This window comes from Kocuria rhizosphaericola (assembly GCF_044462205.1).
GTDB classification, from domain to species: domain Bacteria; phylum Actinomycetota; class Actinomycetes; order Actinomycetales; family Micrococcaceae; genus Kocuria; species Kocuria rhizosphaericola.
In genome coordinates this window covers 1-57671 of sequence record NZ_JBISWK010000137.1, presented here as the reverse complement: position 1 = coordinate 57671, position 57671 = coordinate 1, and the positions used below count along the sequence as shown (strand labels likewise).

The 57671-nt window shown below is 73.4% G+C and carries 45 protein-coding genes, 2 tRNA genes and 1 pseudogene (1 of these 48 running past the window's edge); 32 read left to right on the top strand and 16 right to left on the bottom strand.

Features of this window, described 5'->3' with window-relative positions; all coding sequences use genetic code 11:
* Positions 1 to 752: the 5' portion of an ABC transporter permease gene (locus tag ACH9D2_RS14095; RefSeq protein ID WP_396363433.1), read on the bottom strand. It extends 43 nt beyond the left edge of the window; the window shows 752 of its 795 coding nt (coding positions 1-752); it begins with the start codon at positions 750 to 752; its stop codon lies beyond the left edge, outside the window.
* Between the two features lie 37 nt (positions 753 to 789).
* Positions 790 to 1728, bottom strand: coding sequence for an ABC transporter substrate-binding protein (locus ACH9D2_RS14090; RefSeq protein ID WP_396363432.1), 939 nt, complete (start codon positions 1726 to 1728; stop codon positions 790 to 792).
* Positions 1729 to 1963: 235 nt separating this feature from the next.
* On the opposite strand from ACH9D2_RS14090, the gene ACH9D2_RS14085 reads away from it, so the two are divergent.
* Complete coding sequence (locus ACH9D2_RS14085; protein WP_396363431.1) at positions 1964 to 2914, top strand: LysR family transcriptional regulator; 951 nt, start codon at positions 1964 to 1966, stop codon at positions 2912 to 2914.
* A 94-nt stretch (positions 2915 to 3008) separates the two neighbouring features.
* Positions 3009 to 4610, top strand: coding sequence for a benzoylformate decarboxylase (mdlC, locus tag ACH9D2_RS14080; RefSeq protein WP_396363430.1), 1602 nt, complete (start codon positions 3009 to 3011; stop codon positions 4608 to 4610).
* 24 nt (positions 4611 to 4634) lie between these two features.
* Here mdlC and manA read toward each other — a convergent pair whose 3' ends face one another.
* Positions 4635 to 5738 carry a mannose-6-phosphate isomerase, class I gene (manA, locus tag ACH9D2_RS14075; protein ID WP_396363429.1) on the bottom strand — a complete coding sequence of 368 codons (1104 nt, stop codon included), beginning with the start codon at positions 5736 to 5738 and terminating at the stop codon, positions 4635 to 4637.
* Positions 5739 to 5811: 73 nt separating this feature from the next.
* Between manA and ACH9D2_RS14070 the strand changes: the two genes are divergently transcribed.
* Complete coding sequence (locus ACH9D2_RS14070) at positions 5812 to 7212, top strand: phosphomannomutase/phosphoglucomutase (protein ID WP_396363428.1); 1401 nt, start codon at positions 5812 to 5814, stop codon at positions 7210 to 7212.
* Between the two features lie 67 nt (positions 7213 to 7279).
* On the opposite strand, the gene ACH9D2_RS14065 is transcribed toward ACH9D2_RS14070, so the two are convergent.
* From ACH9D2_RS14065 to ACH9D2_RS14055, 3 genes are all read right to left on the bottom strand, one after another.
* Positions 7280 to 8467 (bottom strand): globin domain-containing protein, encoded by a 1188-nt coding sequence (locus tag ACH9D2_RS14065; protein ID WP_396363427.1) that lies wholly within the window; start codon positions 8465 to 8467, stop codon positions 7280 to 7282.
* Positions 8468 to 8525: 58 nt separating this feature from the next.
* The gene (locus ACH9D2_RS14060) at positions 8526 to 9014 is read right to left on the bottom strand and encodes an RrF2 family transcriptional regulator (protein ID WP_396363426.1); all 489 of its coding nucleotides are present in this window, start codon (positions 9012 to 9014) and stop codon (positions 8526 to 8528) included.
* 172 nt (positions 9015 to 9186) lie between these two features.
* Positions 9187 to 11052, bottom strand: a complete 1866-nt coding sequence (locus ACH9D2_RS14055; RefSeq protein WP_396363425.1) for a phosphoenolpyruvate carboxykinase (GTP) — start codon at positions 11050 to 11052, stop codon at positions 9187 to 9189.
* 300 nt (positions 11053 to 11352) lie between these two features.
* Here ACH9D2_RS14055 and ACH9D2_RS14050 point away from each other — a divergent pair.
* A tRNA-Arg gene (locus tag ACH9D2_RS14050) sits at positions 11353 to 11425 on the top strand.
* A gap of 100 nt (positions 11426 to 11525) precedes the next feature.
* Here the strand turns inward: ACH9D2_RS14050 and ACH9D2_RS14045 are convergent.
* From ACH9D2_RS14045 to upp, 5 genes are all read right to left on the bottom strand, one after another.
* Positions 11526 to 12704 (bottom strand): FAD-dependent oxidoreductase, encoded by a 1179-nt coding sequence (locus ACH9D2_RS14045; RefSeq protein ID WP_396363424.1) that lies wholly within the window; start codon positions 12702 to 12704, stop codon positions 11526 to 11528.
* A 12-nt stretch (positions 12705 to 12716) separates the two neighbouring features.
* Positions 12717 to 13703 carry an aldo/keto reductase gene (locus tag ACH9D2_RS14040; RefSeq protein ID WP_396363423.1) on the bottom strand — a complete coding sequence of 329 codons (987 nt, stop codon included), beginning with the start codon at positions 13701 to 13703 and terminating at the stop codon, positions 12717 to 12719.
* 60 nt (positions 13704 to 13763) lie between these two features.
* Positions 13764 to 14303, bottom strand: coding sequence for a SixA phosphatase family protein (locus ACH9D2_RS14035; protein ID WP_396363422.1), 540 nt, complete (start codon positions 14301 to 14303; stop codon positions 13764 to 13766).
* Between the two features lie 94 nt (positions 14304 to 14397).
* Positions 14398 to 15222 carry a winged helix-turn-helix domain-containing protein gene (locus ACH9D2_RS14030; protein ID WP_396363421.1) on the bottom strand — a complete coding sequence of 275 codons (825 nt, stop codon included), beginning with the start codon at positions 15220 to 15222 and terminating at the stop codon, positions 14398 to 14400.
* 509 nt (positions 15223 to 15731) lie between these two features.
* A complete protein-coding gene (upp, locus tag ACH9D2_RS14025; protein ID WP_396363420.1) occupies positions 15732 to 16367 on the bottom strand; it encodes a uracil phosphoribosyltransferase in 636 nt (211 codons plus the stop codon).
* Positions 16368 to 16455: 88 nt separating this feature from the next.
* On the opposite strand from upp, the gene tadA reads away from it, so the two are divergent.
* Together tadA and ACH9D2_RS14015 are read left to right on the top strand one after the other, a co-directional pair.
* Complete coding sequence (tadA, locus tag ACH9D2_RS14020; RefSeq protein ID WP_396363446.1) at positions 16456 to 17001, top strand: tRNA adenosine(34) deaminase TadA; 546 nt, start codon at positions 16456 to 16458, stop codon at positions 16999 to 17001.
* 29 nt (positions 17002 to 17030) lie between these two features.
* Positions 17031 to 17120, top strand: a tRNA-Ser gene (locus ACH9D2_RS14015).
* A gap of 45 nt (positions 17121 to 17165) precedes the next feature.
* On the opposite strand, the gene ACH9D2_RS14010 is transcribed toward ACH9D2_RS14015, so the two are convergent.
* The 3 genes from ACH9D2_RS14010 to ACH9D2_RS14000 form a co-directional block, all read right to left on the bottom strand.
* Positions 17166 to 17483 carry a PAAR domain-containing protein gene (locus ACH9D2_RS14010; protein ID WP_396363419.1) on the bottom strand — a complete coding sequence of 106 codons (318 nt, stop codon included), beginning with the start codon at positions 17481 to 17483 and terminating at the stop codon, positions 17166 to 17168.
* Between the two features lie 52 nt (positions 17484 to 17535).
* Positions 17536 to 19122, bottom strand: a complete 1587-nt coding sequence (locus ACH9D2_RS14005) for a COG1470 family protein (protein ID WP_396363417.1) — start codon at positions 19120 to 19122, stop codon at positions 17536 to 17538.
* A gap of 154 nt (positions 19123 to 19276) precedes the next feature.
* Positions 19277 to 20563 (bottom strand): COG1470 family protein, encoded by a 1287-nt coding sequence (locus tag ACH9D2_RS14000; protein ID WP_396363416.1) that lies wholly within the window; start codon positions 20561 to 20563, stop codon positions 19277 to 19279.
* A gap of 239 nt (positions 20564 to 20802) precedes the next feature.
* Here ACH9D2_RS14000 and ACH9D2_RS13995 point away from each other — a divergent pair, with 239 nt between their 5' ends.
* From ACH9D2_RS13995 to ACH9D2_RS13970, 6 genes are all read left to right on the top strand, one after another.
* Complete coding sequence (locus ACH9D2_RS13995; RefSeq protein WP_396363415.1) at positions 20803 to 21426, top strand: response regulator transcription factor; 624 nt, start codon at positions 20803 to 20805, stop codon at positions 21424 to 21426.
* Positions 21427 to 21534: 108 nt separating this feature from the next.
* On the top strand, positions 21535 to 22245 hold the full coding sequence (locus tag ACH9D2_RS13990; RefSeq protein WP_396363414.1) for a DUF4255 domain-containing protein: 711 nt from the start codon (positions 21535 to 21537) through the stop codon (positions 22243 to 22245).
* Positions 22242 to 24317, top strand: coding sequence for an AAA family ATPase (locus tag ACH9D2_RS13985; protein WP_396363413.1), 2076 nt, complete (start codon positions 22242 to 22244; stop codon positions 24315 to 24317). The genes ACH9D2_RS13990 and ACH9D2_RS13985 overlap by 4 nt, the downstream gene beginning before the upstream one ends.
* Before the next feature lie 12 nt (positions 24318 to 24329).
* Entirely contained in the window at positions 24330 to 25799 is a 1470-nt protein-coding gene (locus ACH9D2_RS13980) for a M15 family metallopeptidase (RefSeq protein WP_396363412.1), read from the top strand.
* A 113-nt stretch (positions 25800 to 25912) separates the two neighbouring features.
* Positions 25913 to 26671: an eCIS core domain-containing protein gene (locus tag ACH9D2_RS13975; RefSeq protein ID WP_396363411.1), complete on the top strand. Its 759-nt coding sequence runs from the start codon at positions 25913 to 25915 to the stop codon at positions 26669 to 26671.
* Between the two features lie 110 nt (positions 26672 to 26781).
* Positions 26782 to 27738 (top strand): TIR domain-containing protein, encoded by a 957-nt coding sequence (locus ACH9D2_RS13970; protein ID WP_396363410.1) that lies wholly within the window; start codon positions 26782 to 26784, stop codon positions 27736 to 27738.
* An 89-nt stretch (positions 27739 to 27827) separates the two neighbouring features.
* Here the strand turns inward: ACH9D2_RS13970 and ACH9D2_RS13965 are convergent, their stop codons facing one another.
* A complete protein-coding gene (locus ACH9D2_RS13965) occupies positions 27828 to 28745 on the bottom strand; it encodes a DUF4231 domain-containing protein (protein WP_396363409.1) in 918 nt (305 codons plus the stop codon).
* A gap of 345 nt (positions 28746 to 29090) precedes the next feature.
* Between ACH9D2_RS13965 and ACH9D2_RS13960 the strand changes: the two genes are divergently transcribed.
* The 13 genes and pseudogenes from ACH9D2_RS13960 to ACH9D2_RS13900 all read left to right on the top strand — a co-directional run bounded on the left by ACH9D2_RS13960 (position 29091) and on the right by ACH9D2_RS13900 (position 41826).
* On the top strand, positions 29091 to 30662 hold the full coding sequence (locus ACH9D2_RS13960; protein ID WP_396363408.1) for a phage tail sheath family protein: 1572 nt from the start codon (positions 29091 to 29093) through the stop codon (positions 30660 to 30662).
* A gap of 22 nt (positions 30663 to 30684) precedes the next feature.
* Positions 30685 to 31128 carry a phage tail protein gene (locus tag ACH9D2_RS13955; protein ID WP_344124255.1) on the top strand — a complete coding sequence of 148 codons (444 nt, stop codon included), beginning with the start codon at positions 30685 to 30687 and terminating at the stop codon, positions 31126 to 31128.
* Complete coding sequence (locus ACH9D2_RS13950) at positions 31128 to 31601, top strand: hypothetical protein (RefSeq protein ID WP_396363407.1); 474 nt, start codon at positions 31128 to 31130, stop codon at positions 31599 to 31601. Before ACH9D2_RS13955 ends, ACH9D2_RS13950 begins: the two co-directional genes overlap by 1 nt.
* Positions 31598 to 31756 (top strand): DUF6760 family protein, encoded by a 159-nt coding sequence (locus ACH9D2_RS13945; protein WP_396363406.1) that lies wholly within the window; start codon positions 31598 to 31600, stop codon positions 31754 to 31756. Before ACH9D2_RS13950 ends, ACH9D2_RS13945 begins: the two co-directional genes overlap by 4 nt.
* Before the next feature lie 2841 nt (positions 31757 to 34597).
* On the top strand, positions 34598 to 34975 hold the full coding sequence (locus ACH9D2_RS13940; RefSeq protein WP_396363405.1) for a hypothetical protein: 378 nt from the start codon (positions 34598 to 34600) through the stop codon (positions 34973 to 34975).
* A 10-nt stretch (positions 34976 to 34985) separates the two neighbouring features.
* The gene (locus tag ACH9D2_RS13935; RefSeq protein ID WP_396363404.1) at positions 34986 to 35465 is read left to right on the top strand and encodes a phage tail protein; all 480 of its coding nucleotides are present in this window, start codon (positions 34986 to 34988) and stop codon (positions 35463 to 35465) included.
* Positions 35462 to 36268 carry a CIS tube protein gene (locus ACH9D2_RS13930; RefSeq protein WP_396363403.1) on the top strand — a complete coding sequence of 269 codons (807 nt, stop codon included), beginning with the start codon at positions 35462 to 35464 and terminating at the stop codon, positions 36266 to 36268. The genes ACH9D2_RS13935 and ACH9D2_RS13930 overlap by 4 nt, the downstream gene beginning before the upstream one ends.
* A complete protein-coding gene (locus tag ACH9D2_RS13925) occupies positions 36255 to 38087 on the top strand; it encodes a VgrG-related protein (RefSeq protein WP_396363402.1) in 1833 nt (610 codons plus the stop codon). Before ACH9D2_RS13930 ends, ACH9D2_RS13925 begins: the two co-directional genes overlap by 14 nt.
* Positions 38088 to 38190: 103 nt before the next feature.
* Positions 38191 to 38598 (top strand): GPW/gp25 family protein, encoded by a 408-nt coding sequence (locus ACH9D2_RS13920; RefSeq protein WP_396363401.1) that lies wholly within the window; start codon positions 38191 to 38193, stop codon positions 38596 to 38598.
* 4 nt (positions 38599 to 38602) lie between these two features.
* Entirely contained in the window at positions 38603 to 40552 is a 1950-nt protein-coding gene (locus ACH9D2_RS13915) for a putative baseplate assembly protein (protein WP_396363400.1), read from the top strand.
* Between the two features lies 1 nt (position 40553).
* Complete coding sequence (locus ACH9D2_RS13910) at positions 40554 to 41114, top strand: phage tail protein (protein ID WP_396363399.1); 561 nt, start codon at positions 40554 to 40556, stop codon at positions 41112 to 41114.
* 10 nt (positions 41115 to 41124) lie between these two features.
* A pseudogene (locus tag ACH9D2_RS13905) lies at positions 41125 to 41190 on the top strand (zinc-ribbon domain-containing protein); the annotation flags it as partial.
* 501 nt (positions 41191 to 41691) lie between these two features.
* Positions 41692 to 41826: a hypothetical protein gene (locus ACH9D2_RS13900; protein ID WP_396363447.1), complete on the top strand. Its 135-nt coding sequence runs from the start codon at positions 41692 to 41694 to the stop codon at positions 41824 to 41826.
* 34 nt (positions 41827 to 41860) lie between these two features.
* Here ACH9D2_RS13900 and ACH9D2_RS13895 read toward each other — a convergent pair whose 3' ends face one another.
* Positions 41861 to 44581 carry a BTAD domain-containing putative transcriptional regulator gene (locus tag ACH9D2_RS13895; protein WP_396363398.1) on the bottom strand — a complete coding sequence of 907 codons (2721 nt, stop codon included), beginning with the start codon at positions 44579 to 44581 and terminating at the stop codon, positions 41861 to 41863.
* Positions 44582 to 44904: 323 nt separating this feature from the next.
* Here ACH9D2_RS13895 and ACH9D2_RS13890 point away from each other — a divergent pair, with 323 nt between their 5' ends.
* From ACH9D2_RS13890 to ACH9D2_RS13860, 7 genes are all read left to right on the top strand, one after another.
* Positions 44905 to 45729: an acyl-CoA thioesterase domain-containing protein gene (locus ACH9D2_RS13890; RefSeq protein ID WP_396363397.1), complete on the top strand. Its 825-nt coding sequence runs from the start codon at positions 44905 to 44907 to the stop codon at positions 45727 to 45729.
* A gap of 99 nt (positions 45730 to 45828) precedes the next feature.
* Positions 45829 to 46155, top strand: coding sequence for a 2Fe-2S iron-sulfur cluster-binding protein (locus tag ACH9D2_RS13885; RefSeq protein ID WP_396363396.1), 327 nt, complete (start codon positions 45829 to 45831; stop codon positions 46153 to 46155).
* An 84-nt stretch (positions 46156 to 46239) separates the two neighbouring features.
* Positions 46240 to 49107 carry an FAD-linked oxidase C-terminal domain-containing protein gene (locus ACH9D2_RS13880; RefSeq protein ID WP_396363395.1) on the top strand — a complete coding sequence of 956 codons (2868 nt, stop codon included), beginning with the start codon at positions 46240 to 46242 and terminating at the stop codon, positions 49105 to 49107.
* Between the two features lie 145 nt (positions 49108 to 49252).
* Positions 49253 to 50110 carry a DUF4232 domain-containing protein gene (locus tag ACH9D2_RS13875; RefSeq protein ID WP_396363394.1) on the top strand — a complete coding sequence of 286 codons (858 nt, stop codon included), beginning with the start codon at positions 49253 to 49255 and terminating at the stop codon, positions 50108 to 50110.
* Positions 50100 to 55109, top strand: coding sequence for an Lhr family ATP-dependent helicase (locus ACH9D2_RS13870; RefSeq protein ID WP_396363393.1), 5010 nt, complete (start codon positions 50100 to 50102; stop codon positions 55107 to 55109). The genes ACH9D2_RS13875 and ACH9D2_RS13870 overlap by 11 nt, the downstream gene beginning before the upstream one ends.
* 27 nt (positions 55110 to 55136) lie before the next feature.
* On the top strand, positions 55137 to 55979 hold the full coding sequence (locus ACH9D2_RS13865; RefSeq protein WP_396363392.1) for a DNA-formamidopyrimidine glycosylase family protein: 843 nt from the start codon (positions 55137 to 55139) through the stop codon (positions 55977 to 55979).
* 76 nt (positions 55980 to 56055) lie between these two features.
* Positions 56056 to 57636 carry a stealth conserved region 3 domain-containing protein gene (locus ACH9D2_RS13860; RefSeq protein WP_396363445.1) on the top strand — a complete coding sequence of 527 codons (1581 nt, stop codon included), beginning with the start codon at positions 56056 to 56058 and terminating at the stop codon, positions 57634 to 57636.
* The last annotated feature ends 35 nt before the right edge of the window (positions 57637 to 57671 follow it).

Here is a 57671-nt window from a genome sequence, read left to right as displayed (position 1 = left end):
GCCCGGCGCTCGAGCGCCCGCATCGCCAGGTTGATGAGCACGCCCAGCAGTCCGGCCGTGACGATGAACGCGTACATGGCCGTGACGGCGCCGCCGGACTGGGCCAGTGAGATCTCCCGGCCCAGTCCGGGGGTGCCGATCACGAGCTGGGCGGTCACCGCCAGGATCAGGGCCACGGCCGCCCCGAGCCGGAGCCCGGTGATCACGTAGGGCAGGGACGTGGGCCAGGTGACGTACCGGATCCGGGCCAGCGTTCCGAGCCCGTAGCTCTTGGCCGTGTCCTGCGCCACGGTGTCGACGTCCCCGACCCCGTAGAGGACCTGGATGAGGATCTGCCAGAAGGACGCGTACACCACCAGCAGCAGGGTGGACTCGAGCTGCACCCCGAACAGCAGCACGGCCAGCGGGATGAGCGCGACCGAGGGGATGGGCCGGAGGAACTCGATCGTGCTGTGGGTGGCCCGGCGCAGGAACGTGCTGCTGCCGATGACCAGACCCAGGACGATCGCGGCGACCGAGGCGATGAGCAGCCCGAGGAACCAGGCCCGGACGGTCTGCCAGACGGCGAGCCAGAAGCCCGCCGACCCGAGCTGCTCCCCGAGCTCCAGCAGGACCTCGCTGGCCGGGGGCAGGTACCGGGGGTTGACGATGCCGGTCAGGGGCAGCAGCTCCCAGGTGAGCAGGAATCCGAGGATCCCCAGCACACCCAGGACACCGGGCCCCCAGGACCGGCCGGCGCGGGTTCTTGCCATGTGGTGGTCCCTCCTCCTGTCGATCCGTGCTCCCGCGCTACGGCAGGAGCTTGTCCAGGTCGGGCTCGTTGTCCAGCGAGCCGTACTCCACGGCCGCGCTGCCCAGCTTCTGCAGCGACTCCCGGTCGAACTCGGTGCGGAAGCGCGGCAGGGCCATCTTCTCGCGCAGCTCGTCGCTGATCTCCGTGTAGGTGCCGACGATCTCACGGACCTCGTCCGGGTTCTCGTCTGCGTACTCGAGGGACTTGTTCATGGCGTTCTGGAAGCTCTCGACGAGCTCCGGGTCCTCCTCGAGCTTCTGCGCGGTCGTGAAGTAGCCGGCGATGTCGAGCTCCGGGTCGAACTCCACGAAGTTGTAGGACACCGCGCGGGCGCCCTCGTCGAGGACCTGGGTGAGGAACGGGTCCAGGATCCAGGCCGCGTCCACCTGGCCGCGGTCGAGGGCCGCCGGGGCGTCCGGGAAGCCGACCTCCACGAACTCGATGGAGTCGGGGTCGCCGCCGGCCTGCTCCACGACGTGGCGGATCGTCGTGTCACCGATGTTGTTGAGGTTGTTCACCGACACGGTCTTGCCGGCCAGGTCCTCCGGGCCCTGGATGTCCGAGTCGGCGGGAACGACGACGGCGCTGAAGTCGCGCTCGGTGTTGCCGGAGGTCGTCGTGCCGTTGGTGACGAAACGGATGTCGAGCCCCTCGTCCTGGGCGACCATCACGGAGAGGGTGTTGCCGAAGGCGAAGTCGAAGTCCCCGCTGACCACGCCCGGAACGGCGGCTGCCCCGCCGCTGGTGGTCTGGATGTCGAGGTTGATTCCCTCCTCCTCGAAGAAGCCCTGCTCCTTGCCCAGCCAGATGGCGGCCGTGTCGACGATGGGGATGACGCCGACAGTGACGTCCTGCATCTCTCCCTCGGCGCCACCGCCGCCGTCGCCGCCGCACGCGGCCAGCGCCAGTACGGATCCTGCTGCTCCCAAGCTCATGAGCGGACGCCGCATCATGCCTCCCCTGTGGTGTTCGTGGTGAAGTTCCGTGGTGAAGTTCCGTGGTGAAGTTCCGTGGTCGGTGCCGGCTCCGCCGCCCCGCACCGTGCTGGGCGGACCGGTGGACGCCGGCCGTGATAGGGATCACTCTAGTGGCGTAGCATTCACAAACCAGTGCATGTTGTCGATGGACCAATACATGACGTCTATGACTTGCTGACCGAGGAGTGTCCCCGTGGAACTGGACCTGAACCTGATGCGCGTGTTCTGCACGGTCTACGAGCAGGGCAGCGTCACGGGGGCCGCCGCCGAGCTGCACCTGACCCAGCCCACGGTGAGCCACGCGCTGAAGAACCTGCGCCGGCAGTGCAACGACCAGCTGTTCGTCCGGGAGGGCCGGGGCCTGAGCCCCACCCCGTTCGCGGAGAGCATCTTCCCCCAGGTCAAGGCGGGGATCGCCCAAGTGACCGCGGCCGTCTCCTCCGGCGGCCTCTTCGACCCGGAGACCGCGCGCGAGCACTTCACCCTCGCCCTGACCGATCTCGGCGAGCTGGCGTTCCTGCCGTCCGTCATGGTGGCACTGCGGGAGCAGGCGCCCGGCGTGGAGCTGACCGTGCTGCCCCTGGACGTGGAGCGCGTCCCGGACGACCTGCTGCGCAACCGGGTGGACGCCGCGATCTGCGCCCCCTACATCGGCGGACCCGACATCGTCCGGACGGTCATCGGCACGGACGAGTACGTGGTGATCGCCGCCCGCGGCCACCCTCGCGTCCGGGAACAGCTCACGCTCGAGCAGTTCGCGGAGGAGCCGCGGATCCGCCTCGCCCCGTCGATGGGCCACGAGCTCGCCGAGGTCGCGGCGGAGCGGGCGGGCGCCCCGGGCAGCACGGCCCTGCGGCTGTCCCACTTCGCGGGCCTGGTGTCCGTCGTGGAGCGCACCGACTGCCTGGCGGTGCTGCCGCGGTTCCTCGCCGAGACGCTCGAGGAGGCGTCCGGGATCCGGGTCTTTCCGCACCCGGTCGAGATGCCGGCCCTGCAGCTGGCCGTCTACACCCGCGAGGCCGGCCACCAGCGGCCCGCGCAGCGGTGGTTCACGCAGCTGATCGGGGACACGCTGCGAACGTCCGTCTCGCCGGACCCGTCCGCGCCGCTGCATCCCGAGCCCCGGCATCGTCGCCGTCTATGAGGGGATAGAAAACATCGACTGGCCGCACCCCCGGTCTCCTTCTACTCTCACGGTGAGGCGGCACGCCGGTGCCGCGTCCCGATTGGAGCGCAGCGTGACCACCATCCGTGCCAGGACCCACCGCTGGATGCAGGCCCGCGGCCTCGACACCGTGTTCGGCAATCCGGGCTCCAACGAGTTGCCCTTCCTGCGGGACCTGCCCCCGGACGTCCGCTACGTCCTGGGGCTGCACGAGGGCGTGGTCGTCGGCATGGCCGACGGCTACGCGCAGGCCACGGGCCGGCCGGTGCTCGTGAACCTGCACTCGGCCTCGGGCACGGGCAACGCCATGGGCGCGCTGACCAACGCCGCCAGCTCGCACACCCCCCTCGTGCTCACGGCCGGCCAGCAGGTGCGCGCCACCATCGGCGCGGAGCCCATGCTGGCCAACGTGGCGGCCCCCGACCTGACCTCCCCGCTCACGAAGTGGGCGGGCGAGCCGCTGTCCGCCCAGGACGTCCCCCGCATGCTCGACCAGGCGCTGTGGGAGGCCACCACCGGCTCCCGCGGTCCCACCTACGTCTCGGTCCCCTACGACGACTGGGACCGGGAGTCCGCCGAGAACGACGACTACCTGCTGCCCCGCCGGGTGGTCGAGGGCCTGCGCCTGGCCCCCGAGCACGTCGGGGAGATCGCCGGCCTGCTGGCCGGCGCCCGCCGCCCCGCGCTGGTGCTGGGCTCCGAGGTGGACGCCGTGGCGGCGAACGCGGTCGGCCGTGAGCTCGCCGAGCTGCTGGGCGCCGACGTGTGGGTGGCGCCGTCCCCCTACCGGCTGCCGTTCCCCAACCAGCACCCCCAGTTCCGCGGGGTCCTCACCCCCTCGGAGCGGGGCGTGCACGCCGCGCTCGAGGACAACGACGTGGTCCTGGTGCTCGGGGCCCCCGTCTTCCGCTACCACCAGTACGAGCCCGGCCGGTACCTGGCCGAGGGCACGCAGCTGCTGCACGTCACGGAGGACCCGGAGGAGGCCGCCCGGGCGCCGTTCGGGACCTCCTTCGTGGCCGGTCTCGCGGCGACCGCCGCGGCCCTGGTGGACGCCCTCCGCGAGCGGCGCGGCGGCACGACGCCGGCCTCCCCGGTGGACTGGACGGTGCCGCCGCCCGCCCGCGGACCCGTGGACGGCGTCTTCCCGCCGAGCGCCGTGTTCGAGGTGCTGCGCGAGACCGCGCCCGCGGACACCGCCTACGTCGTGGAGTCGACCTCGACCAACGGGGACTTCTGGCGGCACATGGACCTGCGGGAGCCAGGCTCCTACTTCTGGCCGGCCTCCGGCGGACTGGGCTTCGGGCTGCCCGCCGCGGTCGGGGTGAAGATGGCGTGGCCTGACCGGCCCGTGATCGGGGTGGTCGGCGACGGCTCGGCCAACTACGGGATCACCGCCCTGTGGAGCGCGGCGCAGTACCGGGTCCCGGTGGTGTTCCTGATCCTCAAGAACGGCACCTACGGCGCGCTGCGCTGGTTCGCGGGCATGCTCGGCACGGGGGACGTCCCGGGGCTGGACGTGCCGGGCATCGACTTCCTGAGCCTCGCGCGGGGCTACGGGGTGCCCGCGCACGCCGCGGACACGGCCGCGGAGCTCGCCGAGCTGGTGCGGCAGGGCCTCGCGGCCGAGGGCCCGACGCTCATCGAGGTGCGCACGGAGCTGACCAGCCCCTGAGCCGCACCGTGCACCGGGCGCGGCTCAGCGGCAGGAGACCGTGAACACGCGGGCGTCGCCGGAGAGCTCCACGGCGCCGGCACCGCCCCGGTGCAGCAGCGACTCCCCGCCGCCCAGCTCCCACTCCCGGTCCGCGGCGCGCACCAGCACCCGGTCCCCCGTGCTCAGCAGGACCGTGGTGCCCCGCAGCTCGACCGGGACGACCCGCCCCGGCACGAGCTCGTGGGAGGTCAGCGACAACCGCTCGTCCCACAGGGGGTAGACGCGGCGGCCGTGCTCGTCGGGCGCGGGCTCGACGACCTCCGGGTCCGCCTGCTCGTCGGCCAGCACGGCGAGCAGCTCGGCCACGTCCACGTGCTTGCCCGTCAGCCCGGCACGCAGGACGTTGTCCGACGAGCTCATCACCTCGATCGCCGTCCCGGACAGGTACGCGTGGAGCTGCCCGGCCGGGGTGTGCAGGGACTGCCCGGGGGCGAGGCGGACGTGGTTCATGCACACCGCGACCAGCAGCCCGCGGTCGCCGGGGTGCCGGTCGTGCACGTGGCGGACCAGCGCGGCCACGGCGTCCTCCGGGTCCGCGGCGCGGGCCGCGGCGACGGTCGCCGCCACGGCGGCTCCGGCGGCGTCGTCGTCGATCGTCAGCACGGACGGCAGGACGGGGCGCCCGCCGTCGGCGACCTCGCGCAACCAGTCCAGCCCCAGCCGCTCGGCCGTGGCGCGCAGCCGGTCCGCCGGCTGCACGCCCGTGAGCAGCTCCACGCCGGTGAGCGCCACCACGGTCTCGGGCTTGGCGGAGCGGTCCTTGTAATTGCGCCGCGGGTCGTCGAGCGGGATCCCCGCCCGCTGCTCGCGCTCGAAGCCCGCTTCCGCCTGCTCGGGCGAGGGGTGGACCTGGATGGACAGCGGGGCGTCGATCGCCAGGATCTTGAGCAGGAACGGCAGACCCTCCAGCGGCTCGTCCCGGCCGTCCCGCACGACGACGGACGGCGCGGCGGGGTGCCCGCCGACCCACAGCTCGGCCTCGGGCTCGGGGCTCGGCACGGGCCTGCCCTGGAGGCGGGCCAGCACCTCGCGGGAGCCCCATGCATAGTGCCGGACGGGGTTGCGCATGCGGAGGATCTCGACCATGGTCGTCATCCAACCACAGGACCGCCCGCGCCCGGCGGCGCTCGGCTGCGGCCGTGGCCTAAGATCACCCCTTGTGACTATCGATCTCTCAACTTCGTTCAAGGCCTACGACGTCCGCGGCATCGTGGGCGAGTCCATCACCGCGGAGACGGTCCGGGCCAGCGGTGCCGCGTTCGTGGACGTCCTGGGCCTCGCCGGCCTGACGGTCCTCGTGGGCGGGGACATGCGCCCCTCCTCGCCGGAGTTCGTGGACGCCTTCGCGGAGGGCGCGGTCCGCCGCGGCGCGGACGTCGTGAAGATCGGGCTGATCTCCACCGACGAGCTGTACTTCGGTTCCGGGACGTTCGACGCCGCCGGGGTGACCTTCACGGCGAGTCACAACCCCGCCGAGTACAACGGCATGAAGATGTCGAAGGCCGGGGCCGTCCCGGTCTCCTCCGAGTCGGGCCTCTACGACATCCGCGACCTCGCCCAGCGCTATCTCGACGAGGGGTCGGTCCCGGAGGCCTCCGCCCCCGGCACGGTGACCGAGCGGGACGTCCTGGCCGGCTACGCGGAGTACCTGCGCTCCCTCGTGGACCTGTCCGGGACCCGGCCGCTCAAGGTGGTGGTCGACGCCGGCAACGGGATGGCCGGGCTGACCACTCCCGCCGTGCTGGGCGACGCCGTGCTGGAGGCGCTGCCGCTGGAGATCGTGCCCCTGTACTTCGAGCTGGACGGCACGTTCCCGAACCACCCCGCCAACCCGCTCGAACCCGAGAACCTCGTGGACCTCCAGCGGGCCGTGCGCGAGCACGGCGCGGACCTGGGCATCGCGTTCGACGGCGACGCCGACCGCTGCTTCGTGGTCGACGAGCAGGGTGGGACCGTCTCCCCGTCCGCCGTCACCGCGCTGGTCGCCGAGCGGGAGATCGCCCGCGCCCGGGCGGAGGGCGTCGAGCAGCCGGTGATCATCCACAACCTCATCACGTCGCGCGCCGTCCCCGAGCTGGTCACCGCCCGCGGCGGCCGTCCCGTGCGCACCCGGGTGGGCCACTCGTTCATCAAGGCCGTCATGGCCGAGGAGGGCGCCGTGTTCGGCGGCGAGCACTCCGCCCACTACTACTTCAAGGACTTCTTCAACGCGGACACCGGCATGCTCGCCGCGATGCACCTCCTGGCCGCCCTGGGCGAGCAGGACCGGCCGCTGAGCGAGCTGATGCACCAGTACGACCCGTACGCGGCGTCCGGCGAGATCAACTCCACGGTCGAGGACAAGGCCGGCGCCGTCCGGCGGGTCGTCGACGCCCTGGCCGGCCGGGACGTGACCGTGGAGGAGTTGGACGGCACCACGCTCAGCCGCCCCGACGAGGGCTGGTGGTTCAACCTGCGTCCCTCCAACACCGAACCGTTCCTGCGCCTCAACGTCGAGGCGAAGGACCGGGAGACGATGGAGCGGGTCCGGGACCGGGTGCTGGAGATCGTGCGCACCTGACGCCCCCGGCACGCACAGGGCCCCGCCGGACGAGCTGCCCGGCGGGGCCCCGTGCTCTGCGGGCGCCTCAGACCGCGGCGGTCTCGCGCGCCTCGTCGTGGAGCATCCACTGGTCCGGGCCCAGGATCTCGTAGGCCACGTTGCGGCCCGGGACGCCCTGGGCGACCACGGCGGAGCGGACGGCCTTCATGAAGGGCAGCGGGCCGCACAGCACCACCTGGGCGTCGGCCGGCACCCGCACGGCGTCGAGGTCCATGAACCCGTGGTGGTCGCCCTCGCCCGGGGTCTCCATCCAGGTCTCCAGGCGGGCGTGGGGCAGCTCGCCGACCAGCATCTCGTGCAGCTCGCGCAGCGGCCAGGTCGCGGCCGAGCGGTCGGCGTGCAGGACGAGGACCTGGCGCTGCGACTCCTGGCGGACGAGCCGGTCCAGGAACGCGAGCATGGGCGTGACCCCGATGCCGGCGGAGGCCAGCACGAGGGGCCCGTCCCCCTCCGGGAGCACCACGTCGCCGTAGGGGTTGGAGACCCGCAGGACGTCGCCCACCTGCACGTCGTGGGAGAGCACCGGGGTGACCTCGCCGCGCTCGTCGAGGCGGACGGCGATGCGACGGGTGCCCTCGGGCCCCGGCACCAGCGTGAACTGCCGCGGCTGATCCACGCCGTCGGGCATCCGGACCTGGACGGTCACGTACTGGCCGGCCACCGCGGGGGTCATCGGGGTGTCGTCGGCGGGCTCGAAGGTGATCGCCGTGGTGGTGGTCCCGGTCAGCTCCTTGGCCGCGACCCGGAACGGCGCGAACACCACCGCGTTGGCCTGCCCCGCGTAGAGGCCCTCCTCGATCTTGATCAGGGCGTCGGCCATCAGCCAGTACACCTCGTCCCAGGCGGCCACGACCTCGGGCGTCGCGGCGTCGCCGAGGTCCCGGGCGATCGCGCCGAACAGGTGCTCGTGGACGATCGGGTAGTGCTCGGGCAGCACGCCCAGGGACGTGTGCTTGTGCGCCACGCGGGAGAGCAGCTCGTCCGGGTAGCCCTCGGGGTGGGACAGCAGCCAGGAGGCGAACATCGCGATGGAGCCCGCGAGGGCCTGCGCCTGGGTGCCGTTCTTCTGGTTGGAGCGGCTGAACATGCCGTCCAGCAGATCGGGGCGCGCCTCGAACATGGACCGGTAGAACTCGGGGGTGATGAACGGGATGCGCTCGGCGACGACGCCGATGGTCTGCTCGATGACGGGACGGGACTGGTCGGACAGCACGGTTGCCTCCTGGGGAGCCGGTGGATGACATCGCCAAACTAGCATCTAAAATACTGTATTAAGTAATCGGCGCTCCGGGCGCTGCTCCGCTGCCCGGCGGACCGGGCGGGCGCAGCCCGATGGACACCAGCACGGGGCCGACCTGCTGCTCGCTCAGGAGGTCTCGCACGCGCACGTCGTCGAGGGCGCCGTAGAAGGCCTCCCGCGCGTCCGCGAGGGCGCGCCGCAGCCGGCAGCCGTGGTCCAGGGGGCAGTCCCCGCCGGCCGACTCGCACTCGACCATCGCGGAGCCGGCCTCCAGCTCGCGCAGGAGCGACCCCACGGTGGCGTCCAGGCCCGCCGGGGTGATCGACACCCCGCCGGTGCGGCCGCGGCTCGAGGCGAGCAGACCGAGCCCGCTCAGCCGGCCCACGGTCTTGGTCACGTGGTGGTAGGGAGCGCCCACGCCCTCGGCGATGGCGCGCGTGGTGAGCTTCTCCCCCTCGGGGACGGCTCCCGTCAGCAGCAGGACGCGCAGGGCGATGTCCGAGAAGGCAGTCAGCCGCACGGCCGGGTCCTCCACTCGCTCATGGCGGCTCCTTCCGAGACCTCGCGCGTCCCGGCCGTCCGCGGGAGCACCCCCATTGTCCCACGTGGCCCCCGGACACGGACGAGGGGCCTCCCCACGGGAGACCCCTCGTCCGCCGCCGGCCCCGGGACGCGGCGTCCCGGGGCGGGGATCACGCCTGGTTCAGGCGGTCCTCCAGGCCGGCGCGCTGCTCGAGGATGGGCTCGGGCACGTGGCCGAGCCGGTGGAACCACTCGTCGATGCTGGGCAGCTCGGCCTTCCACTCCTCGACGTCGACCTTGAGGGCGGCCTCGAGCTCGTCGTCGGAGACGTCCAGGCCCGTGAGGTCGAGGTCCTCCTTGCTGGGCACGGTGCCGATCGGGGTCTCCCGGCCCCCGGCCGTGCCCTCGAGCCGGTCGAAGATCCACTTGACCACGCGGGAGTTCTCGCCGAAGCCCGGCCAGGCGAAGCCCCCGCTCGAAGTGCGGCGGAACCAGTTGACGTAGAAGACCTTCGGCATCTCGTCCTGGCCGATGCGCTCGCCGACCTCGACCCAGTGCTCGAGGTAGTCGTTGGCGTTGTAGCCGATGAACGGGAGCATGGCCATGGGATCGCGGCGGACGACGCCGACGGCGCCCTTCGCGGCGGCCGTGGTCTCCGAGGACAGCGTGGCGCCCTGGAAGACCCCGTGCTCCCAGCCGAAGGACTGGGACACGAGCGGGACCGTGGTCTTGCGGCGTCCGCCGAAGACGATCGCGGACAGCGGCACGCCCTCGGGGTCGTCGTACTCGGGGGCGAGGATGTCGGCCTGCTTGATGGGGGTGCAGAAGCGCGAGTTCGGGTGCGCGGCGGGACGGCCGGCCTCCGGAGTCCAGTCGCGGCCCTTCCAGTCCGTCAGGTGCTCCGGCGTCTCGTCCGTCATGCCCTCCCACCAGACGCCGCCGTCGTCGGTGAGCGCCACGTTGGTGAAGATCGTGTTGCCCTGGGCGATGGCCCGCATGGCGTTGGGGTTGGTGGGCCAGCCCGTGCCCGGTGCCACGCCGAACAGACCGGCCTCCGGGTTGGTCACCCGGGCCTGCCCGTCCTTCCCGAAGCGGATCCAGGCGATGTCGTCGCCGACCATCTCGGCCTTCCAGCCGTCGAGGGTGGGCTCGATCATCGCGAAGTTGGTCTTGCCGCAGGCGGAGGGGAAGGCCGCGGAGATGAACCGGCTCCTTCCCTCGGGGTTCGTGATCTTGAGGATGAGCATGTGCTCGGCCAGCCATCCCTCGTCGTGGGCGATGGCGGAGGCGATGCGCAGGGCGTAGCACTTCTTGCCGAGCAGGGCGTTGCCCCCGTAGCCGGAGCCGAAGGACCAGATGGCACGGTCCTCGGGGAAGTGGACGATGTACTTGGCGGGATTGCAGGGCCAGGGCACGTCCTCCTCGCCCGGGGCCAGCGGGGCGCCCAGGGAGTGCATGCACTCGACGAAGAAGCCGTTCTGCTCGGTCATCTTCTCCAGCACGGGGGTGCCGATGGTCGCCATGATGCGCATGGAGCACACCACGTAGGCGGAGTCGGTGATCTCCACGCCGTAGCTGGGCCGGGAGGCCTCCAGGTGGCCCATGACGAAGGGGATGACGTACATCGTGCGCCCGCGCATGGCGCCGCGGAACTTCTGGCGCAGGGTGCCCTTCATCACCGCCGGGTCCTCCCAGTTGTTGGTGGGACCCGCGCCCCTCTCGGTCTTGGTGCAGATGAAGGTCCGCTCCTCGACCCGGGCGACGTCGTCCGGGTCGGAGAACGCGGCGAAGGAGTTGGGGAACTTGTCCCCGTCCAGGCGGACGAAGGTGCCGGCGTCCACGAGCTCGTCGGTGAGCCGCTTCCACTCGGCCTCCGAGCCGTCGACCCAGTGGATGCGGTCGGGCTGGGTCAGCTCCGCCATCTCCCGCACCCACGAGAGGAGGTGCGCGTGGGTGGTGGGCGCGCTGTCCAGGGCGCCCTTCACAGCCTCGTTCAGCCCGGTGGTCTCCGTCGTTGCAGTGGGGTTGTCAGCCATTGACATGTCTCCTCGTTGAGGCCGTCCGCCGACCGCCCGGGGCTCTCGTGGTGGTGCTCGTCGTCGAACACTCGACCCGGTGTCATCGGGCCCACAGTGAGCGGCGTGGAGGTGGGCGGCCGGTCGCTACTGTGATGTGGCCCCATCCTATCGCCCCGTCCCCGCCCCGCCCCAGAAGGGTTACGCGCGCCGCGGCCCGCCGTGCCGGGTGCCGAGCGGGGCGCCGGCGGATTTTGCGCAGCCGGAGGCCACATGTAGAGTTGTACCCGGCTTGAACGGCGGTGACGCCGGGACGCCGATGCGCCTGTAGCTCAACGGATAGAGCATCTGACTACGGATCAGAAGGTTGGGGGTTCGAATCCCTTCGGGCGCACCCCACCGAGGAGCCCCTCACCAGCGGAGACGCCGGTGAGGGGCTTTCTCGTGCCCGGCCCCGCGTCCCCGGGACTTCCCCGGCCCGTGCGGCGGACGGCTCAGGCCGCGGCCAGCGCCCGGACGTCGCCCCCGGCACGCCCCACGAGACCCCGGGTCACCACGGCGTCGAGCCCGGGCAGGGCGGCCAGGCGCAGCGCCAGGTGCCGCGCCCGGCGGCGCGCGCGGGAGGACGGCAGGAACCACTGCGCCCCGCTGCGGGCGACGCGCTGCTTCTCGGCCACGACCGGCCGCCAGACCCGCTCCCACCCCGCCAGCCCCTCCTCGACCGAGGCCGCACGGACGAGCCGCTCGGCGAGCAGCCACGCCCCGGCGAGCCCCAGCGAGGCACCCTGGCCGCCCAGCAGGGACACCGCCTGGCCAGAGTCCCCGAGCAGCACGACCCGGCCGCGGCTCCACCGCGGCACCTCGACCTGCGCCACCTGGTCGTAGTAGAGCCGGTCCGCGCCGGGGCAGGCCGCCAGGGCGCGGGGCACGATCCAGCCGAGCGAGCCGTGGACGAGACGCAGGGCCTCGCGGGGATCGGCCGGCAGGGACGGCCCAGTGGTCCGGTGCACGGCGAAGGCGGCCACGCGACCGTCGCGCAGCCCGTAGAAGCCCATGGCCCGGTCGACGCTGTCCGTGAGGCAGAAGCGGTTGCCGACCTGCCGACGGGCCTCCGGGTCCTCGAACACGTACGCCGCCGTGTGCAGGCCCATCCAGCGGCGGAAGCGCTCCTCGGGCCCGAACGCCGAGCGCCGCACGGCCGAGTGCACCCCGTCGGAGCCGACGACCAGGTCCGCGTCGAGCACCGTGCCGTCGTCGAGCACCGCGCCCGCCCCGCCGGGTCGCCGCCGGACCCCGACGACGTGCTGCCCGAAGCGGAGCTCGGCGACGCCCCGGGCGTGCTCGCGCAGCACCCGTTCGAGGTCGGGGCGCATCACGCTGACGAGGTGCCCGTCGAGGGCCCGGGAGAACCGGGCGAACGGCAGCCCGGCCCGGTCGCGGCCACGGTCGTCCACGTAGCTGAGCCGGTCCACCGTGTAGCCGAGCTCCAGGACCGCGGGCAGCACGCCCATCTCCTCGGCGGCGTCCCAGCCGGGGCCGAAGAAGTCCATCATGTAGCCCTGCTCCCGCGGGCGCGGTGCCCGCTCCAGGACCACGACGTCCCAGCCCCGCCGGCCCAGGCATCCGGCCAGGGCGAGTCCCGCGATGCCCGCCCCGCACACGACCGCACGCACGGCCCGCGCCGCTCAGTACCGGTCGCCGACGGCGACGACGCCGTCCAGCAGGTCGAGGTCCTCGGCCGTCAGGCGCAGCTCCGCGGCCGCCGCGTCCTCCCGCAGGTGGCCGGGGTCGGTGGTTCCGGGGATGGGCAGCACGTGCTCGCCCCGCACCGTGGTCCAGGCGATCGCGACCGCGGCAAGAGAGGTCCCGTGCCGGCGGGCGACCTCGCGGAGGGGTGTGAGCACGGCGCCCTCGTTGGCGGACATGGCCTCCGGCGTGAACCGGGGGTTGCGCGAGCGGAAGTCGGAGTCGGAGAACTCGCGGCCCGCGAGGGCGCCGGTGAGGTAGCCGCGGCCCAGCGGGGAGAAGGGGACGAACACCGCCCCGTGCTCGGCGCACCACCCGATGACGTCCCCGGAGGGGTCGCCGTCGGAGGTGGGCCCCGACCCGTCGGGGTTGCGGGTCCACAGGGAGTACTCCGATTGCACGGCCGCGACCGGGTGGATCGCGTGCGCCCGGTCGGCCTGCTCCGTGCTGACCTCGGAGAGCCCCACGTGGCGCACCTTGCCCGCGGTGACGAGCTCGCTCATCGCGCCCCACGTCTCCTCGAGGGGCACGTCGGGATCCACGCGGTGCAGGTAGTACAGGTCCACCACGTCGGTGCGCAGCCGGCGGAGGCTGTCCTCGACCGAACGGCGCACCTCGTCCGGTCGCCCGCAGCGCTCCGTCCGGGGCGGCTCGAGGGAAGCGGCGCGCAGCCCGGTCTTGGAGCAGAGGAACACCTCGTCCCGGCGCCCGCCGAGGGCGGCACCGACGAGCTCCTCGTTCGCTCCCCCACCGTAGAGCACCGCGGTGTCCACCACGTTCATGCCGAGGTCCACCGCGAGCCCGAGCACCTCGTGCTTGCGCCGCTCGGTCAGCCCGTGCCGGTCGTAGACCCAGCTCAGGCCCATGGCCCCGAACCCGATCGCGCCCACGCGCTCCCCGGACGGGGTGAATTCGATCTGTCGCATCCATTGCTCCTTCGTCGGTCGGGCTGCCCCGCGAGCGCCGGGCGGCCGGGGCCCCGCCGGTCAGCGGCCCCCGGCGGACGGGCGCGGCACCGCGAAGTCCACCAGGCGGGCGTCGGCGCCGTCCAGTCCGGCCCAGGAGCCGGGGACCTCGAGGACCGCCAGGCCCGAGGTGGGGCAGCCGTCGGCGAGGGCCATGACGGCGTCGTAGTCGGAGTCCGGTGTGGCCAGGCGGAGGGCGGCGTCGCGAAGACCCGGCAGGTGACCGATGAGCAGCAGGGACTCCACGGTCTCGGGCACGTGGTTGACCACCGCGATGATCCGGCTGTCCTGGGCCGCGTAGAGGGACTCGTCGAGCCGGGCGGTCGGCGCGAGGTCGCCGAGCTCGCTGCACACCCACGTGCAGGTCTGGCGGGCGCGCAGGGCGCTCGAGCACAGGATCATGTCCGGCACGTGCCCGCCGGCCAGCAGCCAGCGTCCGGCGGCGGCGGCGTCCGCCGCCCCGTTCCGGTCCAGGGGACGGTCGTGGTCTGCCACGCCCCACGGGTGCTCCGCCTCCGCGTGGCGCATGAGGACGAGCTTCTTCCGGTCGTGGCGGGTCATCGGTTCATGATGCCACGCCCCCGCCGGCCACGGAGCGGCCCCGGCGCCTCCGCGTCGCGGAAGGCAACCGGGGCCGGCGCGGGTCGGCTGCGGATCAGATCGAGTACTCGGGGGCCGCCCACACGACGACCTCGGGGTGCTCGTAGAAGCGGTAGCCCTGGCCGCGGACGGTGCGCACGGTGTTCGCGAGCCGGCCGAGCTTGGAGCGCAGGCGCCGGATGTGCACGTCGATGGTCCGCTCGTTGGGCACCTCCTCGGAGTCGCGCCACAGGCTGTGCAGGAGCTCGTGTCGGCCGACGGTCCGGCTGCCGTTCTCCACGAGGTAGTTCAGCAGCTCGAACTCCTTGAACGTGAGGTTCAGGAGACCGCCGTCGAGGAAGACCTCCCGGCGGGAGAGGTCGATGAGCACCCCGGTGGACTGGCTGGTCTTCGTCTCGGGCGCGGGCGCGGGCGCGGCGGGCGCCGTGGGCCGCACAGCTCCCGAGGTGGGATCGCCGAGGGCGTTGCGGACGACCTCGAGGTCGGTGCCGGCGGTGTCGGCAGGAGCCAGCGCCACGGCGGCATAGGAGTCGGCCTGCGGGACCAGCTGCTGGGCGTAGGCCCGGATGCTCTGGACCATCTTGACCAGCGAGGTGCCGCTGGCCGCCGCGGTTTCCTCGTTGAGGCCCACGTAGATCACGAATCCGCGTGCCTCGTTCTCCTGGGCCGGCGGACGCGGCGCCGTGTCCCGCTGCAGACGGGTGGGGAGCGGCGGCTCTCCCGGGGCGGCCGGCATGGGGCCGAGCGTGTTCCGAAGGCTGCGGTAGTCGGCGGGGGCCGTCTGCCCTCGCTCAGGAGCCGCGGCCGGACCGCGGACAGCACGAGCCTCGCTCGTGCGGTTGCGCTGGGAGATGTGCACGTATCCCGGTGTGCTTGGCATCTGGTGCCCCTCGTCTTTCCGTGGTGCGGCGGACGACGTTCCGTCCACCTGAGTCGATCCGCCCCTTTTTAAACGGCCCCACCGCATTCAGCTCCCGGATCCCCGGCTCCGTGGTGACCGGGGAGGGCCCCGCGAAGCTGAAAAATCCCTGAAAGTGGCGTTGCTCTCATGGTCCACCAGCCCTCCCGATCCCGCAAGTAATATTCTCGACGCTATCTCACGATGTGAGATTAGAACGACTGACGTCCATGTTCTTCGCCAAAATGAACCCCCTTCACCAGGCGCTCGAACTGCCCCTTTCCACGTCTCCCCCGGAATATCAGACATCTGTGCGGGTTTCCGCGACCCCCGGCGCGCGAAGCAGTTTGCACTCCTCTTGTCAAGACGCCTCCACCGGCGGACATTCCATCTCACCATGTGGTCATCTGCGGAGAGGGGACGGCAAAGGCCCGCCGACGCGGTCGGCGGGCCTTTCTTGCGCACGGTCTGCGGATTCTCGGGAGCAGGGGTCAGTCGACCACGCCGTAGAGCCGGTCCCCGGCGTCCCCGAGGCCCGGGACGATGTAGGAGTTCTCGTCGAGCCGTTCGTCCCTCGCGGCCAGGACGATGTTGACCTCGGAGTCCCCCAGCTCCTCCTCGAGGGCGGCCAGGCCCTCGGGGGCGGCCAGGAGGCACACGCACGTGATCTGCTCCGCCCCGCGGCGGTAGAGGAACTTGATCGCCTCCCGCAGGGTCCCTCCGGTGGCCAGCATCGGGTCGAGGACGAAGACCTGGCGTCCGGTGAGGTCGTCGGGCAGCCGCTCGGCGTAGGTGATGATGTCGAGCGTGTCCTCGTTGCGGGCCATGCCCAGGAAGCCCACCTCGGCCGTGGGGACCAGGCGGGTCATGCCCTCGAGCATGCCCAGGCCGGCACGGAGGATCGGCACGACCAGCGGCCGGGGCTTCGACAGCCCCACGCCGGTGGTGCGCGTGACCGGCGTGTCGATCTCCACCGGTTCCACGCGGACCCCCCGGGTGGCCTCGTACGCGAGCAGCGTCACGAGTTCCTCGACGAGCAGGCGGAACACCGGGGACGTGGTGTTCTTGTCCCGGAGCACGGTCAGTTTGTGTGCCACCAATGGGTGGTCGAGAACGGTCACTCGCATGGACCAAAATTACCACCGGGCCACCGGGGCGCCCCGCCCCCTCGCCGGGCCCCGCCTGCCCAGGCGACCCGCCCAGGAGGAGACCTGCATGGCACTGCCCCCGAGAACCCGCTCCGAGGCCCGGGCGGAGGAGTGGATGCGGCTGGCCCTCGCCGAGGCCCGGGCCGCGCTCGGGACGGCGGACGTGCCGATCGGCGCCGTCGTCGTCGGCCCGGACGGAACGGTGGTCGGACGGGGCCGCAACCGCCGGGAGGCCGACGGCGACCCCACGGCCCACGCCGAGATCCTTGCCCTGCGCGACGCCGCCCGCACCCTGGGCTCCTGGCGGCTGGACGGCTGCACGCTCGTGGTGACCCTCGAGCCCTGCGCGATGTGCGCGGGCGGGATAGTCCTGGCCCGCGTGCCCCGGGTGGTGCTGGGCGCGTGGGACGACAAGGCCGGGGCGGCCGGCTCCGTCTTCGACGTGCTGCGGGAGCGGCGGCTCAACCACTGGGTGGAGGTGACGGGCGGCGTGCTGCAGGAGGAGTGCTCCCGGCTGCTCCTCGACTTCTTCGCGGAGCACCGGCGCGGCGGGGACGACGACGCCGGGCCGCCCGCCGCCGGGCCCGCCGGCCCCGCGGGTTTTGGCGGTTGAGCACGCCACCCGGTACAGTACTGCGAGCTGGTGACGTGTCCGAGCGGCCGAAGGTGCATCACTCGAAATGATGTTTGGTGTTAAAGCCAACGAGGGTTCAAATCCCTCCGTCACCGCCAGTCGGGAAGGCCCCGGGTCCTGAGGGACCCGGGGCCTTCCCCCTGTCAGCCTCCGATGATGACGGTCGGCATTCCCGGACCCGGTGCGATCGGAGCCCCGTGCAGCGTCAGGTCCCCCAGCCGCGCCGCGGGGAATCCTCCGATGAGCACCGTCATGCTGCCCATCGCGATGCCGTTCGGTGCCGGCGAGACGCAGACGATGCCCCCGGGCAGGCCGTTCGCCACCGCGGCCGGCATGCCGCCGATCAGCACGTTCATGACGGCCGCCACGGGGGTGATCGGCCCACCGACGTGCGGCTTCGGCCCGTCGGTGAGCGGGCACAGGGAGCTGTCCCCCGCGCGCAGAGCTGGTCCTGTGGGCATGAGAGCTTCCTGGGATCCGATGGTGTGCCTGGAGATCCAGTGTGTATGACTGTTATTCGCCGGCTCCCGCCTCCTCGTGCTCGCCGTAGATGGTCACGGATTCGTAGCAGAGTCCCGTCACCGGGTTGCCGGCCGTCTCGCACTTCACGGACAACAGCATCTTCTGATCCGGTTGCACGGTGAACGGCGGTGCGGGTGCGGAGGTAGGAACCGGCAGCGGCTCCGCCTCGGGTGCAGCGGCGCCGCCGTCACCTGCCATCCGCTCGACGGCGTCCTGCAGAGCCGGATCCTGCTGGAGGACCTCCGCCCCGCTCTCTCCGACGTCCTGCTGTCCCTCCGCGCCCTCTGTCACCAGGCTCACGCCCGGGTCCATCTCCGCGAGCGGTTGTTGCAGCCAGAAGACGATCTCTCCGTTGGGATCGAGAACCACCAGATTGAACATGCCCGCGTCCCCTGTGGTCACGCCCAGGGTCAGGCCGGTGACGGTGAACGACCCGGTCGCCTGTTCTCCGGGCCATGGACCGAACACGTCCGAGAGAGCTCCTGGCGCACTCGAGAACGAGGCCGGTTGCGGGAAGACCGGGACGGGAAGTGGCGGTTCCGTCGTCGGCGGTTCCGTCGTCTCTGGAGACGGTATCGGGCTCGCGCCCCCACCGGCACCGGTCTCTCCAGCCTCACCCTCACCGGCCTCACCCGCCTCCCCGGCCGCGCCCCCACCGGTCTCCACGGCCTCACCGGCCTCACCTACCTCCCCGGCCGCGCCCCCACCGGCCTCCCCTGCCTCCCCGGCCGCGCCCCCACCGGCCTCCCCGGCCGCGCCCCCACCGTTCCCTTCGGCCGGTGCCGTGGTCGTGACGCTGGGAACTTCGGACGGCGGGTCCACCAGTCTCGCCCACAGGGTGCCGGCAGTGGGTCGCAGGAGAAGCCCGAGGACGACCAGAAGGCCCAGGACGACCGCCGCGACCAGCGCTTTGAGGGACCACCCCGGCAGGACGGGATCCTGGTACTGCGTCCCGGCGAGGGGGAGCTCCGGTCCCTCCTCCGGTGTGACCACGACCGTGAACGGGTACGCGACGGGGGCACCCCGCCAGAGCCGCTTCACGGGCTCCGCACGGACCTCGGAGGACCACGTGGTGCCCGGTTCCATGGCCAGGCTCGACTCGCTCAGGGCGAGGTCCAGGCCGTCGGATGCGCTCTTGGCGGCGAGTGCCACGGCCACGGGGGCGTTTCCGCGGTTGTCCACGGCCACCTGGTACGTCCCGCCCCTCCTGCTCTTCGTGGACTGCGGGGACAGCTCCGCGACGGTCTCGTAGAAGGGCAGCAGCTCCACGACGCCTTCGGGCACCGCGGCATTCTCGGGCCGCTTGGCAGGCCGGACGTGCACCCCGTACGGGTGCTCGCCCGCGGACACGGCGGAGGTCCGCGGGGGGCGGAGGGTGACCACGGCGGTGGACGTCTGCCCCGGGTACACGGAGACGTGCGTCGGTTCCACGGAGGACCACTCCGCCAGGTCCCCGACCACCTGGAAGGTGTAGTCCTCGACGATCTCCGAGTCGTTGCGCACCGACAGGGTGACCCTGCTCTCCTGGCCGGCGTCGAGAGTGGTGCGGGGCGGTTCCAGGTCGGCCGTCGTGTCCATCAGGTCCTCCCAGAGCGGCGTGCTCGTGACGAGCGTACGGCGGGGCGGTCGGGTGCAAGGCTCGGCGCAGGGCCGGGTTTGCAGGCATCCCGTCTGCCCTTCGGGGCATTCCCGGGTGCCCCGACGAGCAAGAAGGCCTGCGGTGCAGGAGTCGTCAGCCCTGAGGGGCGACGCCCTGGAGCTCCGCGGTCACCTCGCAGGAGTCCGTCAGCGACAGCAGCTCGTCGTCGGCGCTGTCGCAGCGCAGATCCAGCTGGATCTCCTGGCCGGCGTTCGTCGCTATCCCCTGCTGTCCGAGCGAGAACTCCTGTTCGCCGTCCTGGATCAGGCTGATGGAGAGCGGCTCTGTGATCGGGGTGCCCCTGATGCTGAGGAGGAACACGCCTTCGTCTCCGGACGAGGTGCGCAGGACCACGCTGGTGAAGACGGTCCCGTCCTGCTCGACCTCGCGCACGTCCTGGCCGAACTCCCCGGGCTCCGCGTCGACCGTGAGCTCCAGGGAGATCTCCTCGAGTTCGCCCTCCTCCCCTCCACCGCCCTGGTCGCCACCGCCCTGGTCCTGTCCGGTGCCGTCCTGGTCCTGTCCGGCGCCGCCCTGCTCCTGCGGCGGGTCGGCTCCCACGAGTCGTTGGCACGCCTCGAACCGGCCGACGACGGCCCCCTGGATGCACGGCGTGATCCGGGCGACCAGGTCCCGGAGCGCTCCCGTGACGACGAACGCCCCGAGCACCAGCAGCGCGACGACCCCGAGCACAACCAGCCACTTCACGATCTTCGGAGACCATCCGGGCAGGATCGGGTCCTGTCGGTGCGTGCCGGTCAGCATGGTCCCGGGCCCGCCGTCCGGACGCAGCTCGACGGTGAAGGGGTGGGCTGTCTGCGTGCCGCGCCAGATCCTGTGCCGTGGGCGCACCCGGAGGTCCGCGGACTGCACCGTTCCCGGCTGGACCGTCAGCGTGGGCGCGCCGAGCACCATGTGCAGCCGCTCCTCGGGGTCGTTGGGCACGAGCTGCACGGTGACCGGGGTGTTGCCGCGGTTGTCCACGGCCACCCGGTGCCTGCCGCCCCCGCGGCCCTCGGAGGTGCGGGGCACCAGCTCGGCGGAGGTCTCCCAGAAGGCCTGGACGTCCACAACGTCCTCCGCCACCACGGAGTCCTGCGGGTGCTGGGTGGGCATGACCTGCACCCCGTAAGGGGCGTTCCCGGCCCGCACCTCCCAGGACCTCGGCGGGCGGAACAGGACCGTGACCGTGGCGGAGTCGCCGGGGTACACCGAGACCACCCCGGGCTCGACCGTGGTCCACCGGGCCAGCGGCCCCACCACCCGGAACCGGTACTCGTCGACGACGTTCCGGTCGTTGCGCACGGTCAGCGGCACGGACGCCGCGCCTCCCGCCTCGAGGACCGTCCCGGACGTCTCCAGCGTCGCCGACGGACTCATGGCTCCTCCTCGGGGATGCACGCGCCGCGGGAGCGGCGGCACCGCCGCGCGATCCCCTGCGCCTCGAGATTATGACCGTCCGTGACCCCGCCGGCACGGCGATCGGCCGTCCTTCGGGGCATTCCCCCTGCCCGTTGAGTCCTTGTTGAGCGCACGGTGAGCGGCCCGATCTACATTCATGCCGAAGCATCGGATGGAGGAGCGCCGCGGACCGCCGGGCGCCGGATCGAGGAGCTGTCATGGAACCGATCACCGTTCACGTCCACGCGTGGGACCCGATCTCGGCGGCCGGCGTGGTGAGCGAGCTGCGCCCTCGCCCGGAGGTCCGTGTCGTGGGAGCCCAGGACGCGGACCGGGCCGCCGTCGTCGTGGTGGTGGCCGACTCCGTGGACGACGAGGCGCTGAAGCTGCTGCGGGTGGTGCAGCGGCAGGGGACCGCGCGCTCGGTGCTCGTGGCCGGGCGCCTGGAGGAGGGAGACCTCGTGAAGATCGTGGAGACCGGTGTGGTGGGCATCGCCCGGCGGTGCGAGGCCACCCCCGACCGGCTCGTCACCGTCATCACCGCGGCGGCCTCCGGGGAGGGCAGCGTCCCCCCGGACCTGCTGGGACGGCTGCTGGAGCAGGTGGGGCGGCTGCAGCGCCACGTCCTGGGCCCCCGCGGCATCATGTTCACCGGTCTCGCGCCGCGGGAGGTGGACGTGCTGCGGCTGCTGGCCGACGGCCTGGACACCGCGGAGATCGCCCGCCGGCTCGCGTACTCGGAACGGACCGTGAAGAACGTGGTGCACGACGTGACCACGCGCCTCCAGCTGCGCAACCGCTCCCACGCCGTCGCCTACGCCCTGCGGGAGGGACTGATCTGAGGGGTGCCCGGAAGGGCAACGACGGCTTCCCCGACGACGGCCCGGCACCGGTCCCCCGCGGCCCGGTGCCGCCGCCACAGTGGATCCCATGGTGAGGAGGGCCGATCGGTGATTGCCCAGGTGGACGACGCGCTGCGCACCCTGGTCCGGACGCAGGCCCTCGGCGGCGCCGAGGTGGAGGTGGCCTTCGACGCCCCGACCAAGGACTGGGCCGCCCGGCGCAACGCCCCCACCGTGAACCTGTACCTGTACGACATCCGGGAGGACCTGCGGCGCCGCGAGCGGGGTTTCGCCGACGAGCGGGACGAGGACGGGACGGTGCTGCGGCGGCGCCCGGCGCCCCGGTACTTCAAGCTGTCCTACCTCGTGACGGCGTGGACGCAGCGGCCCGAGGACGAGCACCTGCTGCTGGACCAGCTGCTGCGCTGCTTCCTGCACTACGAGGCGCTGCCCGACGAGCTCGTCACGGGGCAGCTCGCCGAGCCCCGGCTGCCGGTGCCGATGACCGTGGGGCTTCCCCCGCCGGAGGACCGGGCGTTCGCGGACGTGTGGTCCGCCCTCGGCGGGGAGCTCAAGCCGTCCCTGGACATCGTGGTCATCGCCCCGGTCGAGACCGGCGTCGTCTACGAGATCGCTCCGCCCGCCTCCGCCGGGACCGTGGTGGACATGGCCGACCGCACCGGGACGGCCGCGGACGTCGGCCGACGCCGCGCGCGGCCGCCGGTTCCCGCGGCCCGGTCGGAGACCGGGGACGCCGCGGAGACCGGGACGGCACCGGAGGAACCCCGGGGCCCGGCCTCGCGCCGGAGGAAGCGATGACCGGTGCGGCGAGCCTGGCCCACCTGCTGGACCGGGTGGGCGTGGTCGAGGAGCGCATCCGGCAGCTCGTGGCCGAGCGCCGCGCGGAGGACCCGCAGCCCGACGACCCGTTCCGCGGCCTGTACCTCAGCGAGGAGTCCGTGGACCGGCTGCTCGGCACCGGGCCGAGGGCGCCCCGGCCGGTCGAGACGTCCTCCCGGTGGGTGGAGTGCGAGCGGGCGGCGGACCGCGCGCAGCAGGACGGGCACCACCTGCGCCTGCGGGAGCTGGCCGCCGTCCTGGGCTTGACCGCCCTGGACGTGGACCTCCTGCTCGTGGCCCTGGCGGCCGACCTCGACCCGCGCTTCGAGCAGCTCTTCGGCTACCTCAACGACGACGTCACCCGGCGTCGCCCCTCCGCCGCGGTGGCCCTGGCCCTGAGCGGCGCGGCCCTGTCCGACGCCGGGGCCCGGGCCCGGCTGCTCTCAGGGCCCCTGGTCACCGGGCACCTCCTGGCCCTGGAGGATCCGGACCGGCCCCTGCCCGGGCGGGCGCTGCGGGTCCCCGAGCGCGTGGTGGGGCACCTGCTCGGCGACGACACCCCCGACCCCGACCTGACCGTCGTGCTCACCGCCCCGCCCGAGGTGCTGTGGGGTGATCCCGCGCCGCTCGTGCGAGCCCTGCGTGCCGGGGTGCTCCTGGCCTATCTGCGGGAGCCCGCCACGGGCTCCGCGCGGGTCCTGGCCGCGGAGGCCCTCCGGGCCGGGGGGCACGACGTCGTGGGCCTGGACCTCGCGCGGCTGGCCGGGGAGCGCGACGCGGCCGGGCTGGTGGCCCTCGCGGTCCGGGAGGCGAGGCTGCGCGGCGCCGGCATCGTGGCCGGTCCCGTGCCGGCCGTGGCCGATCGCCCCGCCCTGCTGCGGGCCCTGCGCGCCGACCCGCAGCCCGTGCTGCTGTTCGGGGACACCGTCTGGGACCCGGTGTGGACGGATCTCCCGCCCGTCGTCGTCGACGTCCCCGCCAGCACCGCCGCCGAGCGGGCCGGGCTCTGGCAGGAGGCGCTGGCGGGGGTCCTGCCCGGGGCGGAGATCGTGCGGACCACCGCGCAGTTCCGGCTCGGCCCGGAGCAGGTGGCCCGGGCCGCGCGGACCGCCCGGGCGCAGGCCGCCCTCGGTGCCGACGGCACCCTGACCGGCGCGCACCTGCAGGCCGGCGCCCGCGCCGAGAACGGCTCGGCCCTGGACCGGCTCGCCCGCCGCGTCGACCCCTCCGTCGGCTGGACCGACCTCGTCCTTCCGGACCCCGTGCTGCAGTCCCTGCGGGAACTGGCCCTGCGGGCGCGCCACCGCGAGCAGGTGCTCGGGGACTGGGCCATGCGCCCCGGCGCGGGTCGCGGCCACGGCGTGGCGGCCCTGTTCGCCGGGGACTCCGGCACCGGCAAGACCATGTCCGCGGAGGTGGTGGCCAAGGAGTTGGGACTCGACCTGTACGTGGTGGACCTCGCCACCGTGGTGGACAAGTACGTCGGGGAGACCGAGAAGAACCTGGAGCGCATCTTCACCGCCGCCTCCGGGGTCAACGGAGTGCTGCTCTTCGACGAGGCCGACGCCGTCTTCGGCCGCCGCTCCGAGGTCAAGGACGCCCACGACCGCTACGCGAACATCGAGAGCGCCTACCTGCTCCAGCGGATGGAGACCTTCGACGGTCTCGTGGTGCTGGCCACGAACCTGCGCGCCAACATCGACGAGGCCTTCACCCGCCGCCTCGACGTCATCGTGGACTTCCCCCTGCCCGATCCGGAGCACCGCGCGCTGCTGTGGGACCGGTGCCTGGGCCGGCTGATGGCCCGCGCCGAGGACCTGGACCTCGACTTCCTGGGGCGGGCCTTCGAGCTCGCGGGCGGCGGGATCCGCTCCGCGGCCGTGACCGCCGCGTACCTCGCCGCAGAGGACGGCACCCCGGTGACCATGGCGCACCTGGTCACCGCGGTGCAGCGGGAGTACCGCAAGCTCGGCCGGCTCACCCTCGAGAGCGAGTTCGGCCCCTACTGGAGCACCCTGACGGCGGCCCGGGCGCCGCGGCCGGGGGCTTGATCGGAGCGAGCCATGTCGGCGACCCACAGCACGGCCACCCGACGGGGAGACGGCCGGCGACGCGTCGTGCCTCGGGCCGGTGCGGCACGGCGGCCGGAGGAACCGCCGCTGCCCCCGGGCCTGGTTCCGCTGCTGCGCGGGGCGGATCTCGGCACCCGGGCCCGCTCCCTGTGGCAGGTGCAGCGCCAGGCCGGCAACCGGGCCGCGCAACTGGTGCTCCAGCGCCAGGCCGTCACCGACGCCCAGCAGTGGGCCCAGGACTGGGCGGACCACCCGGCCCAGCAGCGCCACTTCCGGGGCACCGGGCGCCCTGTCGGCACCCCGCGGCAGCGCTACGACGTGCTGGCCCCGTTGTACAAGGCCCGCGGCATCCCGCGGCCCATGGTCTACCTGGCCACCTCCATCACCACCGCGCGGTTCTTCGGGTTCTCGACCCCCGCGCACGTCGACCTGGCCGCGGCCCTGCGGACCGCCGAGGCCACGCTGCGCGCCGGGGGCGTCACCGCGGCACCGGTCACGAAGGTCTGGGCGCTGAACCCGCGCACTACCAGCGCCGGCGGCTGGAGCAACCACGCCGACGGCCGTGCGGTGGACATCGACCCCGGGACGAACCCGCACCTGACCAGCAAGGCCCAGCGGCGCATCATCAGCCTCGTCACCGGCACCGACATGAACGCAGGGGGCCAGGGCTACGACGCGATGAAGAACGCCAGCGACACCTTCCGGATGCTCTACAACCCTGTGGGCCTGCGCTGGCGCATCGTCGTGCTGGTGGCACTCGAGGCCGCGAAGAAGGCTGCGGTGTCTACGACGACGGCCGAGCGCGACCGGCTGCGCTCCGAGCGCGCCACCGTCGTCGCAGCCCGGGCCGCTGCCCGGCAGGAACTGCGGGCCCTCCCCCGCGGCCGCCGGGCGACGACCGAGCAGAAGGCCAGGGCCGCGGAGCTGACCGCCGCCGTCCGGGAACGGTCCGCCGCCCTCACGGCTCTCGACGGAAAGCTCAAGCTGCACGGCGCGACGCTCAGGAAGCAGAGCGCCGCAGCGAAATCGGCGTCGCAGGACCGCGCCCTGCTGGAGCGGCACCTGGCGAAATTCGAGGCGGTCGACAGTGCCCTCGCCGGACTCGAGAGCGCGGTCGCCGCACTCCCGGCGGCCGTCGCCGCCCTGGAGGCGCAGATAGCGCGCTCCCAGCAGGGCGAGCAGGACAGCAAGGCCATGGGCGACACCCGCGGGGCCGCCGCGGAGCGCCGGCTGCGGGCAGGGCTGCAGAAGGAGCTGAAGCGGCGGAAGGCCGAACTCGCCCGGAAGACGAAGGACCTCGGGAAGAAGCGCACGGCCCGCGACCGGGACCCGCTGCGCACGTACGGTGCGCAGGGCTTCCTCAACCTGCCCAAGGAGGTCGTGGAGGCGATGACCGGAGCGGGGCTCCGGTGGGGCGGGAACTGGAAGGGCGCCAAGGACTTCATGCACTTCGACCTCTGACCGGAGTGCCCCTTCGGGCACCGTCTGCTGCCCCGGCGGCGGCCGGGGGGCCGCTTGTGCGTCCGTCCGAGCGGGCGCAGAGTGGCCGCAGGCCCGAGAGGAAGAGACTCGTCATGCACATCCACGATCACGACCAGGGCGAGAGCGAGAGCCTGCGGCCGCGGGCGGACCGCGTCGAGGAGAACGCCCCGCCGCAGCTGTGGCGGGCCGCGGCGGCCGGGCGCACCGACGTCGTCGGCCCCGCCGGGATGCTGGCCATGCAACGGGCGGTCGGCAACGCCAGGGTGCAGCGGCTGGCGGAGGAGGAGCGCTCGCCGGTGCTCGACGTCGTCTCCTCGGGCGGGCACCCGCTGGAGGAGCCCGTCCGCACGGACATGGAGTCCCGGCTGGGCCACGACTTCTCGGACGTGCGCGTGCACACCGACGACGCCGCGTCCCGGTCCGCCGCCTCGGTGAACGCCCATGCGTACACCGTGGGCCCCAACGTCGTCTTCCAGCGCGAGAAGTACGACCCGTCCTCGACGGCCGGACGCACGATGCTCGCCCACGAGCTCACCCACGTGGTGCAGCAGCGCTCCGGGCCGGTGGACGGCACGCCGACGGGTTCGGGTGTCCGCGTCAGCGACCCCTCCGACCGTTTCGAGCGGGAGGCCGCCGCCAATGCCGAGCGGGTGATGTCCGGTCCGGCCCCGGTGTCAGCGGCTCCGGCCGCCGTCCAGCGCGAGGCCGTCGACGACGCCGCGCTGCCCGTCCAGCGGGCGGAGGGCGAGGAAGAGGAGGAGGAGACGGCGCAGGGCTCCTTCACTGGGGACGAAGCGGCTCAGCGTGTTGCCGTCCAGCGCAACGAGGAAGAGGAGGAGGAGCCCTCCTGAGGCCGGGGTGGCCGGGTCAGGGGAAGCCGTCCCCGGATCCCGGCGGATCCCCCCGTCTTGTCAGCGAAGAGGGTCTCCCTGCATCCTCGCCCCACCGGACAGGAGCATCCGTGGAACCGGACAACGTCACGCAGACAGCCCCGAATGCGCAGAGGAACCTCTTCCTGTCGTATTCGCGACAGGACCGCGACGTACTGCAGAGCCTGGTCGAGACCATCACCGACGTCGCGGACCACCGCCTGTGGGTGGACCGGCGGCTGGAAGGCGGGCAGGACTGGTGGGAGGAGATCCTCGGGCAGATCCGACGCTGCGACGCCTTGATCGTGGCCGTGTCACCGAGCCTGTTGGACTCCGTCCCGTCCGCCCTGGAACGGCAGTACGCCCGTCGGCTCGGCAAGACGGTGATCCCGGTCATGGTCCGCCCGGTCTCACCCCACTTGCTCCCCTCGGACCTGGGTCCCACGCAGATCATCGACTACACCGCTCCCCAGGGTCCCGGACAGCTCGTCAAGGTGCTGCTGAGGCTCCCAACGGCCCCTCCCCCGCGCGAGCCCCTGCCCGCACCGCCGTCCGTACCGATCTCGTACATGGCCGAGCTGGCGGACAAGGCACGCCGGCCGGTGCTCAGTTTCGAGGAGCAGATGGGCCTGGTGAGCCGACTCGAAGCGGCGATGGAGCGGCCGCTCGAGCGCGATGCGGCCATCACGATCCTCCGCTCGCTGGATCAGCGGACGGACATCTTCGTCCAGCCGGGCCGAGCGATCTCGGAACTGCTGGCCAGATCCCCTTTCCGTCCACCGACGAACCGCCCTTCGCGAAGGCTGGTGCTGTCCATCGCCGCCCTCGTCCTCACCCTTATCCCTCTTCTGGGCGCGCCGGGTCTCCTCGCCCTGTACTTCTCTTGGCAGGTCGAGCAGAAGTGGGGCAAGGGCGACCCTCAGGGGTCCTCGAAGGCGTCGCGGAAGGCACTGGTCAGCGCCGCCGCCGGCATCAGCTTCGGCCTGTTGTTCTGGTCCTGGGCCCTGTCGTCCAACGACACGCCCACCACCGTGCCGTACTACTATTGACGCCCGGATTCAGGCACCGTGGCCGGGAGCACGCCCACCGGGGGACGAGGGGCTGTGCGAAAGGCTCTGAGTGGCCGTACCGCCCCGCGCTACTCGCCGTCGATCCCTTTATTGCCCCACTCGAAGAAGGTCCTGCCGGTTCGTGAGGCGGTCCAGAGCGTGTGCTCACGGCTGATTGCGCCCTCCACGTTGGCGACGGCCGCCGCCCACTGCTCCTGGGGCACCCGGCCGAGACGGTCGACCTGGAAGAGCAGTTCCTTCGCCGCAGTCGAGTAGGCGGAGGCGAGCGGTGCGAACTGCTTGACGGCCACCCACGCGGCTCCGCCGGCGACGGTCGCCCCGAGAACACCCGCGAAGTCCCACGGCCAGCCCACGAACACCCGGAGGAACGCCAGGACCAGTGCCGTGACCTCCGCCAGGACGAGGAGCAACCGCCATGCCTGGGAGCGCCTCCGGTTCTCCTCCGCCTTGGCGGTGTACCAGCGCCGCTGGTCCTCGGTACGGCCCCGGACATAGGCTTCGCGCCGCACGTCGAAGGGTTGCTGCCGCAGCTGCTCCATGGCCGGCGTGACCACGGCGTGCTCGGATCGCGGGATCATGTACTCGGACGTCTCCCGCAGCACCTCCTCCAGCCCGCTCCGCAGCAGCTCGCGTGCCATGTCGTCGGGCATGGTCACCGGAAAGGGCTGTCCGCCGACCGCGTACCGCCAGGCCAGCGTCTTGGTGGACTCCGCCACGGCCCGTCCCCCGTACCAGGAATGTTCCGGCTGCTGCACCCACGACGCCAGTTCGCTCGCCAGGGCTACGAGGAAACCCAGGAAGATCAGGAGAACGGCCACGTCGAACTGGCCGGCCGACCAGGAGACCGCTCCTCCGAGCGCCGCCACGATCCCGCCCAGAATGCGTCCGCGAGCGTAGCGCAGAGCCAGCTTCTGCCCGCGCAGGGAAGCCGCGTCGGCGTCGTACCACAGCCCCGGGAGATCGATTCCCGACAGTTGCGTGTCCATGGCCCCTTCCTCAAACTCCGGCGTTCCCGTGGCACCGGAGCGTGCCCCCGGCACGACCGGATGCTGCAGTCGTCATCATCGCCACCGCCTTCGTACTACCCCAATGGGACACCCTCGCGGCGCGCGGAAACCCCAAGGGGGACCGGCGTCCGCCGCCTGGGGAGACCGGTCGCGGCGCCTGAGGCGATGATAGGCAGGCGTGGCAGCCAGCAGCGGGCCGAGGAGGCGAAGGTGCCCCTTCGTGCATCGGCTCCTTCCCCAACACGCGGCCCCCCAGCCTCCCGGCAGTCTCCTCCCCGATTGGACCCTTGAACCACGATCCGGACTCTGCCGAGGAGAGACACGATGCCCACCTATCTTTCGCCCGGTGTCTACGTGCACGAGGTCGAGGCGGGAACCCGCCCGATCGAGGGCGTCGGCACGGCGGTCGCCGCGTTCGTGGGCCTGGCGGCCAAGGGCCCCGCCAACGAGCCCACCCTGGTGTCCAACTGGACCCAGTTCTCCGAGACCTTCGGCGACTTCGTGCCGGGCTCGTACCTCGCCCACTCCGTGTACGGCTACTTCCTCAACGGCGGCGGCAACTGCTACATCGTGCGGATCGGGGCCGACGGCGCCGAGAGCAACGGCGACGGGCAGAAACCGAAGGCCAAGCAGGTCAAGGCCGTGGCCGGCCCGCCGATGGTGGAGGTGGCCGGCTACCGCATCATCGGCAAGTCGACCGGCGCCAGCCAGAAGCCCATCACCGTCGAGTTCGACGCCGCCGGCGGCGACAACGCCCCGGAGGACCAGTTCAAGATCACGGTCACCGTGGAGGGGCGTCAGCCCGAGTCCTGGGACAACGTGACCACCAAGAAGGGCCCCAACAACGTGGCCACGAAGGTGAGCGCGGAGTCGAAGCTCGTCACGATCGAGGAGGTGCTGAGCGGCGGCGCCCTCACCAAGCCCGACAAGGGGACGGTTCGACTGGAGCTGCCCGAGCCCGAGCCGGAGCCGCCGTCGACCGACACGCTCAGCGCGGACGACTACGTGGGCGACGCCGCGGACCGCACCGGCTTCAGCGGCCTCGAGGCCGTCGACGAGGTCACCATGGTCGCCATCCCCGACCTGGTCGCCGCCTACGAACAGGGCGCGATCGACGGCGAGACGCTCAAGGCCGTGCAGCTGGCGCTGATCGCCCACTGCGAGCTGATGGGCGACCGCGTGGCCATCATCGACCCCCCGCCGGGGCTCAACGCCCAGCAGATCAAGGAGTGGCGGGTCGACGACGCCGGCTACGACTCCAAGTACGCGACGCTGTACTGGCCGCGGCTCAAGGTTCTGGACCCCTCCGAGGGGGTGCACCGCTTCGTCCCGCCGTCGGGCCACATCGCGGGCGTCTGGGCCCGCAACGACGACACCCGCGGCGTGCACAAGGCCCCGGCGAACGAGGTGATCCGCGGGGTCACCAGCCTCGAGACGAACATCACCAGCACCGAGCAGGAGCTGCTGAACCCCATCGGGGTCAACTGCGTCCGGTCGTTCCCCGGCCGCGGCATCCGCGTGTGGGGCGCCCGGACGCTCTCCAGCGACGCCGCGTGGCGCTACGTGAACGTCCGGCGGCTGTTCAACTACCTGGAGGAGTCGATCCTGCAGGGCACGCAGTGGGCGGTCTTCGAGCCGAACGACCCGGCCCTGTGGGCGCGCATCCGCCGCACCATCAGCGCCTTCCTGACGAACGAGTGGCGCAAGGGCGCCCTGTTCGGCACGTCCCCGGACGAGGCGTTCTTCGTGAAGTGCGACGCCGAGACGAACCCCGCCGAGGGGATCGACGCCGGTCAGGTGGTCTGCCAGGTGGGGGTCGCTCCGGTGAAGCCCGCCGAGTTCGTCATCTTCCAGCTGTCGCAGTTCTCCGGCGGCACCAGTCTCGTGAACGAATGATCGCCCGGAAAGGACCACGACCATGGCACTCGAGGATTTCGACAATGCACCGGCCTACGGCTTCACCGTCACCGTCGACGGCATCGAGGTGCCGCGCGTCATCGAGGTGAGCGGACTGAAGTCGGAGGTCGACAAGATCGAGCTCAAGCAGCAGACGCAGGACGGCAAGTACGTCGTCCGGCAGCTCATGGGCCGCCCCAAGGCCGGTGAGATCACCGTGACCCGCGGTCTGACGGACAGCAAGACCGTCACGGACTGGCTGAAGACCGTCATGGAGGGGGACGTGGCCGGTGCCCGCAAGACCGCCTCCGTGGCCCTGCTCGACTACAAGGGCGAGACCGTCAAGACCTACAACTTCGACCACTGCTGGGTGCGCAGCGTGGAGGTCAACTCGCTGAAGGCCGGCGCCACGGAGCAGGCCACCGAGAAGTTCGTGATCTGCTACGACGAGTCGAAGGTCGAGTGATGCAGCGCAGCCACGGCGGCGCGGGGGTGGTGCCGGCCCCCGAGAGCGCCGGCACCACGCCCCAGGCGGAGCCGTCCCGGAACGGGCGGGAGGAGCGTCCGGCCCTGCGGACCGAGTTCGCCTTCGACCTGCCCCGGGGCTACGTGGACCAGGACGGGACCCTCCACCGCTCCGGGGTGATGCGCCTGGCCACCGCCCGGGACGAGCTGCTCCCGCTCTACGACGCCCGGGTCCAGGAGAACTCCGCCTACACCACGGTGGTGCTGCTGAGCCGGGTGATCACCAGCCTGGGGACGCTGGGGGCGATCACGTCCAACGTCGTGGAGAACATGTTCGCCTCGGACGTGGCGTTCCTGCAGGACTTCTACCGGCGGATCAACGCGGAGGGCCACACCCGGATCGCCGTGACCTGCCCGGAGTGCTCGCACCGGTTCACCGCGGACCTCGCGGGTGGTCGCCTGGGGGAATCATGACGTACGCGGCCGACCGGATCCACGAAGAGGTCGCGTACGTGGCGTACCACTTCCACTGGGGGCTCGACGACATCCTGGACCTGGAGCACGGCCAGCGGTTGCGCTGGGTCCGGGAGATCGCCGACATCAACCGCCGGCTGAGCGAGGAGCGCTGAACCGTGCGCTGGCCGTGGCAGCGGAAGGAGCAGGACCCCGCCCCCGTGACGCTCTCGGGGCGGTCCTCGGCAGGGCCTCCTGCGGCACCGCCACGACAGCCTGCCGAGCCCCTCCCCTCCCCCGCCGGATGGGCCTTCCTGCCGCCCCTCCAGCGGACCGTCGGGAATCTCGAGACGACGACGGCGCCCCACCGGTTCCCCGACCAGCTCCCGACCCGGACGAACCCGTCGTTCACCGGGGCGATGTCCCACCTGGTCAGTGCGGAGGCCCCACCCGGTGTGATCGACCTGGACGGCCCCGACGCGGGCCCCGCGACCGGCGGATCCGGGTCCGCCGCCCGCCCCGTCGAGATGCTGCTCCTCCCTCCCCCCGCGCCCCGCGGGGCCTGGGGAAGCCGTCCCGTGCAGCGCCGCACGGGTAGCGGGAACACCGCTCAACGGTCGCTGACCAGTGTTCCCGAGGTCGACCGCGGTGTGCTGGAGGTGCCCGTGGTGCACGGGACGGGGACGGCGGACTCTCCGGCTGCACCGGACGCGCCGGCACAGCCGGAGAGCTCCGGCGCAGCGCAGGAGAGTCAGGACGCCCAGGCCGGCCCGGAGCCCGGTGACGTCCCCGCCGGCGTGCCGGCCGCCGATCCGCCTCCGACCGGCACCCCCGTCGCGGCGGGCCCCCGCGAGAGCGCCGTCCCGCAGGCTCCCACCGCCGGTTCGCCGGCACCGGGATCTGCTCCGGCCGGGGTTCCCCGTCCCGGAAGCACGACGCCCGGGACGGAGCCGCCGGGGCAGACGTCCCCGCTCCCACCCCTGCCCCTGCAGCGCCGGCTACCGGGTCCGCCCGAAGATCCCTCCCGCAGCACCCTGGGCGGCCCCCTCGGCAGCATCTTCGACGGCACCGCCACGTCCGTCCCGCTGCCCGCCGGGCCCACGCTCCAGCGCAGCACCGGTGCACAGGGCACCGGGGGTGCTCCGGCTTCGGATCCATCCCGGAGGTCCTCCCCGCCCTCCTCGCGCCGTCTCGGGCTGGGCCGCCCGTGGCCGGATCCCGTCGGCTCCTCAGCCGGTCCCTCCGCGGACGGGACGGGGCCGCCGGCAGTGCAGCGAACGCCCGAATTTTCGGAGCGCCCGGCGGTCCCTGCCACGTCGACTCCGGTGGAGCCGCCGGCCGCCGTCCCCGAACCGACCGCCGAGAACTCGGCCGGCACCCCGGAGCGGCCGGCGGAGGAAGAACCCTCCCGAGTCCCGGAAGCGTCGATCGCCGAGCCCCTCGCGCCGCCGACCACCGGACCCGACGCCGGATCGCCCCCGCTCCTCGCCGGCCCACCGGAAGCGTCCGGCGCGGGGCCCTCCGCCACGGTCTCCGCGCAGGAGACCCCGGTGGAGGACGGCGACCCGGGGCCGTCGTCGCCCGACGCACCTGCTCCCCGGGCGGTGGCCTTCACGCAGCCGGTGGTGTCCCGGGCGACCGGTGCCGCAGAGGTCTCCCGGGCCGGACAGGCAGAGGACCGCGACAGTACGGCGACCGGCATGGCGGAACCCGGACTCCTGCACACCGTGCCGGACCGCGACGTCCGGGCAGCGTTCGCCGACCCGCCACGGTTCGCCGGCCGGCAGACGCCCGACCCCCGCAGGGCGGAGGCGCTGCCCGTGGTGTCCCGCGCCGTGGCGACGCCCGGCATCGGGAGCCCCGTGGCGACGCCCGGCATCGGGAGCCCCGTGGCGACGCCCGGCGTCGAGGGCATCGGCAGGATTCTCGGCGCGGTTCCGGCCGAGCCGGACGATCCCCGCGCGCGGCCTAGAGCGGCCGGCGCCGAGCCCGCCGCGACCACGCCGACGGACGAGTCCCCGCCCTCGGTTCCGGGGCCGGGCCGTCCCACGGCTCTGCCGGTGGTGTCCCGCTCCGCGGCGTGGCAGGGGCCGGGCGTCGACGCCGTGGCAGGTGGGCACAGCGCCTGGACGGGCACCACGTCGGGGGCGTCCGTCGCTGACATCGCCTCGACGTCGACAGGATCCGACGAGACCGGAGCGGAGCCGAGCGCGGTGGACTCCGCGCAGTCGGAGTCCACCGGGTCAGGACCGGTCGCTGCACGGACATCCGCCCCGGAGCCGCTGTCCTCGGCGCCCGCGCTGTCGGGTTCCACCGCACTGTCGGGGTCCACGACAGCAGCGGCCGGTTCCGCGGGGGTGGTGCCCGCGGAACCCGTCGGTGCAGGACGTCCGGAACCGGTGCCCCCGGTGCGACGGAGGGCCGCGCCGGACGGCTCCCCGACGATCGGGTCCGCCTCCGGGGCTGCCCGGTCCGCATCGGCATCACCCTCGCTCCAGCGGCTCCGGGCGTCGACGCTGTCGGACCCCGGGCGTCCCCTCGGGCTGCGTCCTCCGGTCCCCGCCGCGCAGCGCACGCCGGGACCCGGGCCCACGGCACCTTCCGCGGCGTCGTCACTCCCCACGGCACCTCGGTCCCTCGATCCGGTGCCGTCCCTGCCCCGAGAACCGGCGATGTCTCCCGTGCTGGGCGCGGGAGGCGGGACTCCCCGGCCCGCCGGGGAGGGCCGGGCCGACGAGGCCCTGTGGGCAGGGAGCCCGGTCCTGTCGGCGCACACGGGACCCGCCTCGGCACCGGCCGCAACGACCGGCCTGTCGTCGTCCCCGCCGGGGATCCTTCCCGCGCCGGCCGGCTCGCTCCAGCGCTCCGCCCTGCACCCGGCGACGCCGGCACCTCCTCCGGCTTCCCCGGGCCCGTCGACGCGCTCGCAGCCGGCCCCGGCCACCGGCGTCGTCGCCGGCGACGCCGCACGACCTGACCAGGACGTCCACCGGGGTCCCGACAGTTCGCCGGCCGCTGTGCGAGCAGACCCAGTGGCCATGCGCCTCGCGTCCACGACCCAGCGTCCGTCCGGACCGGGGGGCATCGCCGGACCGGCCGAGGCACCCGGTCCCGGGTCGCCGGCCGGCGCGCCGGCGGTCCAGCGCGCGGGCGAGGAGGCCTTCCCCGCCGAGGAGGCCACCTCGACGCCCCCGGGGCCCGTCCCGACAGCCGCGGACTCCGGCACGACGTCCGCGGGACCCGCCACGGCGCCCGCACCCGCGGTGGACGAGGAGATGAGCCAGGAACAGGTCGACGAGCTCGCCAAGCGGCTCGTCGGCCCGATCGTGCGGCGGATCAAGGCCGACATGCTGCTGGACCGCGAACGCCGCGGCCTCCGGATCGACGCGAGCTGAGGAGACGGTAATGACGAGCTTCCTGGAGGACGTCGACACGGCCGTCAGCGTCCGGTACGTCGTCGTCCTGGACGACGCGAGCCTGGGGTCGTTCAGCACCTGCGAGGGCCTCGGTTGCGAGGTGGTGATGGAGACCCGCGAGGAGGGCGGCAACAACGACTTCGTCTGGCAGCTGCCGACCCGCCTGAAGTACCCCAACATCACGCTCACCCGCCCCCTGGGCCCCGACACCGCGCTGATCGCGGCGTGGTTCGCCAAGCTCGCCACGGGGTACTCCCGGCACCCCGGCACCATCGAGGCCCAGCGCGCGGACGGCTCGAAGATCGCCTCGTGGCAGCTGCGGGACGTGGTGCCCGTCCGCTGGAAGGGACCGTCCTTCAACCCCGACCAGCCGAAGGTGCTGGTGGAGTCCCTGGAGATCGCCCACCACGGCTTCTCGGTGGAGCCGGGCGCGAGGAAGCCGCCGCAGCAGAACGGGGTGACTCGATGACCTCGGCCAGCCCGTCCATGACCCACACGAGCACGGGCGGCGCAGGAGGCGGGGAGACTCCGGCCGCCACCCTGGTGCACGCCACCCTCGACGTCCACGAGCCCTCGAAGGACGGTGCCCTGGACAAGCCCGGAGCCCAGCTGGACACCATCGAGTTCCAGTTCAACCCCAAGGAGCTGACGCTCGAGAAGTCCGCCGCCTGGCAGAAGCAGACCGCCAAGGGGGACCAGATGAGCGGGCCCCCGCAGTACAAGGGGCCGAAACCGTCCAAGCTCTCGCTGGAGATGTTCTTCGACGCCTCCGAGAAGCGCGACGACAGCGTGGTCAAGCGGGTGAACCAGCTCTTCACCTGCTGCATCCCCACGAAGGACTCCCTCCAGCAGAACAAGGCCTCACCGCCCTGGGTCATCTTCCGCTGGGGCACCCTGACGGGGTTCCTCGCGTACGTGGCCAGCGTGCAGGCGAAGTACACCTTGTTCACCGCGCAGGGGCTGCCCGTCCGGGCCGTCTGCACCGTCGCCCTCGAACAGCTCGCCGGGGAGCCGCCGGGCCAGAACCCCACGTCGGGCGGCCGGGTGCCCCGCAGGTCCCGCACCGTGGTCGACGGGGACACCCTCGCCGGGATCGCCTACGCCGAGTACGGCAACCCCTCGCTGTGGCGGGCCGTGGCCACGCTGAACGGACTGGACGACCCCATGCGCTTGCGGCCGGGCAGCACGGTGCTGCTGCCCACCGTGGACGAGCTGCTGCGCCCGCAGGAACCGGACGTGCGACGAGGGGAGGTCCGGCGTGACCTTCGGTGAGGAGTACAGCAGCACGCTGCTGGTCCAGATCAAGGGCAGCCCGCTGCCGCCCGATCTCGCCGCGATGCTGACGGACGGGTACGTGGACGACAGCACCAACGTCCCGGACCTGTTCGTCCTGCGCTACAGCGACGAGAACGCCACCTTCCTCGACAAGTCCTCCGTCCGGATCGGCGATCCCGTCACGCTGTCCGTCCAGCGGAGCGGGCCCGCCGGCCCCACCCCCCTGCTCTCCGGTGAGGTGACCGCCCTCGAGACGGAGCTCGGCAGCGAGGGCGCCTACACCGTGGTGCGGGGCCTGGACCACTCGCACCGGCTCTTCCGCGGCCGAAGGGTGGAGGCCTACCTGCAGAGCACCGCAGCGGACATCGCCCGCACGGTCGCCACCCGCGCCGGCCTCGAGGCGGGGACGATCGACGCCCCGGGGCCCGTGCTGGAGCACGTGGCCCAGGACGGAGTCAACGACTGGGACTTCCTGCGCCGCCTCGCCGACGAGTCGGGCGCCCTGCTCTTCGTCACCGACGGCGCCCTGCACTTCACGACGGCGACCGACGCCGGAACCGCTCCGTCCGGGCAGGGCGGGGCGCGCCAGGACCAGCTGGTCGTCGAGCGGGGCGTGAACCTGCTGATGCTGCGCGGGACGGTCACGTCCGCGGACCAGGTGCCCGACGTCGAGGTGCGCGGCTGGGACGTCGACGGCAAGCGGGAGATCGTGGCCGTCGCCCCGGCGAAGACCCTCAGCGCGGTGCTGGAGGGCACCCGGCCCGCCGACCTCGCAGGGACGTTCAAGAGCCCGCGCTACATGGCCCCGGCCACCGTGTTCGGCCAGCCCGCGCAGTGCGAGGCCGCGGCCACCGCGCTGGCCGCGCACCTGGCGGGCGGCTTCGCCGAGCTCGACGGGGTGGCCCGCGGCAACCCCCGGCTGCGCTCCGGTGCCGCGGTCTCCCTCGTGGGCGTCGGCAAGCCGTTCGAGGGCAGCTACACGCTCAGCTCCGCACGCCACGAGTTCAGCCGCGAGACCGGCTACCGCACGTCCTTCACCGTCAGCCACGCCTCGGAGCGCTCCTTCTACGGCGTCGCCGCCGGGGCCGGGCTGCGCGGCGACCGCTCCGCGGCCTTCCCCGGAGTCCTCAACGCCGTGGTCACGGCCGTGCAGGACCCGCAGGGCCAGGGGCGGGTCAAGGTCAAGTTCCCTCTGCTCTCGGACACCTTCGAGAGCACGTGGGCGCGCACGGTCCAGCTCGGGGCAGGTGCGGCCCGGGGCGCCGTGGTCCTGCCCGAGGTCGGGGACGAGGTCCTCGTCGCGTTCGGGCAGGGCAGCTTCCAGCAGCCCTTCCTCCTCGGGGGGCTCTACAACGGCCAGGACCTGCCGGACAAGCCGTGGGACGAGCACGTGGGATCGACCGACGGCGCGATCGAGCGGCGGGCCTTCGTGTCCCGCACCGGGATGCTCGTCGAGTTCGTGGAGACCCCGGCCGAGGAACGGCTGACGCTGAGCACCCACGACGGTGCACAGACGGTGTCACTCATCCAGAAGGGTGCCGCCGGCATCGAGATCCTCTCGGAGGGCCCGGTGACCGTGACGGCCAAGGACCGGATCGACGTCACCACGTCCACCGGGGACGTCACCGTCAAGGGCAGGAACGTGACGGTCGAGGCGACGGCCGCTCTGGCCCTCAAGGGCGCCACTGTCACCGCGGAGGGCCGGACGACGGCGGAGCTCAAGGCCGCCAGCGCCAAGGTGTCCGGCACCGCGGCGGCCGAGCTCTCGGGCGGGGCGACGACCACGGTGAAGGGCGGTGTGGTCCGCATCAACTAGGCGCCGGCCGCGGGGGTGCGCCGCAGGACGCAGACACCGGGAAGCCGACACCGGGAAGCAGGAGTCGGGAAGCAGGAGTCGGAGAGCTGGAGGAGGCAGGACGATGGGACAGGAGTTCATCGGCTCCGGGTGGGCCTTTCCGCTGCGCACGGACCGGACCGGGAGCATCGCGCTGGCCCGGGAGACGCGGGAGATCGAGGAGAGCATCTACCTCGTCCTGGCCACGGCCCCCGGCGAACGGCCCATGCGTCCCGAGTTCGGCTGCGCCGTGCACGACTACGTGTTCGCCCCGGCGGACGCCTCCACCGCGGGCGACATCGCCTTCGCCGTCCGGGTGGCCCTCGACCGCTGGGAGCCGCGGATCAATCTGGAGGACATCCTGGTCCATCTCGACACCGCCGAGGACGGGGTCCTGCTCATCGAGGTGCAGTACACCGTGCGGGGCACCAACGACCCGCGCAACCTCGTGTTCCCGTTCTACACGATCCCCCGCCACGACCAGGAGACGTGATCCGATGCTCCCCTCACCGCATCTCGACGACCGCCGTTTCCAGGACCTGGTGGACGACGCCAAGCGCATGATCGCCCAGCGCTGCCCCGAGTGGACCGACCACAACGTCTCCGATCCGGGGGTGACGCTGATCGAGGCGTTCGCGTTCATGACGGACGAGCTGTTCTACCGTCTCAACCGCGTTCCGGACCGGCTGTACATCGCATTCCTGGAGCTGCTGGGGGTGAGCCTGCACCCGCCCACGGCCGCCACCGTGGAGCTGCTGCTGTGGCTGTCCGCGCCCCAGCCCAGCCCGGTCGTGGTCCCCAAGGGGACGGAGGCCGCCACGCGGCGCACCGACGAGGACGACACCGTCTCCTTCGCCACAGCCCGCGAGCTCGTGATCCCGCCGCGCACCCTCGCCCACCTGAGGACGAGCACCCGCGGGGGCGAGCCCGTCGCGCGGCCGGTCCGTGCCCGCGGGGACGAGGACTTCCCCTGCTTCGGCGATCCTCCCCTGCCCGACGACGTGCTGCTCCTGGGGCTCGACGACAGCGCCCCCTCGTGCGCGCTCGCCCTCCGGTTCGACTGCGAGGTCCGCGGCGTCGGTGTCGATCCCCGCTACCCGCCGCTGGTCTGGGAGGCCTGGACCGGCGCCGTGTGGACCCGCTGCGACGTGGACAAGGACGAGACGGGCGGGCTCAACCGCCCGGGCGACGTGGTCCTCCACCTGCCCCACGCCCACACGGCCTCGATGGTCGGCGGAACCCGGGCCGGCTGGGTGCGCTGCCGGGTGGTGCACCCCCTCGAGGGCTTCCCGCCCTACAGCGCCTCCCCCCGCATCCGGTCGGTCAGCGCCTTCACGATCGGCGGTTCCGTCCCGGCGGTGCACGCGGAGACCGTCCACGACGAGGTCCTGGGCACCTCCGAGGGCACCCCGGGTCAGTCGTTCCCCCTCGCCCGCCGGCCCGTGGTCCCCGGTGGACCCCCCTTCGCCGTCGAGGTCACCGACGGCTCCGGGTGGCAGACCTGGACCGAGGTCGACTCCTTCGCGAACTCCTCCCCGGACGACCGCGTGGTCCGGCTCGACCGCGCCGAGGGCGTCGTCCGGCTCCCGCCCGCCGTCCGGGAGGCGGACGGGTCCCTGCGCGCCTACGGCGCCGTCCCACCCGTGGGCAGCACGATCCGGGTGCGGGAGTACCGCACCGGCGGAGGACCCCGCGGCAACGTCGCCGCGCACGTGGTGACGGTCCTGCGCTCCACGATCCCCTTCGTGGTGCGGGTCGAGAACCGCCGCGCGGCCCAGGGCGGGGTCGCGATGGAGACCGTGGAGCAGGCCCGGCAGCGCGGTCCGCTCGCGTTGCGGACCAGGGACCGGGCCGTGACCACCGAGGACTACGAACAGCTGTCCCGCCGGGCCGCTCCCGGCATCGCCCGGGTACGGTGCATCCCCGCGTCCTCGGACGCCGACGCGGGCGGTGTCCGGGTGCTCGTGGTCCCCACCGCCGTGCCCGACGACGAGCACCGGCTGCGGTTCGGGGACCTCGTCCCGGACGACGACACGCTCACCGTCGTGGCGGAGTACCTGGACGAGCGCCGTCCGGTCGGGGCCCGGGTGGTCGTGGAGCCGCCCCGCTACCGGGGCGTGACCGTCATCGCCCGCCTGACGGCCCGCCGGAGGGTCGCCACCGACACCCTCAAGCGGGAGGCGCTGAAGGCCCTGTACGAGTACTTCGACCCCATCCGGGGTGGTCCCGACGGCGACGGCTGGCCCTTCGGCCGGCCGGTGCAGGCGGGCGAGGTGCACGCAGTGCTCCAGCGCCTGCCCGGCACCGAGATCGTCGACGACGTGTTCCTCTTCGCCGTGGATCCCCGCAACGGTGAGCGCGGGGACCGGGTGCAGCGGATCGACCTGGACAAGCACGACCTGGTGTTCTCCTTCGGCCACCAGGTGCGCGTCGCGGAGGGAGAGTGAGATGCGCGGACGGATCCCCGGACTCGCCAGTCCCGTCCCCGTGGCCTCCCGCCTGCCCGCCGTGCTGCAGGAGGACGAGTTCCTGCAGCGGTTCCTCGCGAGCTTCGACGAGTCGCTGGCCCCCGTGTTCCTGACCCTCGACGGGCTGGCGTCCTACGTGGACCCGCGGTTGGCGCCCGAGGACTTCCTCGACTGGCTCTCCGAGTGGGTGGGGGTGCGCGCCGACGAGCACTGGCCGGTGGCGCAGCGCCGGGAGATCGTCGCCAACGGGGCCCGCATCCACCGGCGCCGCGGCACCGCGGCGGGCATCGCCGACGCCGTGCGGCTCGCGGCCGCGGGCGTCGTCCACGTCGACGTCGAGGACACCGGGGGCACGGTCTGGTCCCGGACCCCGCACACCGTGCTCCCGGGGAGCCCGCGCCAGGGACTGCACGTACGCGTGCACGCGAGGTCCCTCGAGGACGTGAACGTGCGGCGGCTGGACGCCGTGGTCCGCGCCGTGAAACCGGCCCACGTCCCGCACACCCTCGAGGTGGTCCGGACGACCGAGAACGGCACCTGAGGAGACCGACATGCAGATCTGCCCGGAGTGCGGCACCCGCAATGCGGCGGGCGCCCAGTTCTGCTCCAACTGCGGCACGTTCCTGGCCTGGGAGGACGAGCAGCCCCCGGCACGCACCGGCAGCTCCGCTCCGCCCCCGCAACGGCCTCCGGACCCCCCGCCGCAGCCTGCCCGGCCCCCTCGGGAGGACTCCGCTCCGCGCCCGGCGACCTCTCGGGTGGTGCGGACCAGCAAACGGGTGACCCCGATGCCGTCGTCGTCTCCCCCGTCGTCCCCACCGGCGCCGCCTCCTCCGGCGGCACCTCCCCCGGCGTCCACACCGCCGTCCCCGCCGCCGGCGGCCCCGTCGTCGATGCGTCCCCCCGACGGCACGGAGAAGGTCACGTCGTCGCGGGTCCAGGGCCCCGGCTCGCTCCCCCCGTCGCGGGAGCCGGAGGCGGTGCCGCCCGGGGACACCCAGGCCGCGCCGCCACGCCCGCGGGACCAGGAGGCCGACGCCCCTGCTCCGGGGGAGATCGTCTGTTCCCGGTGCGGCGCCGGGAACTCTCCGGACCGGCACTTCTGCCGGCGGTGTGCGATGGAGCTCCGCCGGAGCGCCCCCAGCCCGGCGCCCCCGCCACCACCACCCCGCCCGAGACGCTCACCCGTCGTCTGGGTCCTCGTGGTCCTGGCGGCCCTGGTCGTCCTGTGGCTGCTGATCGAGCTGCTGTAGGGGCGGGGCTGCCCGTGGCAGGTGCGCCGGCCGGTCAGCCGGGACCGGGGACGATGCCGAGGGAGTCGAGCATGTGGCGGTAGCGCCGCCGGGTGCGCTCGGCCTCGGCCACCTCCCCGGTGTCCCGCAGCAGCTCGATGAGCAGCCGCCACGAGTCGTCGCTCCAGGGGTTGATCTCCACGCTGCGGACCGCCGCCGCGACGGCGGCCTCCCCGCGGCCCAGGGACGACCTCGTCCGCGCGAGCGCCCCGGCGGCCTGCGCGGCGCGCAGACGGTAGCGGTCGCGGGTCTCCAGCAGCCAATCCGCGGGGCCTTCCTCCGGGAGCACGTCACCGGAGTACAGCTCGACCGCGCCCTGGAGAGCGGCCTCCGCCTGCGCCAGGTCCCCCCGTCGGCGCGCGGCCCCGGCCTCGTGCAGGAAACGGTCGAACTCGGCGAGGTCGCACCACGAGCCCGGGTCGGGGAACAGCACGTAGGAGTTTCCCTGGCGCACGATCGCCCGCCGGCCGTCGCGGTCCTCCGGCGTGTGCAGGACGGCGCGCAGGGCCGAGATGCACACCTGCAGGTTGTGCAGCGCCCTCGGTCCTTCCAGGTCCTCCCAGAGGATGCCGGCGAGCCACTCGCGGTGCACGGGCCGGCCGGAGTGCAGGGCCAGCAGGCGCAGCACGGTCCGAGCGCGGGGTCGCACCGCGCCGAGGTCCACCGGTCCCGTCCCGAGCCGCACCGCCAGCCCACCGAAGCACGCGACCTCGACCGCCGGCCCACCGGGAACGGGAAGCGCCCCTCCGGTCAGGGCCCGTGCCCCGGGCGGCGGGTCGCCCACCGCCGCAGGGCGTGGGGCGAGGGTCGTGGCCCACGCGGCCAGCACGTCCGCGTGCAGCGCCCGGAACCTGCCGGCGAGGACCGCGGCCCCGTCCTCGCAGAACCCTCCGCCGCGCCCGCCGGCGAGAACCGTGGCGGCGTGCAGGAGCGCCGCCCCCCAGTCGTCGCCGCGTCGCTCGCACTCCCGGACCACCGCTTCGGCCAGCTCCGAGCCGGCGGGATCGCCGGACAGGGCGGCCAGCATGCCCTCCGACAACCGGGCCAGCCACGAGAACCCGTCGCACCGTGCGTGCCGGTGCACGGCCTCCATCTCGCCGGAGGCCGCGTCGGTGGCGGGGCTCGGCTCCCCGGACTCGAAGAGGGCCAGGACCAGCTGCGCCGCGAGCGCGGAGAGCCGGTCCTGCTCGAGGTGCTGGGCGCACCGGCGCAGCAGCGGCAGCGCGGCGCGGCGGTCGCCCGCCAGCAACCACGCGATGCCCGCCGCCAGCAGGTCCACGCCGTGGGGATCGGGGCCCAGGGCCCGGGCGACGGCCGCGGGATCGCGCCGGGTGGCCGTGCGCAGCGCGGGCTCCTGCTCGGTCTGCGCGGCCGGGGCGGAGATCCGGTCGGGAGAAGCCCACACGGCCGACCGGTCCCGGAGCTGCACTGCGAGCTCCGCGCCGACGCGGTCCTCGCTCTGCTCCAGCACCCGGCACGCCGCCGCGTGCGCCGCCCCGAACCGCCCGTCGTCGAACAGGCGGCGGGCGTCGGCGAGCCCGAACCATGAGTCCGTGCCGGCCATGCCGGCGGGCAGCCGCTCGGCCCAGCCGCAGGAGCCCGGGGCGAGGGCCGCCGCGCCGGAGCGCTCCAGCAAGCGGCGGGCCTCGTCCCACCGGCTGTCCGCCGCGAGCAGCTCGAGCGCGTTGCCCAGGTCGCCGTCGCGCTCCAGCAGTGAGACCGCACGGCCGCGCAGGACCGCGTAGCGGTCGAACTCCGTGCCGTCCCGGAGCTCCTCGGCGAAGAAGCGGCGCACCACCTCGGGCATCCGCAGTCCCCCCACCACGTCGTCGGCCGAGAGGAGGGACCGGCGTCCCAGCTCGTGCAGCACCGGCGAGGCGGTGCCCGCGGTGCCGAGCAGCCCGTCGCAGCGCCGCGGGGTCACGACGTCGAACATGGACGCGAGCTGCAGCAGCTCGTGCTCCTGCGCCGACAGGTCCTCCAGCACGTGGTGCCTCAGGTAGTCCCACGCGTAGTGGGCGCCGGCGGTGCAGGCCGCCCGGTGCCGCTCCACGGGGCTGCGGTTCATCGCGTGGAGGTGGTAGAGGTGCAGAGCGGCGGCCCACCCGTCCGTGGTCCGCACGAGGTCGAGCAGCTGTGCCGGTTCCAGGGGCCGGCCGTAGACGTCGCGGAAGAGCGCATCGGCCTCGTCGACCCGGAAGCGCAGGTCGTCGCCGTCGACGAGCACCACCGAGGAGAACTCCGGCCGGGCGAGGTTGAAGGACGGAGCCCGCCGACCCGCCGCCAGGAGGTGGACGTTGGGCGGGCTGAGGAGGAGCAACCGTTCCAGCTCCGTCTCGGCCGGGGTCCCGGCGATCAGGTGCACGTCGTCGAGCACGATGAGCAGGGGCCGACCGGCCCGTGCCGCCAGTGAGGCCAGCTCCGCCGTGCCCCGTGGCTCCGGACCGTTCAGCAGGGTGGCGACCTCTCCGGCCAGTCCGGCCAGCAACCGTTCCGGGTGCGCGTCCGCCGGATCCACCCGGTGCCAGACCAGGGGCTCCGGTCGATGCGCCGCCCAGTGGGCCAGCAGCGTGGTCTTGCCGGTCCCGTGCGGAGCCACCACGAGTCCGAGACGGGCGGAGAGCACCGCGTCCAGCCGGCGCACCAGGCGCTCGCGCACGAGCCCGTCGGCGCAGGGCGGGCCCGGACCGTGCGGGACGTCCTCCCTGCCCGTCATGGCATCCACCCCCGGGTGGTCTCGGAACGGTCGGTGCGGTGCGGGAGGTCGCCCCCGGGGGGCGCTCACGCGGCGGGGCCGCCCGACACCGGCGCCTGGCGCGTCTTCCCGCCGAGCCACCGGCCCCGCTTCCATCCTAGAAGGGATCGGCCCTGGTCAGAGCCGGAGATCGGCGCATTACGGGCATAACAATGCCGTGACGTGCGGCGGGCGGGGCCCTGGGTCCGGAACGCGCCCGGCGGGCCGGAAGCGCGCGGTGGCCCGACCGGTGGGTAAGGTCGTCCGCGTCAGCAACGACGACGAGGCATCGACGAAGAGGAACCATGATCGAAGCGCTGGGACACCTGGGAGCGGACGGGGAGGAGTACCCGGACGCGTACTTCGTGCGACTGGACGGCACCCGGTTCCGCTCGACGCTGCACTCGCAGGGGGCGTGGAACGAGGCCGAGCAGCACATGGGTGCCGCCTCGGGGCTGCTGGCCCACGCCGTGGAGGTCGACCACCCCCGCGAGGACCTCCTGCCCGTGCGCTTCTCCTACGACATCCTCGGCTTCATCCCCGGCGGCGAGGTCGAGGTCACCACGCGCGTGACCCGCCCTGGGCGCACCATCGAACTGGTCGAGGCCACCATGAGCCACGCGGGACGCTCCTGCATCCGGCTCAGCGCGTGGCGGCTGGTGCGGGGCGAGACCGCGGGCTCCGCCGGCACGCACCGGGAGGCCCTGCCGCCCGTGACCGACGCCCTGCCCACCACGATGACCGGGCGCTGGCCGGGCGGGTACATCGCTTCCCTCGAGGGCCGGACCGTGCGGGAGCACCGGCCCGGCAGGGCCGCCATGTGGCTGCGCGCGCCGCACGCCGTCGTCGCCGGGGAGGAGTCCTCCACCACGGCGCGGTTCCTGGCGGCGGTGGACGCCGCCAACGGCATCGCCGTGCGGGTCGACCCCGACGAGATGGCCTTCCCCAACGTGGACCTCGGCGTGCACCTCGTCCGGGAGCCGGTCTCCCCGTGGGTGGGCCTCGACACGCACGTCACCTTCGGCGACACCGGTGTGGGCCTGACCGAGTCCGCGCTGTACGACGAGGCCGGCTACCTGGGCCAGGTGGCCCAGTCCCTGACGATCCGGCCGCTCCCCGTCTCCGGCTGAGCCCGGGCCCGTCCGGGGCGCCCGTCGCGCGACCGTACAATGGGGCGGGATTCCCGACGTCGAGACCAGGGGCGACCGTGCCCCGAGGAGGCCATCGAAGTGAGCAGCATCAACATCACCGTGATCGACCGCGAGGGCAACCGCACCGAAGGTGTCGAGTGGAAGGACTACGAGAGCCTCATGGAGGCCCTCACGCGCCACAAGTACCCGATCCTGGCGACCTGCGGCGGCAACGCGTCCTGCTCCACCTGCCACTCCTACCTCGACCAGAGCTCCTTCTCGAAGGCCAACGAGATCAACGACGAGGAGGAGGACCTCCTCGACATGCTCGACGACACCCGGCACGACACCTCCCGGCTCAGCTGCCAGGTGGAGTGGTCGGAGGAGCTCGACGGCGCCGAGGTCACCATCGCCCCCGAGTGGTGAGCCCCGCGTCCCCGCGGGGACGATCCCGCCAGCTCTGACCAGACCCCGGACGGACCGGCGCTGCCGGCGCGCAGGAAGTGGACCATGACCGACATCCGTGACGATCTCACGACCCGCGCCGCCTACGTCTCGGACGCGTCGATCTACCGTCGGCTGCCCGAGGCGGTGGCCGAGCCGCGCAGCGTCGAGGAGGTCCGCGAGCTGCTGGTGCTGGCGAAGGAACGGGGCTGGTCGGTGGTCTCCCGGGGTGGGGGGACCTCCGTGGCGGGCAACGCGATCGGTGACGGGCTGGTCATCGACACGTCCCGGCACTTCAACCGGATCCTGGCCATCGACCCCGAGGCGGCCACCGCCACGATCGAGCCCGGGGTGATCTGCGACCAGCTGCGCACCGCGGCGTCCGAGTTCGGCCTCACCTACGGCCCCGACCCCTCGACGCACTCGCGGGCCACGATCGGCGGGATGGTCGCCAACAACGCCTGCGGCTCCCACTCCGTGGCCTGGGGCACCTCGGCGGACAACCTGGTCTCCCTGAAGGTCATGCTCGCCGACGGCCGGGTGGTCGAGCTGCACGAGGGCGGCACCTCCGAACCGGGGATCGACCGGGCCCTGACCGGGGTCCGGGACCGGCACCTGGCGATGCTGCGCACCGAGCTCGGCCAGTTCCCCCGCCAGGTCTCCGGGTACGGGTTGCACTACCTGCTGCCCGAGAAGGGCTTCGACGCCGCGAAGGCCTTCGCCGGGACGGAGGGCACCTGCGGGATCATCACAGAGCTCACGGTCCGGCTGGTGGCCAAGCCCGCCCACACGGCCCTGGCCGTGCTGGGCTTCCCGGACGCGTTCGAGGCCGCCACCGCCGCCCCGAAGCTGCGCGTGCCCGGGGTGTACACGATCGAGGGCATGGGCTCGGACCTGCTCGAGGCCCTGCGCACCCGGCAGGGCCAGGAGCGCGCCGGCTCGGAGCTGCCCCGCGGCGGCGGCTGGCTCTACTGCGAGGTCGGCGCGGACACCCTGGAGGAGGCCGAGGCCCGGGCCCGGGAGCTGCCGGGGCTCGTCCCGGAGAACGTCGTGGACTCCGTGATCGTCTCCGGCGCGACCGAGGCCAAGGCCCTGTGGCGGATCCGCGAGGCCGGTGCGGGCATCGTGACCCGCCTGCCCGAGGGCGGGGAGGCCTGGCCCGGGTGGGAGGACTCCGCGGTCCCGCCGGAGCGCCTGGGCGAGTACCTGCGCGACCTCTACGACCTGCTGCACGAACTCGGCCTCACCGGCATCCCCTTCGGGCACTTCGGCGAGGGCTGCGTGCACATCCGCATCTCCTTCGACTTCGGCACCGAGGCCGGGGTGGCGGCCTACCGCACGTTCATCGAGCGCGCCGCGCGGCTCGTGCACCGCTACGGCGGCTCGGTCTCCGGGGAGCACGGCGACGGCCGGGCCCGCTCCGAGCTGCTGGCCACGATCTACTCCCGGCAGGCGCTGGACTCCTTCGCGGAGTTCAAGGCCGTCTTCGACCCGGACGGCGTCTTCAACCCCGGCGTGCTCGTGGACCCGGAGCCCATCGACCGGGGCATCCGTCCCGGGCCCGGCGCGCGGACGTTCGACCTGACGCCGGTGCACGCGTTCTCCCGTGACGGCGGCTCGTTCTCCAGCGCGGTCAACCGGTGCGTGGGCGTGGGCGCGTGCCGCTCCGACGTCGGCGCCATGTGCCCGTCCTTCCAGGCGACCCACGACGAGGTGCACTCGACCCGGGGCCGCGCCCGGTCCCTGGCCGAGATGCTGCGCGGGGAGTCCATCACGGCGGGCTGGAAGTCGAAGGAGACCCTCGAGGCCCTGGACCTGTGCCTGTCCTGCAAGGCGTGTGCCACCGAGTGCCCGGTCAACGTGGACATGGCGACCTACAAGGCCGAGTTCCTGCACCACCACTACCGGCACGGCCTGCTCTCCTTCCTCGGCCGCAACCGGCGGCCGATGGCGCAGTTCACGATGGGCTGGATGCCGCTCCTGATGCGGATCGTCGAGAAGGTGCCCTTCTCCTTCCGGGCGATCAACCTCCTCGAGTCCCTCCGTCCCGTCGAGGAGCTGACCAAGCGGCTCGGCGGGATCGAGCCGCGCCGGCGGATGATCTCCTTCGCCGAGCAGCCGCTCACCCGCTGGTTCCGCGGCCGTTCCGCCGCCCGGGCCGGCGACGGGGCCGACGGGCGCCCGTCCGTGGTGCTGTGGCCCGACACGTTCACGAACTTCTCCGCCGACGCCCCCGGCAAGGCCGCCGTGGAGGTGCTCGAGGCCATGGGCTACCGGGTGCTGATGCCCATGGGCAACGTGTGCTGCGGGCTGACGTGGCACTCCACCGGGCAGCTGGACATGACGCAGAAGGTGCTGCGCGACACCCTCGACGTGATGGAGCCGCTGCTGGAGGCCGGGTACCCGGTCATCGGGCTCGAGCCCTCGTGCACGGTCATGCTCCAGGACGAGATCACGGAGCTGCTCCCCGACGACCCCCGGGCCCGCAGGGTCAGCGAGCTGACGACGACGATCGGCGCGTTCGCGGCCCGCCACCTGGCCGAGGGCGGCGCGTGGCCGTTCCGGGAGCTGGCCACCGAGGCGGGTCCCGCCGGTGCCGTGTGCCAGGTCCACTGCCACCAGCAGTCGATGAGCGGCTACGGCCCGGAGCTGGAGGTCCTCGCGAAGCTGGGCGTGGACACCGCCGTGGTCGGCGGCGGGTGCTGCGGGCTCGCGGGCAACTGGGGCTTCGAGCCCGGCCACTACGAGGTCTCGCAGACCCTCGGCGAACGCGAGCTGTTCCCCGCCATCCGCAATGCGGCGGACGGCACGATCGTGCTCGCCGACGGCTTCTCCTGCCGTACCCAGATCGCCCAGGGCACCGGCGCCGACGGCGTCCATCTCGCCGAGGTGATGCGCGCGGCGCTGCCCCCGTCGGAGCCCGGCGAGCGGTAGCGCGCGCACCGGGAGCGGCCCCGGCCGGGGCGTGCGCCGCCCCGGGCCACGGTGTCGGTGGCCCTGCCTAGAATGAGGGGCCCGGGAGGGATCGTCTCCCGGGACGTGGCACGCCACGACGTCCGCCCGAGGAGGATATCCCCCCATGTCTTCGCTCATCCCCGTGTCCCGCCCCGTTCTGGGCGCGCTCGCCCTCGCCCTGGCCCTGACCGCCTGCGCGGGTCCGGAAGCGGACCGGGCCGGCTCCGGGAGCGGGGCGGAGTCCTCCGCGGCCCCGTCCCGGGCGACCCCCGCCGGGACCGCGACGGGGACCGGTGCCGGGAACGCCACGGAGCCGGCCGGAGCAGGAACAGGGGAACAGTCCGAGGAACGGACCGGCGATCAGGCCGATGACCCCTCCCCTGACCCGCCCACCGCCGAGCCGGCGGAGTCCCGCGCGGCGGACGACCCCGCGGACGACCCCGCCGCGGCCGGGGACGGTCCGGCCGCGGACGGGACGAACGGCGGAGGGCGGCACGGCGCCGCCGACGACGCGGCGGAGGGCGGCACGGCCGCCGGCGGCGGCACCACCGGCGCACGCACCGGCAGCGGCACCCCGCTGTGCACCACGTCCCAGCTCGAGCTCGCGGCCGCCCCGGTGGGCGGTGCCGCCGGCTCCGTCCACGTGGACCTCGTCCTCACCAACGCGGGCGAGAGCCCGTGCACGCTCGCCGGCTACGCCGGGGTGTCCTTCGTGGACGCCGCGGGCACGATCATCGGCTCCCCGGCGGTGCGGGACGCCACCGTCCCCGGCACCGGCCGGGTCGTGGCGCCCGGGGCATCCGCCAGCGCCGGCCTGCGCGTGAGCCAGGCCGGCAATCACCCGACCTGCGACGCCCGGACCGCCTCCGGGCTGCGCGTCTACCCGCCCGAGAACACGGAGTCCGTCGTGATCCCCTTCCCCGTGGAGGCCTGCGGCGATCCGCAGATCCACCAGCTCGAGATCCAGGGCCTTGGCGCCTGAACCAGCCCTGAGCCTGTTCACCGAGCACACCCGGGCCTGGTTCTCGGGTGCGTTCGCTGCGCCCACCGCCGCGCAGGAGGGCGCGTGGCGGGCGATCGCCGCGCGGCGCCACGCCCTGATCGTGGCGCCCACCGGCTCCGGCAAGACCCTGGCCGCCTTCCTGTGGGCGCTGGACCGGTTCGTGGCCGAGGCCGCGGACCGCCCGGTCGCCGGCACCACCGCCGGCGCGCCGGCCGGCGCGGCGGCCGACGGCGGGAGCCTGCGGACCAAGGCCCGCTCCGCGAGCGCCTCCGGCGGGCGGCGCGGGACCCGCGTCCTCTACATCTCCCCGCTCAAGGCCCTGGGCGTGGACGTGGAGCGCAACCTGCGCGCCCCCCTCATCGGCATCTCGCAGACGGCCCGGCACGCCGGGATCGAGCCGCCGGAGATCAGCGTGGGCGTCCGCTCCGGGGACACCCCCCAGGCGATCCGCCGGGCCCTGCTCACGAACCCCCCGGACATCCTCATCACCACCCCCGAGTCGCTGTACCTGATGCTCACCTCCAAGGCGCGGGAGACCCTCACCGACGTGCAGACGGTGATCGTGGACGAGGTGCACGCCGTGGCCGGCACCAAGCGGGGCGCGCACCTGGCGGTCACGCTCGAACGGCTGGACGCCCTGCTGGAGCAGCCGGTGCAGCGCATCGGGCTGTCCGCGACCGTCGAGCCGATCGAGACGGTCGCCCGCTTCCTGGGCGGACGGGAGCCGGTCACCGTCGTCGCCCCGCGGGCGGAGAAGACGTGGGACCTCACGGTCTCGGTGCCCATCCCGGACATGACGGTGCTCGGCGGGCCGAGCGCCTCGCCGTCCCTGGCCGGGTCCGCCTTCGGGGACGACGACCTCGGCGCCCTGGCCCCCACGACCACGGCCTCGATCTGGCCGCACGTCGAGGAGCGGGTCGTGGACCTCGTGCTCGAGAACCGTTCCACCATCGTGTTCGCCAACTCCCGCGGCCTGGCCGAAAAGCTCACGGCGCGGCTCAACGAGATCTACGCGTTCCGCGTGGAGCACACGGACCCGGACGGCAGCACCCCGGACGGCGCCACCCGGAACGGCACCGGCCCGCACGACGGCGGTGCGCCCGGGCTCCCGGCGGGCTCCGCCCCCCAGCAGGTCGGGGACGTGCTGCGGTCCGCCCTGGCCGGGCCGGACCCGGCCGGGGCCGGCGTGCCCACCGCCCCGGAGCCTGCGGACCTGCGCCGGCAGACCGGCCGCTACGAGGGTGCGGCACCGGTGCTGGCCCGCGCCCACCACGGGTCCGTCTCCAAGGACCAGCGGGCCGTGATCGAGGACGACCTCAAGACCGGGCGGCTGCGCTGCGTCGTGGCCACGTCCTCCCTCGAGCTGGGCATCGACATGGGCGCGGTGGACCTGGTGGTCCAGATCGAGGCCCCGCCCTCGGCGGCCTCGGGGCTGCAGCGCGTGGGCCGCGCCGGGCACCAGGTGGGCGAGGTCTCGCGCGGCTGGTTCTACCCGAAGCACCGCGGGGACCTGCTGGACGCCGCGGTCACGGTGGAGCGGATGCTGCAGGGCCGGATCGAGCCGCTCGCGGTCCCGCTCAACCCCCTGGACGTCCTGGCCCAGCAGACCGTCGCGGCGACCGCGCTGGGGCCGGTCGACGTCGAGGAGTGGTTCGACACCGTCCGCCGGTCCTGCCCGTTCCTGACGCTGCCCCGTTCCGCCTACGACGCCACCCTGGACCTGCTCGCGGGCCGCTACCCGTCCGACGAGTTCGCCGAGCTTCGCCCGCGGATCGTGTGGGACCGGGAGACGGGGACCATCGAGGGCCGGCCCGGGGCGCAGCGCCTGGCCGTGACCTCCGGCGGCACGATCCCGGACCGCGGCCTGTTCGCGGTCTACCTCGTGGGCGAGCAGGACGGGAAGAACTCCAAGCGGGTGGGCGAGCTCGACGAGGAGATGGTCTACGAGTCCCGTGTGGGGGACGTGATCGCGCTGGGCGCCTCCAGCTGGCGGATCGAGGAGATCACCCACGACCGCGTCATCGTCTCCCCCGCCCCGGGCGTCCCGGGCAAGCTCCCGTTCTGGCACGGCGACGGTCCCGGCCGGCCCGTGGAGCTGGGCCGCGCGGTGGGCCGGTTCAACCGCGAGATCGCCGGGGCCTCCGCGGAGGACGCCCGCGCCCGCCTGGCCGCGGCCGGGCTCGACGAGTGGGCCGCCGACAACCTGCTCGCCTACGTGGGTGAGCAGAAGGAGGCCGTGGGGCAGGTCCCGTCGGACCGGCTGTTCGTCGTCGAGCGCTTCCACGACGAGCTCGGGGACTGGCGCGTGGTGCTGCACTCGCCGTTCGGGATGCCCGTGCACGCCCCGTGGGCACTGGCCGTGGGGGCCCGGCTGCACGAGCGGTACGGGCTGGACGGCTCCGCGCAGGCCGCCGACGACGGCATCGTGCTGCGCGTGCCGGCCATGGAGGACGAGCCCCCCGGGGCGGAGCTGTTCCTCTTCGACGCCGACGAGCTCGACCAGATCGTCACGGAGGAGGTGGGCGGCTCGGCGCTGTTCGCGTCCCGGTTCCGGGAGTGCGCCGCCCGGGCCCTGCTGCTGCCCCGGCGCGACCCCGGCCGGCGCTCCCCGCTGTGGCAGCAGCGCCAGCGCTCGGCGCAGCTGCTGGACGTCGCCCGGAAGTACCCGCAGTTCCCGATCATCCTGGAGACGATCCGCGAGTGCCTCCAGGACGTCTACGACCTGCCCGCGCTCAAAGAGCTCCACCGGGCGGTCGAGCGGCGCTCGATCCGGGTGGTCGAGATCACCACGGAGCAGCCCTCCCCCTTCGCCCGCACCCTGCTCTTCGGCTACGTGGCCCAGTTCCTCTACGAGGGGGACTCGCCGCTCGCCGAGCGCAAGGCCGCCGTGCTGTCCCTCGACGCCGCCCTGCTCAACGAGCTCCTGGGCCGCGCCGAGCTGCGGGAGCTGCTGGACCCCGAGGTCATCGAGCGCACGGAGGCGGAGCTGCAGCGCCTGGCCCCGGACCGCCGGCTGCGCGGGATCGAGGGCGCGGCCGACCTGCTGCGCCTGCTCGGCCCGCTCACCACCGCCGAGGCCGTCCGCCGGCTCCAGGACCCCGGGGACCCGGAGTCCCCGTGCCCCGAGGACGTCGCCGCCGGCTGGCTCGACCAGCTCGTGGCCGCCAACCGCGCCCTGCGGGTGCACCTGCGCGGTGTGGAGCACTGGGCCGCGATCGAGGACGCCTCCCGGTTGCGCGACGCACTGGGCGTCCCCCTGCCCATGGGGGTGCCGCTGGCCTTCGTGGAGCCGGTCGAGGACCCTCTGGCCGACCTCGTCTCCCGCTACGCCCGCACCCACGGGCCCTTCACCGTGGACGAGGCCGCCGCGCGGCTCGGGCTGGGCACGGCCGTGGTGCGCACCACCCTGGAGCGGCTCGCCGCGGACCGGCGCGTGGTCGAGGGCGAGTTCCGGCCGGTCCGCCCCGACGGCGGCGGGGCCGGTCCGGCGGCCTCCGAGTGGTGCGAGGCGGAGGTGCTGCGGCGGATCCGGCGCCGCTCGCTGGCCGCCCTGCGCCGGGACGTGGAGCCCGTCCCCGGGCAGGTCTACGCCCGGTTCCTGCCGGCCTGGCAGCACGTCGGCCGGGGCCACCAGCTGCGCGGCGAGGACGGGGTGCTGACGGTGGTGGACCAGCTCGCGGGCGTCGCCGTGCCCGCCTCGGCCTGGGAGCCCCTCGTGCTCGCGGCCCGGGTGGCCGACTACCGGCCCGAGCTGCTGGACGAGCTGACCGCCTCCGGGGAGGTCCTCTGGTCCGGGGCCGGGTCCCTGGCGGGCGACGACGGGTGGGTGTCGCTGCACCTGAGCGAGTCCGCCCAGCTCACCCTGCCCCCGGCCGAGACCCTCGCGGCCGCGGCCGCGGCCCTGGACTCCACGCTGGAGCGGAGGGTCCTCGACGTCCTGGCCCCCGGCGGCGCGTGGTTCTTCCCGCAGCTGCTGGGCCTGCTCGACGCCGCCGGGGAGCCCGTCCCCGCCGCCGAGCTGACCACGGCGCTGTGGAACCTCGTCTGGTCCGGGCTGGTCACCAACGACACCTTCCTGCCCGTGCGGTCCCTGCTCTCCGGCGGGCAGGCCGCCCACCGGCACAGGTCCAAGGCCCCGCGGGGCCGCTCCACGTCCCGCCGGGGTGCCGCCCGGCTGCGCCCCGGCGGGGCCTCCCGGCCCGGGATCGGCGGGGCGCTGCGCGCCACCGCCGGGGCGGCCACCCTGGAACGCCACGACTCACCGCTCGTGGCCGGGCGCTGGTCGGTGCTGCGCCCCGAGCCCCTCGACCCCACGCTGCGGGCGTCGGCCACCGCCGAGCTGCTCATGGACCGCTACGGCGTGGTGACCAAGGGTCCCGTGGCGGTCGAGGAGCTCCCCGGCGGCTTCGCCACCGTGTACAAGGTGCTCTCCACGCTCGAGGACACGGGCCGGGCCCGGCGCGGCTACTTCATCGAGGGCCTGGGCGCCGCCCAGTTCGCGCAGGCCGCCACCGTGGACCACCTCCGCACGTTCAGCACCGACGACCAGGTCCGCGCCGAGGAGCCCGTGGCGCTGGCGCTGGCCGCGACCGACCCCGCCAACCCCTACGGGGCGGCGCTCGAGTGGCCGGAGCCCGTGTCCGTCCCCGCCCCGGACGGCGGGGGCCCGCCCGCGGGGCGGCACCGGCCCGGGCGGAAGGCAGGCGCCGTCGTCGTGCTCGTGGACGGCGCCCTGGCCCTGTACGTCGAGCGCGGCGGCCGGACCGTCCTCGCGTTCACGGACGAGACAGCCGCTCTGGCCGCCGCCGGGCCCGCCGTGGCCGAGACCGTCCGCCGGGGCGCGGTGGACAAGCTGACCGTCGAGAAGGTCAACGGCGCCGGGGTCCTGGGCCACGGCCCCCTCGAGACCGCGGTGCGGGACTCCCTGCTGGCCGGCGGCTTCTACTCGACACCGCGCGGACTGAGGATGCGCCGATGAGCACTGACCCGGCTCCCGGGGGCGGCCGTGCCCGAAGGTGACACCGTCCACCGCCAGGCCGCCCTGCTGCGCCGCGCCCTGGCCGGGAGGGTCCTGACCCGCAGCGACCTCCGGTTCCCGTCGATCGCCACCGCCGACCTCTCGGGGCGCACGGTGACCGAGGTGGTGGCGCGGGGCAAGCACCTGCTGGTCCGCACCGACGGCGGCCCCGACGGCCTGCCCCCGCTCACCCTGCACTCCCACCTGCTCATGGAGGGCATGTGGCACGTCTACCCGCGCGGTGCCCGGTGGCGGCGCCCCGGCCACCAGGCACGGGCGGTGCTCGAGAACGCCGTCGCCCAGGCCGTCGGCTTCGACCTCGGCATGCTGGACCTCGTGGCCACCGCCGACGAGGACGAGCTCGTGGGCCACCTCGGCCCGGACCTGCTGGGTCCGGACTGGGACCGGGCCGAGGCGCTGACCCGGCTCGCCCGCCATCCGCGCCGGCACGTGGGGGCCGCGCTCATGGACCAGCGCAACCTGGCGGGGATCGGCAACGTCTACCGCAACGAGGTGCTGTTCCTGCAGCGGCTGCACCCCTTCACCCCGGTGGCCGCCGTCCCGGACCTCGGTGCGGTCGTGGACCTCTCCCACCGGCTGCTGCACGCCAACCGGGACCGCTCGCAGCGCTCCACGGTGGGCGGCCCGGCCCGCCGCGGCGAGCAGTTCTGGGTCTACGGCCGCGGCCGGCAGCCGTGCCGCCGGTGTGGGGCCCCGATCCGGGAGGCGCGGATCGACGACGCCGAGCTCGTGCCCGGCGAGCCGTACCCCGGGCCGCCGCGGGACCGCGCGGTGTGGTTCTGCGAGCGCTGCCAGCCCCTCCCCCGCTGAGTCCGGCCGTTGCGGCTTATCATGAGATCGCCGCCCCAGCGGCCCGACATCATGAGGAGGCACCATCAACACGACCCTGCTCGGCGCAGAGTACTTCGCGGCACCCGAGGACGGCGCGGACGGCGAGGAGTTCCGCTCCGCGTCCCGTGCCTCCGCCGCGGCCCTGGACCAGCGCGAGGACGTCGTCCGCTACAAGGACCGCTTCGCCCTGCGGATCACGGACCAGACCCCGCACGACGTCATGGTCCAGAACCTGCTCTTCCTGCGCGGGGTCCTGGACTCCGCGGGGATCGACTACCTGCTGGTGCGGGGCAACGACGAGCGCCCCGTCATCGCGGTGGACCTCAAGGACCGGCCCCGGCTGCGGCAGGCCCTGGTGGACGCGGCCGTGGGCGAGCCGTACTACGTCAAGCCGATGGACACCAAGAAGAAGACCGTGCAGCTGCTGGCCGACGGGGAGCTGTCCTCGCGCCGCAACGCCCGGGTCCTGCGGCTGTTCCGCCCCCACTACTCCGCGGAGGCCAGGCTCTACTACGGCGCCGGCACCGGTGTGCAGGTGGAGCTCTGGGAGTTCGGCGAGGACGAGATCCGGCTGCCCATCGAGAACTCGCTGACCCGGCGCACCGTCCCGGCGGCCGAGGCCGTGCGCGGCACCGTGAAGCGCTTCGGCACCACCTGGCCCACGATCGAGAACATGTTCGCCGACCACGCCATCGACATCGACTTCGCGGTCGACATGATCTTCTCGTGGGTGGACGGCTCCGACGAGGAGTACCGCAAGGTCCGGGCCTCGTACATGGCCGACGCCGTGGTGGGCGAGGGCGACGCGCACGAGGCCCGCTTCCGGCAGGTCGACGAGCTGAAGTACGCCCTGCGCTCGGTGTACATGTTCGCCCCGTGGGTGCGCAACATCTACATCGCCACCGACTCCCGGCCGCCGGCGTGGCTGGCCGAGCACCCGCGGGTGCGGATCGTGCGCAGCGAGGAGTTCTTCGCCGACACCTCGGCGCTGCCGATCTACAATTCCCAGGCGGTGGAGGCGCAGCTGCACCTCATCGAGGGGCTCTCGGAGCACTACCTGTACTCCAACGACGACATGTTCTTCGGCCGTCCGATCGGCCCGGCGCTGTTCTTCTCGCCCGGGGGGATCACGAAGTTCGTGGAGAACGAGACCCGCATCGGCCTGGGCGAGAACCACGCCGAGCGCTCCGGCTTCGAGAACGCCGCCCGCGTCAACCGCCGGCTCCTGTGGGAGCGCTTCGGCCGGATCACGACCCGCCACCTGCAGCACTGTGCGGCGCCCCTGCGTCGCAGCGTGGTCGCCGAGATGGAACAGGAGTTCCCCGCGGAGTTCGCCCGGACCGCGTCCAGCCGTTTCCGCGCGGCGGACAACATCTCGGTCACGAACTCGCTCTACCACTACTACGCGCTGCTGACCGGCCGGGCCGTCACCCAGGAGACGGCCCGCACGCTGTACGTGGACACCACCACGCGCTCCGGGCTGCAGCAGATGGAGAAGCTGCTCGGCCGCCGCAACCTGGACATGTTCTGCCTCAACGACGGCAGCTTCCCGGAGGTGCCCGGTCCCGAGCGCGCGGAGCGGATGACGGAGTTCCTCGAGCGCTACTACCCCATCAAGGCCCCCTGGGAGAAGTGACCGCGGGGACGTTCCGGCCCGCGGCCGGTGCCGGG

Coding starts and splice junctions, on each gene's coding strand:
- upp (WP_396363420.1), bottom strand. CDS start 16,367: ATGCGAGTGACCGTTCTCGACCACCCATTGGTGGCACACAAACTGACC.
- ACH9D2_RS13935 (WP_396363404.1), top strand. CDS start 34,986: ATGACGAGCTTCCTGGAGGACGTCGACACGGCCGTCAGCGTCCGGTAC.
- ACH9D2_RS13960 (WP_396363408.1), top strand. CDS start 29,091: ATGCCCACCTATCTTTCGCCCGGTGTCTACGTGCACGAGGTCGAGGCG.
- ACH9D2_RS13965 (WP_396363409.1), bottom strand. CDS start 28,745: ATGGACACGCAACTGTCGGGAATCGATCTCCCGGGGCTGTGGTACGAC.
- ACH9D2_RS13975 (WP_396363411.1), top strand. CDS start 25,913: ATGCACATCCACGATCACGACCAGGGCGAGAGCGAGAGCCTGCGGCCG.
- ACH9D2_RS13915 (WP_396363400.1), top strand. CDS start 38,603: ATGCTCCCCTCACCGCATCTCGACGACCGCCGTTTCCAGGACCTGGTG.
- ACH9D2_RS13920 (WP_396363401.1), top strand. CDS start 38,191: ATGGGACAGGAGTTCATCGGCTCCGGGTGGGCCTTTCCGCTGCGCACG.
- ACH9D2_RS14035 (WP_396363422.1), bottom strand. CDS start 14,303: ATGACCCGCCACGACCGGAAGAAGCTCGTCCTCATGCGCCACGCGGAG.
- ACH9D2_RS13880 (WP_396363395.1), top strand. CDS start 46,240: ATGACCGACATCCGTGACGATCTCACGACCCGCGCCGCCTACGTCTCG.
- ACH9D2_RS13980 (WP_396363412.1), top strand. CDS start 24,330: ATGTCGGCGACCCACAGCACGGCCACCCGACGGGGAGACGGCCGGCGA.
- ACH9D2_RS13910 (WP_396363399.1), top strand. CDS start 40,554: ATGCGCGGACGGATCCCCGGACTCGCCAGTCCCGTCCCCGTGGCCTCC.
- ACH9D2_RS14040 (WP_396363423.1), bottom strand. CDS start 13,703: ATGCGACAGATCGAATTCACCCCGTCCGGGGAGCGCGTGGGCGCGATC.
- ACH9D2_RS14005 (WP_396363417.1), bottom strand. CDS start 19,122: ATGGACACGACGGCCGACCTGGAACCGCCCCGCACCACTCTCGACGCC.
- ACH9D2_RS14055 (WP_396363425.1), bottom strand. CDS start 11,052: ATGGCTGACAACCCCACTGCAACGACGGAGACCACCGGGCTGAACGAG.
- ACH9D2_RS14010 (WP_396363419.1), bottom strand. CDS start 17,483: ATGCCCACAGGACCAGCTCTGCGCGCGGGGGACAGCTCCCTGTGCCCG.
- ACH9D2_RS14000 (WP_396363416.1), bottom strand. CDS start 20,563: ATGAGTCCGTCGGCGACGCTGGAGACGTCCGGGACGGTCCTCGAGGCG.
- ACH9D2_RS14030 (WP_396363421.1), bottom strand. CDS start 15,222: ATGCCAAGCACACCGGGATACGTGCACATCTCCCAGCGCAACCGCACG.
- ACH9D2_RS13955 (WP_344124255.1), top strand. CDS start 30,685: ATGGCACTCGAGGATTTCGACAATGCACCGGCCTACGGCTTCACCGTC.
- ACH9D2_RS13995 (WP_396363415.1), top strand. CDS start 20,803: ATGGAACCGATCACCGTTCACGTCCACGCGTGGGACCCGATCTCGGCG.
- ACH9D2_RS13945 (WP_396363406.1), top strand. CDS start 31,598: ATGACGTACGCGGCCGACCGGATCCACGAAGAGGTCGCGTACGTGGCG.
- ACH9D2_RS13930 (WP_396363403.1), top strand. CDS start 35,462: ATGACCTCGGCCAGCCCGTCCATGACCCACACGAGCACGGGCGGCGCA.
- ACH9D2_RS13895 (WP_396363398.1), bottom strand. CDS start 44,581: ATGACGGGCAGGGAGGACGTCCCGCACGGTCCGGGCCCGCCCTGCGCC.
- ACH9D2_RS13890 (WP_396363397.1), top strand. CDS start 44,905: ATGATCGAAGCGCTGGGACACCTGGGAGCGGACGGGGAGGAGTACCCG.
- manA (WP_396363429.1), bottom strand. CDS start 5,738: ATGGTCGAGATCCTCCGCATGCGCAACCCCGTCCGGCACTATGCATGG.
- ACH9D2_RS14090 (WP_396363432.1), bottom strand. CDS start 1,728: ATGAGCTTGGGAGCAGCAGGATCCGTACTGGCGCTGGCCGCGTGCGGC.
- tadA (WP_396363446.1), top strand. CDS start 16,456: ATGGCACTGCCCCCGAGAACCCGCTCCGAGGCCCGGGCGGAGGAGTGG.
- ACH9D2_RS13985 (WP_396363413.1), top strand. CDS start 22,242: ATGACCGGTGCGGCGAGCCTGGCCCACCTGCTGGACCGGGTGGGCGTG.
- ACH9D2_RS13900 (WP_396363447.1), top strand. CDS start 41,692: ATGGAGCTCCGCCGGAGCGCCCCCAGCCCGGCGCCCCCGCCACCACCA.
- ACH9D2_RS13875 (WP_396363394.1), top strand. CDS start 49,253: ATGTCTTCGCTCATCCCCGTGTCCCGCCCCGTTCTGGGCGCGCTCGCC.
- ACH9D2_RS13950 (WP_396363407.1), top strand. CDS start 31,128: ATGCAGCGCAGCCACGGCGGCGCGGGGGTGGTGCCGGCCCCCGAGAGC.